Origin of the sequence: Azonexus sp. (assembly GCF_030824335.1) — a bacterium.
Taxonomy (GTDB): domain Bacteria; phylum Pseudomonadota; class Gammaproteobacteria; order Burkholderiales; family Rhodocyclaceae; genus Azonexus.
Genome location: NZ_JAVBXX010000040.1, coordinates 1 through 56,875 on the forward strand (window position 1 = coordinate 1; position 56,875 = coordinate 56,875).

At 60.5% G+C, this 56,875-nt stretch carries 54 protein-coding genes (1 of these 54 cut by a window edge); 33 read left to right on the plus strand and 21 right to left on the minus strand.

Translation table 11 applies throughout. The annotated features are described in order from the left end of the window. Nucleotides 1-465, plus strand: a 465-nt coding sequence (locus RCI20_RS16205; RefSeq protein WP_306607335.1) for an aconitase family protein, incomplete at its 5' end; no start/stop codon positions are given. Between the two features lie 76 nt (nucleotides 466-541). On the opposite strand, the gene RCI20_RS16210 is transcribed toward RCI20_RS16205, so the two are convergent. Further along, nucleotides 542-2,722 (minus strand): SulP family inorganic anion transporter, encoded by a 2,181-nt coding sequence (locus RCI20_RS16210; protein ID WP_306607337.1) that lies wholly within the window; start codon nucleotides 2,720-2,722, stop codon nucleotides 542-544. Between the two features lie 157 nt (nucleotides 2,723-2,879). On the opposite strand from RCI20_RS16210, the gene RCI20_RS16215 reads away from it, so the two are divergent. The 20 genes from RCI20_RS16215 (at nucleotide 2,880) to RCI20_RS16310 (ending at nucleotide 25,859) form a co-directional block, all read left to right on the plus strand. Beyond that, nucleotides 2,880-3,092 (plus strand): hypothetical protein, encoded by a 213-nt coding sequence (locus tag RCI20_RS16215; protein ID WP_306607339.1) that lies wholly within the window; start codon nucleotides 2,880-2,882, stop codon nucleotides 3,090-3,092. Nucleotides 3,093-3,133: 41 nt separating this feature from the next. Beyond that, nucleotides 3,134-3,517, plus strand: coding sequence for a hypothetical protein (locus RCI20_RS16220; protein WP_306607341.1), 384 nt, complete (start codon nucleotides 3,134-3,136; stop codon nucleotides 3,515-3,517). A gap of 102 nt (nucleotides 3,518-3,619) precedes the next feature. Beyond that, nucleotides 3,620-4,003 carry a dihydroneopterin aldolase gene (locus RCI20_RS16225; protein ID WP_306607343.1) on the plus strand — a complete coding sequence of 128 codons (384 nt, stop codon included), beginning with the start codon at nucleotides 3,620-3,622 and terminating at the stop codon, nucleotides 4,001-4,003. Continuing rightward, complete coding sequence (locus tag RCI20_RS16230) at nucleotides 4,000-4,512, plus strand: dihydrofolate reductase (protein WP_306607345.1); 513 nt, start codon at nucleotides 4,000-4,002, stop codon at nucleotides 4,510-4,512. The genes RCI20_RS16225 and RCI20_RS16230 overlap by 4 nt, the downstream gene beginning before the upstream one ends. A 99-nt stretch (nucleotides 4,513-4,611) precedes the next feature. Continuing rightward, nucleotides 4,612-6,819, plus strand: a complete 2,208-nt coding sequence (locus RCI20_RS16235) for a GGDEF domain-containing phosphodiesterase (RefSeq protein WP_306607347.1) — start codon at nucleotides 4,612-4,614, stop codon at nucleotides 6,817-6,819. A gap of 95 nt (nucleotides 6,820-6,914) precedes the next feature. Next, a complete protein-coding gene (locus RCI20_RS16240; protein ID WP_306607348.1) occupies nucleotides 6,915-7,592 on the plus strand; it encodes a TetR/AcrR family transcriptional regulator in 678 nt (225 codons plus the stop codon). Nucleotides 7,593-7,661: 69 nt separating this feature from the next. Further along, nucleotides 7,662-10,016: an acyl-CoA dehydrogenase gene (locus tag RCI20_RS16245; RefSeq protein WP_306607350.1), complete on the plus strand. Its 2,355-nt coding sequence runs from the start codon at nucleotides 7,662-7,664 to the stop codon at nucleotides 10,014-10,016. Next, nucleotides 10,016-11,296 (plus strand): acetyl-CoA C-acetyltransferase, encoded by a 1,281-nt coding sequence (locus tag RCI20_RS16250; protein ID WP_306607448.1) that lies wholly within the window; start codon nucleotides 10,016-10,018, stop codon nucleotides 11,294-11,296. Before RCI20_RS16245 ends, RCI20_RS16250 begins: the two co-directional genes overlap by 1 nt. After that, complete coding sequence (locus RCI20_RS16255; protein WP_306607351.1) at nucleotides 11,296-13,212, plus strand: 3-hydroxyacyl-CoA dehydrogenase NAD-binding domain-containing protein; 1,917 nt, start codon at nucleotides 11,296-11,298, stop codon at nucleotides 13,210-13,212. The genes RCI20_RS16250 and RCI20_RS16255 overlap by 1 nt, the downstream gene beginning before the upstream one ends. A 137-nt stretch (nucleotides 13,213-13,349) precedes the next feature. Next, nucleotides 13,350-14,645 (plus strand): OmpP1/FadL family transporter, encoded by a 1,296-nt coding sequence (locus RCI20_RS16260; RefSeq protein ID WP_306607352.1) that lies wholly within the window; start codon nucleotides 13,350-13,352, stop codon nucleotides 14,643-14,645. A gap of 178 nt (nucleotides 14,646-14,823) precedes the next feature. After that, nucleotides 14,824-17,223, plus strand: a complete 2,400-nt coding sequence (locus tag RCI20_RS16265) for a 3-hydroxyacyl-CoA dehydrogenase/enoyl-CoA hydratase family protein (protein WP_306607353.1) — start codon at nucleotides 14,824-14,826, stop codon at nucleotides 17,221-17,223. Between the two features lie 37 nt (nucleotides 17,224-17,260). Then, entirely contained in the window at nucleotides 17,261-18,460 is a 1,200-nt protein-coding gene (locus tag RCI20_RS16270) for an acetyl-CoA C-acyltransferase (protein ID WP_306607450.1), read from the plus strand. Between the two features lie 29 nt (nucleotides 18,461-18,489). Then, entirely contained in the window at nucleotides 18,490-19,005 is a 516-nt protein-coding gene (locus RCI20_RS16275) for a DUF4442 domain-containing protein (RefSeq protein WP_306607354.1), read from the plus strand. Further along, nucleotides 19,002-19,577 carry a chalcone isomerase family protein gene (locus tag RCI20_RS16280; protein WP_306607356.1) on the plus strand — a complete coding sequence of 192 codons (576 nt, stop codon included), beginning with the start codon at nucleotides 19,002-19,004 and terminating at the stop codon, nucleotides 19,575-19,577. Before RCI20_RS16275 ends, RCI20_RS16280 begins: the two co-directional genes overlap by 4 nt. A 24-nt stretch (nucleotides 19,578-19,601) precedes the next feature. Next, a complete protein-coding gene (locus tag RCI20_RS16285) occupies nucleotides 19,602-21,260 on the plus strand; it encodes a long-chain-fatty-acid--CoA ligase (RefSeq protein ID WP_306607358.1) in 1,659 nt (552 codons plus the stop codon). Between the two features lies 1 nt (nucleotide 21,261). Continuing rightward, nucleotides 21,262-22,209: a nitronate monooxygenase family protein gene (locus tag RCI20_RS16290; RefSeq protein ID WP_306607360.1), complete on the plus strand. Its 948-nt coding sequence runs from the start codon at nucleotides 21,262-21,264 to the stop codon at nucleotides 22,207-22,209. A 22-nt stretch (nucleotides 22,210-22,231) separates the two neighbouring features. After that, nucleotides 22,232-24,031: an acyl-CoA dehydrogenase C-terminal domain-containing protein gene (locus RCI20_RS16295; protein WP_306607362.1), complete on the plus strand. Its 1,800-nt coding sequence runs from the start codon at nucleotides 22,232-22,234 to the stop codon at nucleotides 24,029-24,031. A 71-nt stretch (nucleotides 24,032-24,102) separates the two neighbouring features. Next, complete coding sequence (locus RCI20_RS16300; RefSeq protein WP_306607364.1) at nucleotides 24,103-24,924, plus strand: crotonase/enoyl-CoA hydratase family protein; 822 nt, start codon at nucleotides 24,103-24,105, stop codon at nucleotides 24,922-24,924. A 109-nt stretch (nucleotides 24,925-25,033) separates the two neighbouring features. After that, nucleotides 25,034-25,396 (plus strand): hypothetical protein, encoded by a 363-nt coding sequence (locus RCI20_RS16305; RefSeq protein WP_306607366.1) that lies wholly within the window; start codon nucleotides 25,034-25,036, stop codon nucleotides 25,394-25,396. Between the two features lie 31 nt (nucleotides 25,397-25,427). Continuing rightward, nucleotides 25,428-25,859, plus strand: a complete 432-nt coding sequence (locus RCI20_RS16310) for a cupin domain-containing protein (RefSeq protein WP_306607368.1) — start codon at nucleotides 25,428-25,430, stop codon at nucleotides 25,857-25,859. A gap of 35 nt (nucleotides 25,860-25,894) precedes the next feature. Here the strand turns inward: RCI20_RS16310 and RCI20_RS16315 are convergent, their stop codons facing one another. The 4 genes from RCI20_RS16315 to ppk1 form a co-directional block, all read right to left on the minus strand. Beyond that, nucleotides 25,895-26,752: a DMT family transporter gene (locus tag RCI20_RS16315; protein ID WP_306607370.1), complete on the minus strand. Its 858-nt coding sequence runs from the start codon at nucleotides 26,750-26,752 to the stop codon at nucleotides 25,895-25,897. Between the two features lie 82 nt (nucleotides 26,753-26,834). Beyond that, on the minus strand, nucleotides 26,835-28,691 hold the full coding sequence (locus RCI20_RS16320; protein ID WP_306607372.1) for an autotransporter domain-containing protein: 1,857 nt from the start codon (nucleotides 28,689-28,691) through the stop codon (nucleotides 26,835-26,837). Nucleotides 28,692-29,251: 560 nt separating this feature from the next. Then, entirely contained in the window at nucleotides 29,252-29,605 is a 354-nt protein-coding gene (locus tag RCI20_RS16325) for a YkgJ family cysteine cluster protein (protein WP_306607374.1), read from the minus strand. A 96-nt stretch (nucleotides 29,606-29,701) separates the two neighbouring features. After that, entirely contained in the window at nucleotides 29,702-31,783 is a 2,082-nt protein-coding gene (gene ppk1, locus RCI20_RS16330) for a polyphosphate kinase 1 (protein ID WP_306607376.1), read from the minus strand. A gap of 220 nt (nucleotides 31,784-32,003) precedes the next feature. Between ppk1 and RCI20_RS16335 the strand changes: the two genes are divergently transcribed. Next, on the plus strand, nucleotides 32,004-32,942 hold the full coding sequence (locus RCI20_RS16335) for a diguanylate cyclase (protein WP_306607378.1): 939 nt from the start codon (nucleotides 32,004-32,006) through the stop codon (nucleotides 32,940-32,942). Between the two features lie 16 nt (nucleotides 32,943-32,958). Here the strand turns inward: RCI20_RS16335 and RCI20_RS16340 are convergent, their stop codons facing one another. Then, nucleotides 32,959-33,921 carry a hypothetical protein gene (locus RCI20_RS16340; RefSeq protein WP_373691534.1) on the minus strand — a complete coding sequence of 321 codons (963 nt, stop codon included), beginning with the start codon at nucleotides 33,919-33,921 and terminating at the stop codon, nucleotides 32,959-32,961. 146 nt (nucleotides 33,922-34,067) lie between these two features. Between RCI20_RS16340 and RCI20_RS16345 the strand changes: the two genes are divergently transcribed. Continuing rightward, nucleotides 34,068-34,739 carry an SIMPL domain-containing protein gene (locus tag RCI20_RS16345; RefSeq protein ID WP_306607382.1) on the plus strand — a complete coding sequence of 224 codons (672 nt, stop codon included), beginning with the start codon at nucleotides 34,068-34,070 and terminating at the stop codon, nucleotides 34,737-34,739. Nucleotides 34,740-35,058: 319 nt separating this feature from the next. Then, complete coding sequence (locus tag RCI20_RS16350; protein WP_306607384.1) at nucleotides 35,059-35,721, plus strand: hypothetical protein; 663 nt, start codon at nucleotides 35,059-35,061, stop codon at nucleotides 35,719-35,721. Between the two features lie 462 nt (nucleotides 35,722-36,183). Here the strand turns inward: RCI20_RS16350 and RCI20_RS16355 are convergent, their stop codons facing one another. From RCI20_RS16355 to RCI20_RS16380, 6 genes are read right to left on the minus strand one after another with little or no spacing between them, the layout of a single operon-like run. After that, complete coding sequence (locus RCI20_RS16355) at nucleotides 36,184-36,576, minus strand: hypothetical protein (protein ID WP_306607386.1); 393 nt, start codon at nucleotides 36,574-36,576, stop codon at nucleotides 36,184-36,186. 30 nt (nucleotides 36,577-36,606) lie between these two features. After that, nucleotides 36,607-37,437, minus strand: a complete 831-nt coding sequence (gene modD, locus RCI20_RS16360; RefSeq protein ID WP_306607387.1) for a ModD protein — start codon at nucleotides 37,435-37,437, stop codon at nucleotides 36,607-36,609. A 4-nt stretch (nucleotides 37,438-37,441) separates the two neighbouring features. Further along, nucleotides 37,442-38,524 carry a molybdenum ABC transporter ATP-binding protein gene (gene modC / locus RCI20_RS16365; RefSeq protein ID WP_306607389.1) on the minus strand — a complete coding sequence of 361 codons (1,083 nt, stop codon included), beginning with the start codon at nucleotides 38,522-38,524 and terminating at the stop codon, nucleotides 37,442-37,444. 1 nt (nucleotide 38,525) lies between these two features. Next, entirely contained in the window at nucleotides 38,526-39,203 is a 678-nt protein-coding gene (gene modB / locus RCI20_RS16370) for a molybdate ABC transporter permease subunit (RefSeq protein WP_306607391.1), read from the minus strand. A 21-nt stretch (nucleotides 39,204-39,224) separates the two neighbouring features. Continuing rightward, the gene (gene modA / locus RCI20_RS16375; RefSeq protein WP_306607393.1) at nucleotides 39,225-39,971 is read right to left on the minus strand and encodes a molybdate ABC transporter substrate-binding protein; all 747 of its coding nucleotides are present in this window, start codon (nucleotides 39,969-39,971) and stop codon (nucleotides 39,225-39,227) included. A 22-nt stretch (nucleotides 39,972-39,993) separates the two neighbouring features. Beyond that, complete coding sequence (locus RCI20_RS16380) at nucleotides 39,994-40,812, minus strand: TOBE domain-containing protein (protein WP_306607395.1); 819 nt, start codon at nucleotides 40,810-40,812, stop codon at nucleotides 39,994-39,996. 181 nt (nucleotides 40,813-40,993) lie between these two features. Here RCI20_RS16380 and RCI20_RS16385 point away from each other — a divergent pair, with 181 nt between their 5' ends. Beyond that, on the plus strand, nucleotides 40,994-41,422 hold the full coding sequence (locus tag RCI20_RS16385; protein ID WP_306607397.1) for a molybdopterin-binding protein: 429 nt from the start codon (nucleotides 40,994-40,996) through the stop codon (nucleotides 41,420-41,422). Between the two features lie 47 nt (nucleotides 41,423-41,469). On the opposite strand, the gene RCI20_RS16390 is transcribed toward RCI20_RS16385, so the two are convergent. The 9 genes from RCI20_RS16390 to RCI20_RS16430 form a co-directional block, all read right to left on the minus strand. Next, entirely contained in the window at nucleotides 41,470-42,165 is a 696-nt protein-coding gene (locus tag RCI20_RS16390; RefSeq protein WP_306607399.1) for a molybdenum ABC transporter permease, read from the minus strand. A 3-nt stretch (nucleotides 42,166-42,168) separates the two neighbouring features. Beyond that, nucleotides 42,169-42,894, minus strand: coding sequence for a molybdate ABC transporter substrate-binding protein (gene modA, locus RCI20_RS16395; RefSeq protein ID WP_306607401.1), 726 nt, complete (start codon nucleotides 42,892-42,894; stop codon nucleotides 42,169-42,171). Beyond that, nucleotides 42,867-43,634: an ABC transporter ATP-binding protein gene (locus tag RCI20_RS16400; protein ID WP_306607403.1), complete on the minus strand. Its 768-nt coding sequence runs from the start codon at nucleotides 43,632-43,634 to the stop codon at nucleotides 42,867-42,869. The genes modA (RCI20_RS16395) and RCI20_RS16400 overlap by 28 nt, the downstream gene beginning before the upstream one ends. 199 nt (nucleotides 43,635-43,833) lie before the next feature. After that, nucleotides 43,834-45,135: a di-heme oxidoredictase family protein gene (locus RCI20_RS16405; protein WP_306607405.1), complete on the minus strand. Its 1,302-nt coding sequence runs from the start codon at nucleotides 45,133-45,135 to the stop codon at nucleotides 43,834-43,836. After that, complete coding sequence (locus RCI20_RS16410) at nucleotides 45,132-45,890, minus strand: ABC transporter substrate-binding protein (protein WP_306607408.1); 759 nt, start codon at nucleotides 45,888-45,890, stop codon at nucleotides 45,132-45,134. Before RCI20_RS16410 ends, RCI20_RS16405 begins: the two co-directional genes overlap by 4 nt. Nucleotides 45,891-45,931: 41 nt before the next feature. Then, nucleotides 45,932-46,411, minus strand: a complete 480-nt coding sequence (locus RCI20_RS16415; protein WP_306607409.1) for a twin-arginine translocation signal domain-containing protein — start codon at nucleotides 46,409-46,411, stop codon at nucleotides 45,932-45,934. 11 nt (nucleotides 46,412-46,422) lie between these two features. Then, nucleotides 46,423-48,417: a TonB-dependent siderophore receptor gene (locus RCI20_RS16420; protein ID WP_306607411.1), complete on the minus strand. Its 1,995-nt coding sequence runs from the start codon at nucleotides 48,415-48,417 to the stop codon at nucleotides 46,423-46,425. 44 nt (nucleotides 48,418-48,461) lie between these two features. After that, a complete protein-coding gene (locus tag RCI20_RS16425; RefSeq protein ID WP_306607413.1) occupies nucleotides 48,462-48,776 on the minus strand; it encodes a hypothetical protein in 315 nt (104 codons plus the stop codon). A 276-nt stretch (nucleotides 48,777-49,052) separates the two neighbouring features. Further along, nucleotides 49,053-49,589, minus strand: a complete 537-nt coding sequence (locus RCI20_RS16430) for a DUF2478 domain-containing protein (protein WP_306607415.1) — start codon at nucleotides 49,587-49,589, stop codon at nucleotides 49,053-49,055. Between the two features lie 146 nt (nucleotides 49,590-49,735). Between RCI20_RS16430 and RCI20_RS16435 the strand changes: the two genes are divergently transcribed. From RCI20_RS16435 to RCI20_RS16470, 8 genes are all read left to right on the plus strand, one after another. Further along, complete coding sequence (locus tag RCI20_RS16435; protein ID WP_306607417.1) at nucleotides 49,736-50,755, plus strand: amino acid ABC transporter substrate-binding protein; 1,020 nt, start codon at nucleotides 49,736-49,738, stop codon at nucleotides 50,753-50,755. A gap of 12 nt (nucleotides 50,756-50,767) precedes the next feature. Further along, nucleotides 50,768-51,766, plus strand: a complete 999-nt coding sequence (locus tag RCI20_RS16440; RefSeq protein WP_306607419.1) for an amino acid ABC transporter permease — start codon at nucleotides 50,768-50,770, stop codon at nucleotides 51,764-51,766. Between the two features lie 6 nt (nucleotides 51,767-51,772). Further along, the gene (locus RCI20_RS16445) at nucleotides 51,773-52,882 is read left to right on the plus strand and encodes an amino acid ABC transporter permease (RefSeq protein WP_306607421.1); all 1,110 of its coding nucleotides are present in this window, start codon (nucleotides 51,773-51,775) and stop codon (nucleotides 52,880-52,882) included. A gap of 34 nt (nucleotides 52,883-52,916) precedes the next feature. Next, nucleotides 52,917-53,645 (plus strand): amino acid ABC transporter ATP-binding protein, encoded by a 729-nt coding sequence (locus tag RCI20_RS16450; RefSeq protein ID WP_373691536.1) that lies wholly within the window; start codon nucleotides 52,917-52,919, stop codon nucleotides 53,643-53,645. Between the two features lie 280 nt (nucleotides 53,646-53,925). Next, nucleotides 53,926-54,978 carry a phospholipase A gene (locus tag RCI20_RS16455; RefSeq protein WP_373691535.1) on the plus strand — a complete coding sequence of 351 codons (1,053 nt, stop codon included), beginning with the start codon at nucleotides 53,926-53,928 and terminating at the stop codon, nucleotides 54,976-54,978. A 138-nt stretch (nucleotides 54,979-55,116) separates the two neighbouring features. Beyond that, on the plus strand, nucleotides 55,117-56,439 hold the full coding sequence (rimO, locus tag RCI20_RS16460; protein WP_306607427.1) for a 30S ribosomal protein S12 methylthiotransferase RimO: 1,323 nt from the start codon (nucleotides 55,117-55,119) through the stop codon (nucleotides 56,437-56,439). Nucleotides 56,440-56,448: 9 nt separating this feature from the next. Beyond that, entirely contained in the window at nucleotides 56,449-56,739 is a 291-nt protein-coding gene (locus RCI20_RS16465) for a nucleotidyltransferase domain-containing protein (RefSeq protein WP_306607429.1), read from the plus strand. Continuing rightward, nucleotides 56,736-56,875, plus strand: the 5' end (the start) of a protein-coding gene (locus RCI20_RS16470) for a hypothetical protein (RefSeq protein WP_306607431.1). The gene runs 400 nt beyond the window's last position; 140 of the gene's 540 nt are visible here — the first part of the coding sequence; it begins with the start codon at nucleotides 56,736-56,738; its stop codon lies beyond the right edge, outside the window. The genes RCI20_RS16465 and RCI20_RS16470 overlap by 4 nt, the downstream gene beginning before the upstream one ends.

The window sequence follows — 56,875 nt, forward strand, 5'->3', positions numbered from 1 at the left end:
ATCGGCTCCTGCATGACCAACATCGGCCACTTCCGTGCCGCCGGCAAGGTCCTCGAAGGCAAGTCCGACATCCCGACCCGCCTGTGGATCGCCCCGCCGACCAAGATGGATGCGCTGATTCTGACCGAAGAAGGCTACTACGGCGTCCTCGGCAAGTCCGGCGCGCGCATGGAAATGCCCGGCTGCTCACTGTGCATGGGCAACCAGGCACAGATCCGCAAGGGCTCGACGGCGATCTCCACCTCCACCCGCAACTTCCCGAACCGCCTCGGTATCGACACCCAGGTGTACCTCGGTTCCGCCGAACTGGCCGCCATGTGCGCCCTGGCCGGCCGGATCGTGACGGTGCCGGAATACATGGAGCAGATCAAGCTGGTGAACGCCAAGGCCAGTGAAGTCTATCGCTACATGAACTTCGACCAGATTCCGGAGTTTGTGGAACAGGCGGCTACGGTCGAGATGTAATTCGCGAAAATCGACGTTTTTAGAGCGTCGACCGCAAAAAAGCCCCCGTCGGGAAACCGGCGGGGGCTTTTTGTCTTCAATCTTCCAGTGTTCGCAATTGCTGGTTGGCCAGACGCAGGCGCAGGGACATTTCGTGGGCGATGTTCTGCATCAGTCGGGCAAACAAGGCGGGGTGTTCGGTTCGCATGCGTTCGAAGTTGCTGCGTGACAAGGCTTTGATGCTGGCATCCCGATTGACCTCGGCGCAGGCCGAGCGGGCTTGGGCATCGAGCAAGGCCATTTCGCCAAAGACAACGCCAGGGGTGATGGTGAACAAGCGGCGCAGGCTTTGTCGTCCGTTGATCGGCAGGCCCAGAGTGACTTCGCCTTCGAGCAGGACGAATAACTGGTCACCCGGATCGCCGATGTGAAACAGGATTTGCCCGGCCGGGGCGGAAAAGGTGTCGAAGTAGGTGGCAAGGATCTGTTGATCGGCTTCCGTCAGTCCCTGAAGCAAGGTGGTGTCGCGTAATTCTGCGTGCGACAGGGTTTCGATTTCTTCCGGGGACGTATCGGAGAGCAACTGGTTTTCGACATATTCCAGTGCGTGGTCCGTATCGGCGAACAGATGGCTGGCCGGCATGACATCGAGCAGACCGTAGGAAGCCAGAAGCTGACGGGTTTTTTTGCGGCCAGCCACATGGGCGAGTAACAGATGGCGGCCTTCGTCGATCAGCATCGTGTACAACTGGGCGACAATCTGCACGCCGGTGGCATCCCATTCGCGTACGCGACGGCAGTCGAGAATGATGTGGCTGGCTTGCTGGTGATGGGATTCGACCACATGGCGCAGGCGATCTGCGGTGCCGAAAAATAGCGCGCCTTCCAGTTCGATGACATGCACCTTGTGCCCGTGTTCGCGTAATTTTTCATTCAAACCGGCCGGGCGGACCTTCAGCGAGCGAATCGACGTGCAGTCATAGCTGCGCCGGATAAAGGTTTTAGCCATGCGCTTCAGGAACAGGCCCATGCTCAAGACAACGCCGATGGCGACCATCGTGACCGGGTTGAGCCATATCATGCCGAGACTGATGATCGAAATCACCATGACGTTTTCCCGGACTTCATGACGTCCCCGACGGCGCAACCAGGTGCGTAGCTGCTCGATAGTCCAGCGATCGACCATGGCGGTCGCCGAGTGAATCAGCAGGCCGGCCATGACTGCCATCGGGATTTTGCTGATCAGGGGGGCTGCGATGAAAACGATGCCGCACATCACGGCACCATTAACCGCTCCTGACAAACGAGTTTGTGCGCCTGCCCGGTAGTTGGCCATGGCTCGTCCCAGATTGGCTGAGCTCGGAATGCCGCCAGCAATTGCCGAAGCGATATTGCCCAGACCGGAGGCAATGAGTTCCCGGTTGGATTCATGACGAGTGCGTGCCAGAGAGTCGACGGTGACTGCAGTCATCAAGGTTTGTACGGCACCCAGCAGGGTGAGCAACAAGGTGGCGGCAATGATTTGCAGCCACGGAAGATCCAGCAATGCGCCTTCCGTGGTGGCCGGCTCCAGCCAGCCGGCAAAGCCCGTCATGGACGGCAGTTCGCCGACAACCGGGCCGACGGCGGAGGGGCCGAACAGCATTTGCAGCAGGTAATGGCTCACCAGACCAATGGCCAACCCGGCAAACTGGGGAGGGAGCGGGAATTTACGGTTTTGGGCCAGCAGGCAGACCCAGACAGTCAGCAGGGTGACCAGCGGGGCGCCCCAGTGGATCAGTGGGAGAACGGAAGGCGACAGCGTAAAGCGTTCGCTCAAGCCCAGCGTTGCGCCGAGTTGGGAATATACCAGTAGTAGCGCAACGCCATTGACGAAGCCAGCCAGCACCGGGCGAGGAATGAATTTGACGAAATTCCCCCAGCGCAATACGCCGGAAAGCACCAGCAGACTGCCGGACAAGGCAACGACGATGGCCATCAGCAAGGCAATCCGTGCAGGCGAGTTGGCCCCCTGTTCGGTCAAATGAACAAGCGCGCCGGCCAGTACGATGGAGGTGGTCGATGAGGGGCCGCCAATCGAGAAGCGTGAGCTGCCGAAGCAGGCGGTCACCAGTGCCGCAATCACAGCACAGATCAAACCGGCCTTGACGCCAAGACTGGCATATTCCTGACCAAGCGGGGCGGTGACCAGAATGCCGCCTCCGATGGCCACAGGTAGCGCAACCAGGGCTGACGCCGCACCGGCCGAAAGGTCTGCCCACAAAGATGTTTTTTGCATGGGGGCGGATTATCGCAAAGTCCTTCGCGAATGTCCTTTTGCATTCAGCATGAAGCCCGCCAAGCCTTGTTTTACGCCGTGTGCCGGCCGGTTTGGCTGGCGAATTTTCAGGAATGGTGTAAAGTTAGGTTGTAGGAATAAATTACAGGAGATGAACATGGACATCGCATCAGTAGGTGCATCTGGCGCGTATAGCAGTACCAGTGTTCAACCCGGTCGGTCGCAGGTAACGGAAGCGCCGCAGCAGGTTGAGCGGCGGGAATCGCAGTCGCGCCCTGCGCAGCAAGTAGAGCGTACGGAAGAAGCACCGCGTCCGGTGGCCAATTCGCAAGGTCAGCAAACCGGTACGTTGATCAACGTACAGGCCTGATCCAGCCGCGCATTGCGGTCAGGGGTTTGAGGCAATAAATCATGATCTCGAGTACTCAAGGTTCAAGTTCGGCGGCGTGGGGGCAGTTGCAGCAGCAACAGGCCCAGCGTAATGCCGAGCAGGCCGAGCAGCGTGCTCGCTCATTGCAGACGATGGCGCAAGCCGCGCAGCGTGAGGCCGATCAGGCTCAAGGCAATGCACGGAACCTGAAGATTGATTCGAGTCAGGCGCGTACCGATGCCGATAGTGCCCAAAGGAATGTTGCTGCAATGTCGTCCTTGAATACGGTTAACACCCAATTGGGCGAGTTGCGCAACCAGATTTCCAATGTGCTGTCCTCTCCCAGCGTTGCGTCGACAACGCCGTCTGCTTATACGAACGTCGATGGACAGGCAACGGGAACCTTGATCAACATTACGGCATGAGTTGCTGAATTTCTGCGGTCAACGGCGCTCAGGCGCTTTTTTTTTGCGTGCTGACGGCGCGCTCGATTTTTGGTTGTTTAACGGCGAAAAGGAGCCCAAAGGGTGCTAGCCAATCACTGGTGTGCTTCGGTCGACGCAACGATTCAGTTGCGGACCGGTTGTAATCCGCTCGAAAAGCATGGGCCGCAGGCTGTCATCGTGCATGCCGATGCGTGGGCGCCGATGGATGCGATTGCCAATCCGCACGATATTCGTCAGGTAGTCGACTACGAAGTGATTTTTCTGGCGATTCGTCAGTTGGAGAATAATGCCCATTGCGAATGTCTGGAGTCGAGCATCCTGGAGGTGATGGATGCCATTTTTTCCATCTCGGTGGTGTCATCAGCCTTCGTGTCGATGCACAAACCGCACGTTTATCACGGACAGGCGACACCGGCCATCTCCTTGTCGATGACCCGTGAGCAATGGGCAAAGGGCAGGGGATGATTGCTGCAATTGGCGCCGTGGCAGCCAACGGCATGCTTGGACTGAACAACTGGTTACCCTGGGATATTCCGGAGGAACTGGCTTACTTCGAGCGTATGGTCGAGGGAGCCGCGCTGCTGATCGGTCGGGCAACCTATGAGTCGATGGATGTTGTGCCGGAAGATTCGTTCGTGATTTCGCACCGGACGGATCTGGTTATGCGCCCTGGCTGTCGGCAGGTCGAGGATGTCGAAAGCGGATTGCGTAGTGCATTAGCAACTGGAAAGCCGGTCTTCGTGATTGGCGGCGCCTCGATTTATGCGGCAGCATGGCCGTATTGCGAGCGTTTCTACTTGACGCGTATCGAACGGGATTTTGCCGGCGATACTTTGTTTCCGGCTGAAATTCCGCTGGCCGAGTGGCCGGTGCTTGCCGAGCGTACCCAGTCTTATCTGGAAAAAAAGTCGGGAGAAAGGGTACTTTGTCGTTTCATTGAGTACAAACAACCCAGCCCACGTTCTCTTGCATGAAGCTTGGTGAAGTTTGAGAGACTCGTCACAGAATGAATCTAAAATGATTTTAGAACAGTGGTTTTGGCTATGACTGGTTGCCGGAAAGGCAGATTGGGCATGCTGCAGCATATCGGGCTATTGTTGCTTGGCTGTGCGGGCGGATTTGTGTTTTTCCAGATATATGGTCTGGCCGGATTGCTGATTGCCTTCGGGCTGGTACTGTTTTTCGGCGCCCTGGCGGGGTTTTACCAACGCCGCTCGAAAGTCATCGATGCGCTCCAGCGCAGTCAGAAACAACTTCATGAAGCGCAGCGACTGGCCCGGATCGGCAGTTGGGAAGTCGACCTCGTGACCAAGGAAGTCTATTGGTCGGATGAGTTGTACCGGATTTTCGAGATAGATCCGACGCAAGGTTCGGGTGATTACGGACGTTTTCTGCAAACGGTGCATCCGGATGATCGAAAGCGGGTGGATCAGGCGTATAAGAATGCCATTGAAAGCCATCAGCCTTACGAAATCGAGCACCGGGTGCTGACGGCAGATGGGCGTATCAAGCAGGTTCGTGAGCGCGGCGAGACGGTCTACGCAGATGATGGTACGCCATTGCGTTCCATCGGGACGGCGCAGGATATTACCGACATCCGGCGGATGGAATCGGAGATGTCCTTGCTGGGGACGGCCTTTCAGCACAGTGGCGAGGCGATTCTGATCTCCGATCACGAGAACCGGATTCTGACGGTCAATCCAGCCTTTACTACGCTGACCGGTTATACCCAGGAAGAAGTTGTGGGGCGTAACCCGAGCATCCTTTCGGCCGGGCGGAATACGCCGGAAGATTACGCAAAAATGTGGGCGGCCATCAAGCAGAACGGTTACTGGCAAGGCGAAGTCTGGGACAGGCGCAAAAATGGCGGAATCTACCCGAAATGGCTGAGCATTTCAGTCGTCTTCGATGATGAAGGCAATGTTCGTTACTACATGGCCCACTTCACCGATATTTCAGCCGAGCGCGCGGCTGAAGCCAAACTGCATCACATGGCGCATCACGACATGCTGACTGGTCTGTTCAACCGCTACAGCCTGAAAGACAGACTGGAGCATTCGCTGGCGGTTGCCCGGCGAAATTCCGGTCGGGTAGCCCTTATGTTCATCGATCTTGACCGTTTCAAGGGAATCAATGACACGCTCGGACACCATGTGGGCGATGAACTGCTGATCGAGGTGAGTCAACGCCTGCACAAATGCGTACGTGACAGTGACGTCGTCGCAAGGCTTGGCGGTGACGAGTTCGTGATCATGCTGACGGGGCTGGAGCACTCAAGTTCGGCCGCCACGATTGCCGAAAAGGTGCTCTCCAGTGTTGGCGAGCCCTATTCGATCGGCCCGCATCTGTTGTACACCACGCCGAGCATCGGTATTGCCATTTATCCAATGGATGGCAACGACAGTGAAGCGTTGATGAAGAATGCCGACGCGGCGATGTATCACGCCAAAAATGCCGGACGCAATAATTTCCAGTTTTTCGATGCAAAAATGAACGAAGCGGCGCTTGAGCGTCTCGGTATCGAGCATGCCTTGCGCCTGGCATTGGGACGGGAAGAGTTTCGCCTGCATTTCCAGCCAGTCATCGATATCCGGACCGGGCGGGTGGCCAGTGTGGAAGCTTTGATCCGCTGGCAACATCCGGAAAAGGGCTTGCTGGCGCCGGGGTTGTTCATTGGCGTGGCGGAAGAAACCGGGTTGATCCAGCCGATTGGCGAATGGGTTTTCTGGGCTGCTTGCCGGCAACTGGCGGATTTTCGTGCTGCCGGTATTCCTGACGTCAAGATGGGCATCAACATTTCGGCAATCCAGATGCGCAGCAGCGATCTGGCGCTGTTGGCCAAGGGGGGCATCACGGCCCATTCTTTGGCGCCGGGCGATCTGATTTTTGAAATTACCGAATCGGTCGCCATGGCACAACCGGATGAAACGGTGCGCGTACTCGATGTGCTGCACGACATGGGGGTGACGCTGGCACTGGATGATTTCGGGACCGGCTATTCCTCGCTCAGTTATCTGCGCATGTTCCCGCTCGACAAGCTGAAACTGGACCGCTCTTTCGTCGAGGAAATCGGCCAGGATATCGACGGGCAAGTGATTTGCGATGCCACCATCGGTCTGGCGCAAAATCTTGGCCTGCAACTGATTGCCGAAGGTGTCGAGACCGAGGAACAACTGGATTACCTGAAGGCACGCGGTTGCAATCTGGTGCAGGGTTACCTGTTCAGTCGGCCGATTCCGGGTGACGAGGTCATGGCGTTCATTCGTGCGCGCAACGGCTGATCGCTAACGGAAATATCGCCGGATAAAAAAGTGCTTGCCAAGCGCCAGTGCTTTTCTTATAGTTCAAACGAACGTATGAATTATAAGAGGGCAATATGGCTGAGGTTCGCAACACAGATACCCGCGAGCGCATTCTCGATGCGGCGGAGCGCCTGTTCATGGCGCATGGTTACGATGGTACGTCGATGCGCCAGATTACCGGTGAGGCCGGGGTCAATCTGGCGGCGGTGAATTATCACTTCGGTGCCAAGGAAACCCTGATGCAGGAAGTGTTTCGGCGTCGCCTGGACTGGCTGAACGACGAGCGCATGCGCGTCCTCGACCAACTGGAGGCCGAAGCCGGCGATCAGCCGGTCAAGCCATCGGCCATTGTCGATGCTTTTTTCGGCACGCTGCTGCGCATGGCGGAAGACGAAACACGCGGCGGCGTGACCTTCCTGCGCCTGCTCGGTCGCACGCTGACCGAGCCCTCCGAGTTCATTCGTGCTTTTCTCGCCCATGAATACAAAGCGGTGATGGATCGCTACAAGGAAGCCTTGTTCCGCGCCTTGCCCGAAGTACCGAAGGCCGAAATTGTCTGGCGCTTCCACTTCATGCTCGGCGCAACGTCCTACGCCATTGCCGGCACCGATGCCTTGCGTCTGGTGACCGACTGGCAGATCGAGGACGAAGATTCCACCGACCGCATCGACCGCCTGGTGCCGCGCCTGATGTCCTTCCTGCTGGGCGGCTTGCGGGCGCAGTTGCCGCAGTTTCCGGATGTGCCGCAGTGAAAAATTGCCGGCTGCTGCGGTCGACCGCAAATAAACGATAAAAAACACAAAATACAAGGAGACAACACCATGTTCGAAAGCCTCATACCGCTGTCCGGTTTGATCGCGCTGCTGCTATTGGCTGCGCTTTTGCTGATTTCGCCGATCCGGCGCAGCCTGATCACCCGGCCGATTTTTTCCGCTTACCGCAAGGTTCTGCCGCAGATGTCGGAAACAGAGCGCGATGCGCTCGAAGCCGGCAGCGTCTGGTGGGAGGGCGAGCTGTTTCGCGGCAAGCCGGATTGGCAGAAGCTGCACGCCTATCCGCAACCGAAGCTGACACCGGCCGAGCAGTCCTTCATGGACAACGAGGTCGAGGAAGCCTGCCGCTTGGTCGATGACTGGAAAGTGACGCACGAACTGTACGACCTGCCGAACGAAGCCTGGCGCTACATCAAGGACAAGGGCTTCCTCGGCATGATCATCCCGAAGAAGTATGGCGGCCTGGAGTTTTCCGCATACGCCCATTCGCAGGTGGTGACCAAGCTGTCGACGCGTTCTTCCGCCTTGTCGGTGTCGGTCATGGTGCCGAACTCGCTCGGTCCGGCCGAATTGTTGCTGCACTACGGCACTGAAGCGCAGAAAAACCATTACCTGCCGCGCCTGGCCAAAGGCATCGAAGTGCCGGCCTTCGCGCTGACCAGCCCGTGGGCCGGTTCCGATGCGGCCTCGATTCCCGACAGCGGCGTCGTCTGCAAGGGCATCTACCAAGGCAAGGAAGTGCTCGGCATGCGCGTCTCCTGGGACAAGCGTTACATCACGCTGGCCCCGGTGTGCACGGTGTTCGGTCTGGCCTTCCACCTCTATGATCCGGATGGCCTCTTGGGTAACAAGAAGCACATCGGCATCACCTGCGCGCTGGTGCCTTACGATCATCCGGGCGTCGATACCGGGCGCCGCCACTTTCCGCTCAACGCCATGTTCATGAACGGCCCGACGCGTGGCAAGGACGTGTTCATGCCGCTCGATTTCATCATCGGCGGTCCGGAAAAAGCCGGTCACGGCTGGCGCATGTTGATGGAGTGTCTGGCCGCCGGCCGCTCGATCTCGCTGCCGTCGTCGAATACCGGCATGGCACAGATGACGGCGCGCGCCGTCGGCGGCTATGCCCGCGTGCGTTCGCAGTTCAAGATGGCGGTCGGCAAGTTCGAGGGCGTCGAGGAAGCGCTGACCCGCATCGGCGCCTACACCTACATGATGGACGCCGTGCGCAAGATGACCGCCGGTGCCATCGATCTCGGCGAAAAGCCTTCGGTGGTTTCGGCCATCGCCAAGTACCACGTCACCGAGCGGGCCCGTCAGGTGGTCAATGACGGCATGGACGTCATCGGCGGCAAGGGCATCTGTCTTGGCCCGTCGAACTTCATGGGTCGAGCCTACCAGCAGGTGCCGATTGGCATCACCGTTGAAGGTGCCAACATCCTGACGCGTTCGTTGATCATCTTCGGTCAGGGGGCGATCCGCTGCCATCCCTACCTGCTGCCGGAAATGCAGGCAGCACAGAACCCGGACCAGAAAAAGGGTCTGGTCGATTTCGACAAGGCGCTGTTCGGCCATATCGGTTTCACGATCAAGAACGGCGTGCGCGCCTTGTGGCTGGGCATGACCGGTTCGCACTTTTCTGCGGTCAACACCGATGTGGCGCCGGAAATGAAGCGCTATTACCAGCAACTGACCCGCTTTTCGGCTGCCTTTGCCTTCCTGTCCGACGTGTCACTGCTGGTGCTGGGCGGCAGCGTCAAGCGCCGGGAAAAGCTGTCGGCGCGTCTCGGCGATATTCTTTCCCAGATGTACCTGATTTCCTGCACCCTGAAGCGTTATGAAGCCGAAGGCCGCAAGCAGGACGACGCCGCGCTCGCTCACTGGGCGATCTGGGATGCGATGTACAAGACGCAGCAGGCCTTCGATGGCGTGATTGCCAATTTCCCGGTGCGCTTCATCGCCGCCGTGGTCAATCGCCTGATCTTCCCGTGGGGCCATCCGTACGTCGTGCCGTCGGACGAGGTCGGGCATCGAGTCGCCAAGGCGCTGATTGCGCCGTCGGCCACCCGCGACCGGCTGACCGCCGAGTGCTTCGTGCCGCTCAGTGAAAACGAGCCGGTCGGGGCCATCGAACTGGCGCTGCTGGCGACGCTGGAGGCCGAACCCATCGAAGCAAAAATCCGGGCGGCCGAAAAGGCCGGGCGCTTTGACAACAATCCACTGGCCAATGTGCGCGATATCGCGATTGTGGCCGCCGAGCAAGGTGTCATTACGCCAGCCGAGTTCGCCATCATGAAACGGCGCAATCACCTGCGCGATATCGTCGTCCAGGTCGATGACTTCCCCTTCGACTACGGCGTGGCGACGGCCAACAAGCCCGCCGATAACCGGATGGCGGCGTGATGCAGCCGATTTACGTGGTCGACGGCGCCCGCACGCCGTTTTTGAAAGCGCAGAAAGGGCCGGGGCCGTTCGCGGCATCCGACCTCGCCACGCAGGCGGGGCGTACGCTGCTGCTGCGTCAGCCCTTCGCGCCGAGCGATCTCGACGAGGTCATCCTTGGTTGTGCCGCGCCGTCGCCGGATGAAACCAACATCGGGCGCATGGTCGCGCTGCGCCTGGGCTGCGGCAAGAAAGTGCCGGGCTGGACGGTGATGCGCAATTGCGCCTCCGGCATGCAGGCCATCGATTCGGCCATCGCCAACATCCAGTGCGGGCGTTCGCAACTGGTGCTGGCCGGTGGTGTCGATGCACTGTCACGGGCGCCACTGCTCTATTCGGACGCGATGGTGCGCTGGTTCGCCGGCATGATGAGCCTGCGTACGGTCAACCAGAAAATCCGGCACTTTTTGAAATTGCGCCCGGCCGCGCTGTTGACCCCGGTCATCGGCCTGATGAAGGGACTGACCGATCCGGTGATCGGTTTGTTGATGGGGCAAACGGCGGAAAACCTGGCCTGGAAATTTGGCATCAACCGCCGGCAGATGGACGAATTCGCCGTGCGCAGTCACCAGCGTGCCTTGGCTGCACGGCAAGCCGGGCATCTCGCTGAGATCGTCCCGCTGGTCGATGGCCAGGGCACGGTCTACGCCGAGGACGACGGCGTGCGCGCCGACGCCGATCTGGCCGGCATGGCCAAGCCGAAACCGTTTTTCGACAAGAAGTACGGCAATATCACCGCCGCCAACAGCTCGCAGATCACCGACGGTGCGGCCTGGGTGTTGCTCGCATCGGAAGAGGCGGTGCAGAAATGGGGCCTCGAACCCATCGGCAAAATCGTGGACAGCCAGTGGTCCGGGTTGGAGCCGGCGCAGATGGGCCTTGGCCCGGTGCATGCGGCAACGCCGATCCTGCAGCGCCACGGCCTGCAGCTGGCCGATATCGACTACTGGGAATTGAACGAAGCTTTTGCCGCGCAGGTGCTGGGTTGCCAGGCTGCCTGGCAGGATGACGACTATTGCCGTGAGCAACTCGATCTGCCCGGTGCGCTCGGCAAGATCGACGAGGCACGCCTGAACGTCGATGGCGGCGCGGTGGCCATCGGTCACCCGGTCGGTGCCTCGGGAGCGCGCATCGTGCTGCATTTGCTGCACGTGCTGCGCCGGAACAATGCGCAACGCGGCATCGCCACCATCTGCATCGGTGGCGGGCTGGGCGGTGCGATGCTGGTGGAGACCTGCTGATGAAACACTGGCAACTGAATAACGAAGCAAACGGTATCGTCGTCGCCGTGCTCGACCGCGCAGGTGAAAGCACCAACGCGCTGTCTACCGAAGTGATGCTCGAACTGTCGCAGATCCTCGATCAACTCGACAAGACGCCACCGGCCGGCTTGATCATCCGTTCCGGCAAGGCTGCCGGCTTCATCGCCGGGGCCGATATCGGCGAATTCTCGCAACTCGACACCCCCGGCAAGGGGCTGGCGCTGGTGGCGCGCGGCTGGGATCTGTTCAACCGGCTGGCCGCGGTGAGCTATCCGACACTGGCGCTGGTGCGTGGTCATTGTCTGGGTGGCGGTCTGGAACTGGCGCTGGCCTGCCGTTACCTGCTGGCGGTGGACGAAGCCGGGACGAAAATGGGCCTGCCGGAAGTCATGCTCGGCATTTTCCCCGGTTGGGGCGGCATGTTGCGGCTGCCGCAGCGCGTCGGTCCGGCCGCCGCGCTGGACCTGATGCTGACCGGCAAGACGCTGGACGCCAAGCGGGCACGCAACATGGGGCTGGCCGACGATTGTGTTCCGCCGCGCGTCATGGAAATGGCGGCCCGCCAGTTGCTGTTGTCGCAGCAGCCGCGCCGTGCCTTGCCGCTGGTGCAGCGCCTGCTCAACGGACCGCTGAAAGCCGTGGTGGCCAACGGCGCCCGCAAACAGGTAGCGAAGAAGGCACGCCCGGAACATTACCCGGCGCCGTACGCGATCATCGACCTGTGGCAGCAGCACGACGGCAATGCGCTGGCGGCGCCCGAGGTGGTCGAGCGCATCATCCAGTCGCCGACCGCGAAGAATCTGCTGCGCGTCTTCCATTTGCAGGAGCGCCTGAAGGGCTTCGGCAAGCCAAGCGACGACAAAGCCAGTGATTTCACCGCCCGCCACGTCCATGTGATCGGCGCCGGCGTGATGGGCGGCGATATTGCCGCCTGGTGCGCACTGCGCGGCTTGACGGTTACCTTGCAGGATCAGTCGCTGGAACGCATGGCACCGGCCCTGAAACGGGCGCACGCGCTGTTCGTCAAGCGTCTGCGCGAACCGCTGAAAATTCGTGCCGCGTTCGATCGCCTGATTCCCGATGTCGCCGGAGATGGCGTTGCGCATGCCGACGTGGTTATCGAGGCGATTTTTGAAAGTGTCGAGGCCAAGCACGCGCTGTTCCGTGCCATCGAACCGAAGCTCAAGCCGACGGCGGTGCTGGCCAGCAATACGTCCAGTCTACGCCTGGAAGACTTGCGCACGGCGCTGGCCCGGCCGGAACGCCTGGTCGGCATCCACTTCTTCAACCCGGTGGCGATGATGCCGCTTGTTGAAGTAGTCGAAGCCGAGGGGGCAGATCCGACGATGGTTCGCGCCGCCTGTGCCTTCGTCAAGCAAATCGACAAGCTGCCGTTGCCGGTAAAGAGCGCGCCGGGTTTCCTGGTCAATGCGGTACTGGCGCCTTACATGCTGGCCGCGATGCGTGCGGTCGACGACGGAATTTCACCGGAAACGGTGGACGAAGCCATGCTCGCCTTCGGCATGCCGATGGGGCCCATCGAACTGGTCGATACCGTTGGCCTGGACATCGCGCTGGCGGCCGGGCAGCAACTGGCCGGTGGCGCCGAAGCGCCGCGTTGCCTGCAGCAGCGCGTCGACCGTGGCCAGTTGGGGAAAAAGAGCGGGCAGGGCTTTTACGACTGGTCGAGCGGTCAGGCGAAGAAAGCCGCACCGGGTAGCGTACCGGCAGGTCTGGCGGAAAAACTGGTCAAACCGCTGGTTGACCGCAGCAGTCAGCTGGTCGCCGATGGCGTGGTGGCCGATGCCGATCTGGCCGACGCCGGGGTGATTTTCGGCACCGGTTTTGCGCCGTTCACCGGTGGGCCGCTGCATCTGCGTGCGGGGCGTCGTTAAAGGGTGTGGCAAATTTCCAACAAGCCCTGCGGTTTTTTTTATTCAAACAGTATTTCAAACGTTTGTTTGATGTTTAATGTTCAACAGGCAGTACCGGGAATTTTTCCCAATATATAAACAATAAAGGAGACAAGACGATGTACAACAAAGGAAGCCAAGTGCGCCTCATACCGGCGCTCGTATTTCTCGCTTTTTCCGGCAGTGCAGCAGCTTCCGGGTTTCAGTTGCAGAACCAGAACGCTGCCGGGACCAGCGTCGCCTATGCCGGTGCAGCGGCCGTGGCTGAGGATGCCAGCACGATTTTCTTCAACCCGGCCGGGATGACCTATCTGCCGATGGGCCACAGCGTCTCCGTTGGTGGCACGGCAATCCATCGTTCGGTGAAGTTCAAGAATACCGGCACGACACCGATGCCGGTGATCAATCCGCTGACCAACTTGCCGACCGGCGCTTTCCATACTGCGGGTGGCAATGGCGGCAACGGTGGTGGAACGGGGGTGGCGCCGGGGCTGTACTACAGCTATGCCGTGTCCGAAGCCTTGCGCCTGGGGCTGGGTTTTTCCGTAACCTACGGCAGCGAAACCGAATACGAAGACGACTTCATCGGTCGTTTCTCCGGCCGTTACACCTCGATTCACCAGATGAACCTGAATCCCTCGGTGGCCTACAAGGTCAACGACAAGGTGTCGGTCGGTTTTGGTCTGAACTACGCCAAGTCGGAAATCGAATTCCGTCAGAATGCCCCGTTTGTCGGTGCGCCAGAAGGGCGGCTTGAAGGTGACGACACGGCCTGGGGCTGGAATATCGGTGCCATGTTCCAGCTCACGCCGGCGACCCGGCTGGGTGTCAGCTATCGTTCGAAGATCAAGTTCGACCTCGAAGGCAAGCAGAAAATTGCTGCACCGCTCAATGTCAATCGTGACATCACCGCCAACCTTGAAACGCCCGATACGTTCTCGCTAGCCTTCAGCCACAAGGCAACCGAGCGCCTTGAGTTGCTGGCCGATGCGACCTGGAATGGCTGGAGTTCAGTCAGTTCGCTTGACCCGATGGTCGGCGCGGCGCGGGCGACCGCACCGCTGCGCTATAACTTCGATGACACCTGGCGTTTTGGCATCGGTGCCAAGTATCAACTGAACGATAAGTGGAACTTGCGTGCCGGTATTGCCTACGACCAGACGCCGGTACCCGACAAGGCCAGCCGGACGATGACCGTGCCGGATTCCGACCGTACCTGGCTGGCTTTCGGCGCCCGCTGGAAGATGAGCCCGAATACTTCGGTCGACATGGGTTACGCCCGCATTTTCTTCAAGGATGTGTCGACGGCGCGGGCGGTCATGAATACGGCTGAAACCGCCACGCTGCAGACAGTGCGCGGCGATTTCAAGACGCACGCCAACCTGTTCTCGCTCCAGGTCAATCACCAGTATTGATTTTTCTCCCTGCAACATCCTTGCGTGATTTCAGCCCCGGCCCGTCCGGGGTTTTTTTTGCAAATTGGCGCAATAAAACAGTTGACCGAAAGACGCCGCGATCTATAATTCAAACGTTCGTTTTATTTATTCGTTACGTTTTATCGAAGTCTAAAAAGACCATTGAAGGAGACTAGCTTTGACCAAGCTGATTGTTAAAAAAGCCGCCGTACTCGGCGCCGGCGTGATGGGGGCGCAGATTGCCGCGCACCTCGCCAATGCCAACGTGCCGGTCGTGCTGTTCGACCTGCCGGCGAAAGAAGGAGACAAGAACGGTATCGTCAGGAAGGCCCTCGACGGCCTCAAGAAGCTCGACCCGGCGCCGCTCGCCAGCAAGGGCAAGCTCAAGTTCATCGACGCCGCCAATTACGACGAACACCTGCCGCTGCTCGCCGAGTGCGACCTCATCATCGAGGCCATCGCCGAGCGCATGGACTGGAAGAATGACCTCTACGCCAAGATCGCACCGCACATCGGTGCCGACGCGATTGTCGCTTCCAATACCTCCGGCCTGTCGATGAACGCGCTGGCCCAGGGGCTGCCGGAAGCCATCCGGCCGCGCTTCTGCGGCATCCACTTCTTCAACCCGCCGCGCTACATGCACCTGGTTGAAATCATCGGCACGCAAAGCACCGATGCCGGCACGCTGGACGCCCTCGAAACCTGGCTGACCTCGCGCCTCGGCAAGGGCGTCATTCGTGCGCTGGATACGCCGAACTTCGTCGCCAACCGCATCGGCGTCTTTTCGATTCTCGCCGTCATGCACCACACCCAGGCCTTCGGCCTCGGTTTCGACGAAGTCGATGCACTGACCGGTCCGAAGATCGGTCGTCCGAAGAGCGCCACCTATCGCACCGCCGACGTCGTCGGCCTCGATACCCTGGCGCACGTCGTCAAGACCATGCAGGACACGCTGCCCAACGACCCGTGGCACGCCTACTTCACGACGCCGGCCTGGTTGCAGGCGCTGATCGGGCAGGGCGCACTGGGCCAGAAGACGCGCTGCGGCATCTTCAGGAAGCAAGGCAAGGAAATCCAGGTGCTCGACCTGGCGGCGCAGGATTACCGCAAGTCGGCCGGCGAAATCGCTGCCGACGTCGACGCCATCCTGAAAATGCGCAACCCGGCTGAGAAGTTCGCCGCGCTGCGTGCCTGCCCGCATCCGCAGGCACAGTTCCTGTGGGCCATCTTCCGCGACATCTTCCACTACGCCGCCGTGCAGCTCGAAAGCGTTGCCGACAATGCGCGCGATCTCGATTTCGCGATGCGCTGGGGCTTCGGCTGGGCGCAGGGTCCGTTCGAAACCTGGCAAGCTGCCGGCTGGAGCGATATCGCGCAAGCCGTCGCCGCCGACATCGCCGCCGGCAAGTCCATGAGCAGCGTCGCGCTGCCGGCCTGGGCGCTGGAAGCCGGACGCACTGGCGTGCATAGCGCCGACGGTTCCTACTCGGCGAGCAAGAATGCTTACGTGCCGCGCTCGACGCTGCCGGTCTACCAGCGCCAGCTCTTTCCCGAGCGCGTGCTCGGTGAAACGGCACTCGCCCCGGAAAAATCCGGCGAGACGCTGTTCGAAAACGACGGCGTGCGTTTATGGTGCCTGCCGGCGGTCGACCGCAAGATCGGCATCATTTCCTTCAAGTCCAAGATGCACACCATCGGCGACGAAGTGCTCGACGGCCTGATTGCTGCCGTCCGCCACGCCGAAACGACGCTGGACGGCGTCGTTGTCTGGCACGAAGCACCGTTCGCCGTTGGTGCCAACCTGCAGCAGGTCGGCGAAGCCTGCGCTGCCGGCCAGTTCGACATGCTGGAAAAGACCGTCGAGAAATTCCAGCGTGCCTCGCAGACGCTCAAGTATGCGCAAGTGCCGACCGTCGCCGCGGTGCAGGGCATGGCCCTGGGCGGTGGTTGCGAGTTCGTCATGCATGCCGGCAAGCGTGTCATGGCGCTGGAAAGCTATGTCGGCCTGGTCGAAGCCGGCGTCGGCCTGATTCCGGCCGGTGGCGGCTGCAAGGAATTCGCCGTGCGCGCCGCCGAATGGGCCGCCCAGTCGGCGACGCCGGGTGAAGTGTTCAACTTCCTGCAACCGGTGTTCCAGACCATCGCCATGGCCAAGGTCGCCAAGAGTGCGGTCGAAGTTGTCGAAATGGGCTTTGCCAAGCCGTCCGACACCATCCTGTTCAACGCCAACGAACTGCTCTTCGTCGCGATCAAGGAAGCGCGTGCCGTGGCCGATGCCGGCTACGCGCCGCCGCCGATGGCGCGCGGCATCCCGGTCGCCGGCAAGAACGGCATCGCGACGCTGGAAATGATGCTGGTGAACATGAAGGAAGGCGGCATGATTTCCGCGCATGACTACAAGGTCGCCAAGTCGGCCGCTATCGCACTGTGTGGCGGCGAAGTCGAAACCGGCAGCCTGGTTGACGAGGAATGGCTGATCACCGTCGAGCGCCGCCTCTTCGTCGAATTGCTGAAAACCCCCGAAACCCAGGCCCGGATCAAGCACATGCTCGAAACCGGCAAACCTTTGCGTAATTAATCGGGTCAGGAGACAAACAAAAATGAGCAAACAGACCATGAATAAACAAGTCCAGGACGCCTACATCGTCGCCGCGACCCGCCTGCCGGTTGCCAAGCGTAACGGCATGTTCAAGAACGTGCGGCCGGACGACATGCTGGCCGCGGTCATCAAGGCGGTGGTCGCCCAGGTGCCGGGCATTGACCCGGCGCGCATCGGCGATGTCATCGTTGGTTGTGCGATGCCGGAAGCCGAGCAGGGCATGAACGTCGCTCGCATCGGCGCGCTGCTCGCCGGCCTGCCGATCACCGTGCCCGGTATCACGATCAACCGCTTCTGCTCCTCCGGGGTGCAGGCGGTGGCCGATGCCGCCAACCAGATCCGCCTCGGCCTGGCCGATGTGATGATCGCCGCCGGCACCGAGTCGATGTCGGTGATGCCGCAGATCATGGGCAACAAGATGTCGATGAACCCGGCCATCTTCGCCAAGGAAGAAAACCTCGGCATCGCCTTCGGCATGGGCTTGACCGCCGAGAAGGTGGCCAACCAGTGGAAGATCTCGCGCGATGCGCAGGACGCCTTCGCGCTGGCCTCCAACCAGAAGGCCTGTGCGGCAATTGCCGCCGGTCACTTCAAGGCCGAGACGACGCCGTATGCGATCAGCGAAAGCCTGCCCGATCTCGCGTCCGGCAACATCAAGTTGCGTCAGCGCCTCGCCGATACCGACGAAGGCCCGCGTGCTGATGCCTCGCTGGAACGCCTCGGCAAGCTGAAGCCGGTATTCCATGCGCGCGGTTCGGTGACGGCCGGCAACTCCTCGCAGATGTCGGACGGTGCCGCTGCGGTCATGCTGGTCTCGGAAAAGGTGCTTAGGGAACACAACCTGACGCCGCTCGCCCGCTTTGCCGGCTATGCCGTCGGCGGCGTCGCGCCGGAGATCATGGGCATCGGCCCGATTGCGGCCATCCCGAAGGTGCTGGCGCAAGTCGGCATCCATCAGGACGACCTCGACTGGATCGAACTCAACGAAGCCTTCGCGGCGCAGGCGCTGGCCGTGACCCAGGAACTGGGCCTGAACCCGGCGAAGATCAATCCGCTTGGCGGCGCCATCGCGCTCGGTCACCCGCTCGGCGCCACGGGTGCAATCCGCATCGCGACGCTGACGCACGGTTTGCAGCGTACCGGCGGTCGTTACGGCATGGTCTCCATGTGTATCGGCACCGGCATGGGTGCAGCCGGCATTATCGAACGTCTGTAGCGGTCGACCGTGCAAAAAAGGCAAAAACCATGAAACCCGCCTGGCTGGCCCGGCTTTCTCCCAGCTGGCGGGCGCGCATGGTGCGTCTCGGCTTCAATTTTCATCCGGCCTTTCGCGGTACCGGCGGGCGGGTCGTGCATGTGGCGAAGGACTTGCGCCACATTCGCATCCGCCTGGCGCTCAGCTGGAAGACGCGCAACATTGTCGGCTCGCTGTACGGCGGCTCGCTGTTTGCAATCACCGACGGGGCGCATCCGATGATGTTGATGGCGGCGCTCGGCGACAATTACATCGTCTGGGACAAGGCGGCCAGCATCCGCTATCGCAAGCCCGGTTACACGACGCTGTACGGCGATTTCGTACTGCCGGACGAAGAACTGTCGAGCATTCGCCAGGCGCTGGCAATAAACCCGGAGCTTGAGCGGACTTATACGGTCGAACTGAAGGACAGTTTGGGAACGGTGCACACCATCGTCGAACGAACTGTTTATATTGCCGATAAAAACTACTACCGGAACAAAACTGGTGGAGGAGACAAAGCATGATCACATCAAACAGCGTACGCAATGCCGCGCTGATCGCGGCGCTGCTTGCCGCACCCGGCTTGCAGGCGGCGGAAGTCGCCGGGGTTCGGGTGGCCGACAGCTTGCGCGTCGGTAACCAGGAGTTGGTGCTGAATGGCGCCGGTTTGCGCAGCAAGTTGTTCATCAAGGTCTATGTCGGCGCCTTGTACGTCGAACGGCGGATGACGACGCCGGCGGCCATTCTCGAGAACAGCGGACGGCGGCGCGTCGAACTGCGCCTGTTGCGCGATCTCGATGCCGATGCGTTGCACTCGGCGCTCGACGAGGGCCTGACAAACAATCATTCGCCGGCCGAACTGGCGCCGCTGAAACCGGCGGCCGATGCGCTGGCTGGCATCATGCGCCGTATCGGCAAGGTCCGCGAAGGCGACGTCGTGGCCATCGATTTCTCGGCCGATGGCGTGCAGGTCGCGCTCAACGGCGAGGAACGCGGCAAGATCGCCAATCCGGAATTCGCCCGGGCCTTGCTCAAGGTCTGGTTGGGAGACAAGCCGGCAGACGCCTCACTCAAGAAGGCGCTGCTCGGTCAATAAGGCACTACACAGGAGGAGACAATCATGGAAAAAATCTGGCTGAATAGCTACCCTGCCGGCGTGCCGCACGAGATCGACATCGACCACATTCCATCGCTGGTTGCGTTGTTCGAAGATGCTTGCGCCAAGTTTGGCGACAAGGTCGCCTACATCAGCATGGGCAAGGAAATGACTTACCGGCAGCTCGATGCGGAATCGCGCGCATTCGCCGGCTGGCTGCAGTCGTTGGGCCTGAAAAAAGGCGAGCGGGTGGCCTTGATGATGCCCAACCTGCTGCAATACCCGGTGGCGCTGTTCGGCACCTTGCGGGCCGGTTGCGTGGTGGTCAATTGCAACCCGCTGTACACGCCGCGTGAGCTGGAACACCAATTGAAGGATGCCGGCGCTGCCGCCATCGTCATTGTCGAGAATTTTGCCCATACCTTGCAGCAGATCATCGGCAAGACGGCGATCAAGCATGTCGTGGTGACGCCGATGGGCGAGTTGCTGGGCGCCAAGGGCATGCTGGTCAATCTGGTCGTGCGCCACGTGAAGAAACTGGTGCCGGACTGGAATCTGCCCGGTTCAATCAGCTTCAAGTCGGCGCTGTCCACCGGGCGCAATCATGGCTGGAAGCCTGTCGAGCTGAAACAGGAGGACGTGGCTTTCCTGCAATACACCGGTGGCACGACCGGCGTATCGAAGGGCGCCATGCTGACGCATGCCAACATCGCGTCCAACGTCATGCAGGCGCATGCCTGGATCAAGCCGGTGGTGCGCGAGGGCGAGGAACTGATCCTGACCGCCTTGCCGCTGTATCACATCTTCGCCTTGACGGCGAACTGCCTGACCTTCCTGATGATCGGCGCGCGCAATCTGCTGATCGCCAATCCACGCGATATTCCGGGCTTCGTCAAGGAGTGGGGCAAGTATCCGGTGACCGTGGTGACTGGCGTCAACACGCTGTTCAATGCGCTGCTCAATCATCCGGATTTCGCCAAGCTCGATTTTTCGCCGATGCGCGTCACGCTAGGCGGCGGCATGGCGGTGCAGGCGCCGGTTGCCGAGCGCTGGCTTAAAACGGTGGGCGTGCCGCTGCTGCAAGCCTATGGGCTGACCGAAACCTCGCCGGCCGCAACGATCAATCCGCTCGACATGCACGAGTTCAACGGGGCCATCGGCCTGCCGATTTCCTCGACAGAAATTTCGATCCGCGACGATGAGGGTATCGAGGTGCCGCCGAGCCAGATCGGTGAAATCTGCATTCGCGGGCCGCAAGTCATGAAGGGCTACTGGCAACGTCCGGACGAAACCGCGCATGTCTTCCATCCCGACCGTTTCCTGCGCACCGGCGACATGGGCTATGTCGATCCAAAAGGCTTTGTTTTTCTGGTCGACCGCAAAAAAGACATGATTCTGGTCTCCGGCTTCAACGTCTATCCGAACGAGGTCGAGGAAGCTGTCGCCATGCACCCCGGCATCATCGACGTGGCGGCGATCGGCGTGGCCGACGAGCATTCCGGCGAGGCGGTGAAGATTTTCGTTGTGCGCAAGGATCCGCGCGTTACCGAACAGCAACTGATCGAGCATTGCCGTACCTTGCTCACCGGATACAAAGTGCCCAAGCACGTCGAATTCCGCGACGACTTGCCGCGTACCAACGTCGGCAAGATCCTGCGCCGCGCCCTCAAAGAAGGAGCCTGATTTGTCCATTCCCGCCTCATTGAACAAGAACCTGACGCTGCCGGTCATCTGCGCGCCGATGTTCATCATTTCCAACCCCGACCTGGTGATCGCCCAGTGCAAGAGCGGCGTCATCGGTTCCTTCCCGGCGCTCAACGCCCGGCCGAAGGAGTTGCTCGACGACTGGCTGATCCGCATCAAGGCTGAACTCGCGGCCGATCCACAGGCCGCCCCGTTTGCCGTGAACCAGATCATCCACCAGTCGAACGAACGTCTGGATCACGACATGGACCTGTGCGTGAAGCACGAGGTGCCGTTGATCATCACCAGCCTGCGCGCGCCGAACGACATCGTGCCGCGCGTGCATGCCTACGGCGGCCAGGTGTTCCACGACGTGATCAGCGTGCGCCATGCCGAAAAGGCACTGGAAGCCGGGGTCGACGGCCTGATCCTGGTCTGCGCCGGGGCCGGCGGTCACGCCGGTACGCTCAGCCCGTTTGCGCTGGTCGGTGAAATCCGCAAGTTCTACGACGGCCCGATTGCGCTGTCCGGCGCCATCACCAACGGCAATGCCATCCTGTCGGCACAGGCCATGGGTGCCGATTTCGCCTACATCGGCACGCGCTTCATCGCCACGCAGGAAGCCAATGCCGTTGCTGCCTACAAGCAGGCGATCATCGATTCTGCTGCGGTCGACGTGGTGTACACGCCGTATTTCACCGGCGTGCATGGCAATTACCTGAAGAAGAGCATCGTCGCCGCCGGCCTCGATCCCGACGATCTGCCGGTCAAGGACAAGACGGCGATGAGCTTTGGCAGCGCGCGCGATGCCAAGGCCTGGAAAGACATCTGGGGTGCCGGGCAGGGCGTCGGCACGATTGGCGACGTATTGCCGACCGCCGAACTGGTGGCCCGCCTGCAACAGGAATACCGCAGCGCCAAGGCGGCGTTGTGCAGCAATCCGTTCTAAAAAGATCAAAAGGAGACAAGCAATGAATGACTATCGTGCCCCGGTAAAGGACATGCGTTTCGTCATGGACGAATTGGCCGGTTTCAAGGAGTTGAGTTCTTTTCCCGGTTTCGAGGAGGCAACCCCCGATCTGGCTGACGCCATTCTCGACGAATCGGCCCGTTTTGCCGGCGAAGTGTTGGCCCCGCTCAACCGTACCGGCGACAAGGAAGGCTGCAAGCTGACCGCCAGCGGCGTGACCACGCCGAACGGCTGGAAGGAAGCCTACGCCCAGTACCGTGACGCCGGCTGGAACGGCATGACCTCGCCGGCCGAATTCGGCGGCCAGGGCCTGCCCGACACGCTGGGCATCGCGATCAAGGAAATGCTCTGTTCGGCCAACATGGCCTTCAGCCTCGGTCCCTTGCTCACCACCGGCGCTGTCGAAGCGCTGCTGACCTGCGCCAGCGACGAACTCAAGGCCATCTACCTGGAAAAGATGATTTCCGGCGAGTGGACCGGAACAATGAACCTGACCGAGCCGCACGCCGGCTCCGATCTGGCGCTGATCCGCTCGCGCGCCGAGCCGCAGGGCGATGGCAGCTACAAGGTGTTCGGCCAGAAGATCTTCATCACCTACGGTGACCACGACATGACCGAGAACATCGTCCATCTCGTGCTCGCCCGCCTGCCGGACGCACCGGCCGGGGTCAAGGGCATCTCGATGTTCCTGGTGCCCAAGTTCATGGTCAATGCTGACGGCTCGCTCGGTGCGCGCAACGATGCTTACTGCGTGTCCATCGAACACAAGCTCGGCATCCACGCCAGCCCGACCTGCGTCATGGCCTATGGTGACAATGGCGGCGCCATCGGCTACCTGCTCGGCGAACCGAATCGCGGCCTCGAATACATGTTCATCATGATGAATGAAGCCCGCCTCGGCGTCGGCCTGCAGGGCATTGCGCTCGGCGAGCGCGCTTACCAGCAGGCGCTCGGCTACGCCCGGGATCGCAAGCAGGGGCGCGATGCCGTCACCGGCGAAGCGCTGGTCAGCATCGACAAGCACCCGGACATCCGGCGCATGCTGATGCTGATGAAGTCGCGCGTCGAAGCCTGCCGCGCCATGGCCTATTACACCTCCGGCCTGCTCGACCGTGCGCATGTGCTGGCCGACGCCGAGGAGCGCAAGAAGGCGTTGTACCTGGCCGAATTCATGATTCCCATCGTCAAGGGCGGCGGCACCGAAATGGGCATCGAAGTGACCTCGCTCGGCGTCCAGATTTACGGCGGCATGGGCTTCATCGAGGAAACCGGTGCCGCGCAGCACTGGCGCGATTCGCGCATCACCACCATCTACGAAGGCACTACCGGCATCCAGGCCAACGACCTGCTGTTCCGCAAGCTGATGCGCGATCAGGGCGCGACGGCAAAGATCGTTTTCGGCGAAGTCTACGCCACCGCCAAGGCGCTCGGTGCCTCCGGCAAGCCGGAACTGCAGGCCATCGGCCAGCGCCTGGGCGTCGCCCTCAAGGCCTGGACCGAAGCCACCGAATGGCTGGCGGCCAACGCCAAAACCAGCCTCGGCGGCGTGTTGACCGCAGCAGTGCCTTACCTGCATCTGGCCGTCACCGTTTGCGGCGGTTGGTTCATGGGCAAGGCCGCGCTGGCTGCCGCTGCTTACCTCGACAAGGGCGAGGGTGACCAGGCCTTCTACCGCAACAAGATTGCCACCGCCCGTTTCTACGCCGACCAGATGCTGCCCCAGGCCAACGCCTACGCTGCCACCGTGATGGCTGGCGATGCGGCGATTGCCGGGCTGGGCAGCGAACTGTTCGACGCCTGATTTTTTGGCAGCATTTTCTCCAACCCTGCGCTTCACCCCCGCCTGTCGGGGGTGTTTTTTTGGAGTTCGCCATGCACATCCCTGAACTGACAGTCATTGAACCCAGCTGCACCGACGGCGTCCTTGAACTGCGCCTGAACCGCCCCGACAAATCCAACGCCCTTGATGACGCTCTATGGCAGGAACTGCGTACCACCTTCGACTGGGCCGACGCCACGCCGGCGGTACGCGCCGTCGTGCTGTCCGGTGCCGGCAAACATTTCTGCGCCGGCATCGACCTCGCCATGCTCGGCGGCATCATGGCGCGCATCGCCAATCCGGACGAGGCGCGCAGCCGTGAAGCCTTGCGTCGGCTGATCCTCGACCTGCAGGACTGTCTCAGCGCCATCGAACGCTGCCGCAAGCCGGTGCTCGCCGCCATCCAGGGCGCCTGCCTGGGTGGCGGGCTCGATCTCGCCTGCTGTTGCGACATGCGTTACGCCAGCATTGACGCGGTGTTTTCGGTGCGCGAAATCGATATCGGCATGGTCGCCGACGTCGGCTCGTTGCAACGCCTGCCCGGCCTGATCGCCCCCGGCCTGACGCGCGAACTGGCCTACACCGGCCGCGACCTCGGCGCCGACGAAGCGCTGCGCAGCGGCCTGGTCAACCAGCTATGGCCCGATGCCGACACCCTGCGCGACGGCGTACTCGCCATCGCCCGTCGGATTGCCGGCAAATCACCGCTGGCCATCCGCGGCAGCAAGGAAATCCTCAACTACAGCCGCGACCACAGCGTCGCCGATGGCCTCAACCACGTCGCCACCTGGAACGCCGCCATGCTGCTCTCGGCCGACCTGCGCGAAGCCATGCAGGCCAGCCGCGAACGCCGTCCACCGAGCTTCGCCGACTGACAGCGGTAGTTACTCTTGAAATCCTGCGGTCGACCTGCCGAAAAAGAGAATTTCCAACGAGGCCAGGCTTGCTATGCTTGGCCTCTACGACAATCGCAAAGGAACCCGCATGGCCATTGGCTGGATGACGATACTCTCGAATGTTCCCTGGTCGGACGTGATCAGCAATGCGCCAGCGGTGGCGGACGGTGCCAGGAAGTTGTGGAAAAAGGTGGCTAGCAGGGCGTCGACCGCAACAAATACACCGGTGAGCAGTAGTGGGGCCACGCCGGAGGAGCAAATCGCCAACTTGCAGGTGCGGGTCGATGAGCTGCACGCACAGATGCTCGCCGCCAGCGAAGTCGTCCAGTCGCTGGCCGAGCAGAATGCCCAGTTGATTGCCCGCGTCGAAACCAACCGCCGGCGTATGCTGGCCTTGCTGATCTGCAATGTCGGCGTGGTAGTTTTTGCCATCATTACCTGGCTGCGTTAGCCGGGAAAATTTTTATCCGGAAGGAACTGATATGTTGAATAAGTCCTCAAGAAATCTCCCGTCGGTGGCAGTTTTTCTTGCCCTGGCTTTTGCCCCGCTGGCGACTTGGGCGCAGGCCTACCCGACGCAGGAGTTGTTATCGACCAGTACGACCGTGATGGGGGAAAGTATTGCGTATCCGACTACCGGGCCGGCCCGGGTGACGGCCAATATCGTGACGATTGCACCCGGTGCAGAGACGATTTTCCATCGTCACCCGGCACCGATGTTTGCCTACATTCTGGAAGGCGAAGTGACGGTCGATTACGGCGCAGCGGGCAAGCGGGTGTTTCGACAGGGAGAAGCCATGATGGAGACGATGCAGACCGTCCATCGAGGAAGCAATGCCGGCACAGGTGTTGTGCGTATCCTGTCGGTGCACATGGGGGCCGAAGGCACGCAGAACGTGGTGCTGGAGAAATAAGATTCCGGCTGGCCGGTCGAAGCCTGTGCAGCGTTTCAGGCGTGTTGTCGGCGGGCGAAGCGGTTGATCCACAGGGAAAGGACGATCACGCTGCCGCCAAGTGCGATGCGCTGCAGGTCGGCGTCCCGGTTCCAGATCAGCAGATTGACCAGCAGCCCCAGCGGGACATGGAGTTCGTTCATCACGGCCAGCGTGCCGCCATCAACCCGTGTGCTGCCTTTGACCCACCAGAACATGCCGAGTGCAGTGGCGAAGACGCCCATCCACGTCAGGACGCCCCATTGCATCGCCGTTTGCGGCAGGCGGTCCGGATTGCCGAAAATCAGGAAGGCCGGCAGCGCCAGAAGCAGGGCACCGAAAAAGAAGTGGCTGAAGAAACGGTAAAGCGGCAACTCTGTCGGGTAACGGGCGAGCAGGTGGCGGCACAGCACCTGACCTGCGGCGAAAGTGAGGTTGGCCAGTTGCAGCAACAGAAAGCCCGCCAGGTAATCGCCGCTCAATGGCTGGAAGCGGATCAACACGCCGCCGCTGACGGCGACCAGCGCGGCCAGCAGCGCCCACCAGTTGAAGCGACGTTCCATGGCATCGTCGAGCAGGGTGACGTAAATCGGGGTCAATACGGTAAAGAGCAGGACTTCGGGAACGCTCAATACGTTGAAGCTGCGATACAGGCACAGGTAGGTGATGCCGAACTGCAGTGCGCCAGCCAGCCAGAAACCGCCGACCAGTGGTTTCGGCAAGCCGCGCCAGGAGGTAAAGGGAAGGAAGATCAGGGCGGCAATGGCAACCCGGATCAGTACCGCGAAGTCGCTATCTACTTGGCCGGCAAGGTATTGTCCAATCAGGCTGAAAGAAAAGGCCCAGAGCAGGTTGACGACGAGCAGGTAGTACATGGTTTGCGCTATGGCGAAGACAGGCGCGGATTATGGCCGAATTCGCGCGCCTGATCCGGCTTGTCGGCAACTTGTCACTCAATCAGAACGTTGTACTCAAGGTCAGATTGATCGCCGTATTGTTCGCACCCGGCTGACTCAGGGTGGTCATTGCACCCAGCCCCAGGCGTTTGCCCTGGCTCAATTCGGCACTGAAGCCGGCCAGCAAGGTGCCATAACCCCCGGTACGGTTGCGCGTCGGCATCGCCAGCGCCGAGTTGGTACCGACAAAGCCTGCGCGGTAGGTGCGCTCGTCCTTTTTGTGTTCATGGTCGTAGGTCAGCTGGACGTAGGGACGGACCTTGACGGCTGACCATTCGGTTTCCAGCGCCATCTGCCAGCCAAGGCGGGAACGCAAGGATTCACGGACTTGATCGCCAAAAGCCAGCGCGCTGATGCCACCCGATTGCTCTTTGAATCCATCCACCTTGACACGTTCCCAGGCCAATCCGACAAGCGGGCCGTGGACCAGGCTGCCTTGGGTGAAGTTATAGCCAAACTGGGCTTTTGCACCGAACTGTCTGCCGCGTGTCTCGCCGCGTTCGCGGGTGGTGAACGGCCCCAGTGCAACGTTGCGCTTGCTTGTGTAATCCAGCCAGGCGTAGGAGGCCAGCGCATTGGCGTAAAACGCGCCAAACTTTTGTGCGGCAAAGGCTGAAAGCGCCCATTCGTTGTATCTGACTGAGCCTTGATGGTTGCCCAGATCAAACGGCGCATTGCCATAACCCAGGGTGACACCGGCAAAGCGCTGTTTGCTGAAGGCTTTTTCATAACCCATGATCAGGCTGTTGCCGGAACCGTCCGCAGAGGGCGAACCGGCATGTGCATTGGTTTTCGACGCGGCATGATCCCCGGTCACGAAGAAACCTTGCCCCTGGTAGCCGAAATTCTGGAACTCGTTGAGGCGGCCATCGATCGATCGCCATTGGGCGCCGGAACGACCGAGCGGCACTTGCGACAGCAAGCCGACCCGGCTGGCACCTTCGAGCGACGCGTAAATCCAGTCGGATTCGATTTTGTGAAACTGGGCTGACGGGTGTCCGACATCGGCAAACAGATAACCCGTTTCCTTGCCGGGGTCAGGTGCGCGGCCGATCGATTGCAGCGTGGCGGCATCCAGGACGTTGGTGAACCCATAAGCCGCAGGATTGGCGATCAGCGTGTCGAGCAATTTGACGGTATTGAAATAGAGCAAATTCTTGCCCGCCAGGCCGGACTCAAGGCTGGCGTTGAATGTCGAGACCAGTTTGCCCAGTCGGACTGGGTCGGGGATCTGGCTTGGCATCGAGGCTACCGGGACTTTGCTCAGATTCATGATGCCAATCACAATCAGATGCTGAGCGCCGGCTGACTGCAGGCGGGTTACCTGCGCCGTCAAATCATTCGCCGCGCGCTCAATCCCGGTTATGGCCGCTGCATCGCTGGCCGCAGATATCTGGGCAAAGACATCGTTGGGCCCACCAGAGATCGCATAGAGCGCACGGCTATCGAGCGGCCCGCGCGCAAGCAAGTCGTCAAGCTGACGGCTGAGCGGTGGCACATTGACGTATTGGGGATTCTTCGGTGCGGCATTGACCCGCGCATTACCCACCGCAAAATTATTGCCGTTCTGGATGCTGTTGAAAACGTAAGGGGCTGGATTGGCCGCTGCGTAGGCCGGGCTGACCGAAAGGCCATAACGCAACCCAAGCTGCTGCGACCAGACGAGTCCCGGGTTGGTGGAAAAATGATTGTAGGCCGGGTTGGTCAGTGTCGGCGCATAGACGCCCGAGTCGGTGAGACTGTCGCCGAAGAAATAGACATTTGAATAATCCCCGGCTTGCGCATTACTCAAGGCACTCGCCAGCAACAGGGAAATCGCTGCGCATTTTTTCAACTTGAAACCGTGATCTGGAAACACTTGGTATGACCTTTCACAAATCATATCGATCGGGATCATCTCTTTGTCTGCAGCAAACTGTTTGCGCAACAATTCCGCTTCGCCTCTGTTATCAGGGGGACGCGGATGCAAGTCAGCTTATAACAAGCCACGGAGTGACGAGTGATGGGGTAGCTGGTAGATGGATTGCGCTTCCGCGAAGACTGGCGCGGATTATGGCTGAATTCGCGCGTTTTGCGCCTGGCCCGGAAATAAAAGAAGCCCGTCTAGTGCGGGCTTTCTTCCATTTGTCTCCCCCTCCCTGAATTCGGGTGTCGTCTGATGGACAACGGGTAAAGCATTTTCGGTTGCGTAACTTACACGAAAATTACAAAAGGGGCGGCAAAGTGGCATCGCAGGTCTCCATGGCAAAAAAAATGCCCGCACTAGGCGGGCATAAATCCATTCTTGGAGGAAATGGAGGAGACAGAGCAAATTATGCGCTTGATTATGGTGCAATGCAACATTTTTTTGCTTTGGGCTGAAAAATTAATGAAATTCAGGGCTGCCGTGCTCCCCACGACGTTTCCTGTGCGGGGGCGTCACAGCAAAACGTGCCGGTTGTCGGCGAAATACTGAAAAATCCGGTTTTCAATCTCCGGCGCTATCATCTGTTCGGGATGTCTGCCGTGCGGGCAGGCAAGTTTTGCTGTCGTGCCGAACAGTCGGCAGACCAATGGGCGCTCCAGGTAGATTTCACAACCTTTGGTGCCGAGGTAGGAGCAGTTCAGTTCGGCCAGTGCGGCAGATCGGTCGGCTTCATTTTTTGCCGGCAGCCTGGCCATTTCTTCACTGGATGCAGTGATCGGGCCACAGCAGTCGTGGCAACCGGGGATGCAGTGCATCAGTGGAATATGTCGACGGAAAAAACGGATTTCCCGGCTATTTCGGGTCATCGGTTTTTCGCTGCCTCGCAGCTTTGGAATATTGGTGCCGAACAGGCGTTGACCGCAATATTCTGCCGGTCAACGCCCGCCCCATATTCCTGGAACTCAATTGCTGCCAAGTGTCACCATCAGTTCGCCCTGTGCATTGTGCGGTTTGCTGCGCGTTGAGCGGCGACGCTGGTAAACCCCCTGGCAATTCATGTCCCAGCCCTGCTGGTTGTCGGCCAGATAAAACTTCAGGCCTTCGGTGATGACACGCTTTTTCAGCTTTGGATCAAGTACCGGAAAACCGAGTTCGATGCGTTTGAAGAAGTTGCGGTCCATCCAGTCGGCGGATGACAGATAAACGTTTTCCTTGCCGCCAGCGTGGAAGTACATGATGCGGTGGTGTTCGAGGAAGCGGCCGATGATCGAGCGGACGCGAATCTTGTCCGACAGGCCGGGAACGCCGGGACGCAGCATGCAGACGCCGCGCACGATCAGGCTGATTTCAACGCCGGCCTGCGAGGCTTCATAAAGTGCATTGATGACTTCCGGTTCAACCAGTGAATTCATCTTGGCGACGATGCGCGCCTTGTGTCCCTGACGTGCGGCTTCGGCTTCGGCCTGGATGGCGATCACGACATTCTGCTGCAGTGTGAAAGGCGCCTGCCACAGGTGCTTCAGCGTTCGTGCCTTGCCCAGGCCGGTCAGTTGCTTGAACACTTCGCTGACGTCGTGGGTCACTTCCTCGTCGGCCGTCATCAAGCCGAAGTCGGAATACATGCGGGCGGTACGCGGGTGGTAGTTGCCTGTGCCGAGGTGGGCGTAGCGTTTCAGGCCGCTGTCTTCGCGGCGCACGATGAGCAGTGCCTTGGCGTGCACCTTGTAGCCGACCACGCCATAAACGACATGGGCGCCGACTTCTTCGAGCTTGGTCGCCCACACGATGTTGGCTTCTTCGTCGAAGCGCGCCATCAGTTCCACCACCACGGTGACTTCCTTGCCGCTTTGGGCGGCGCGCAGCAGCGACTGCATCAGCACCGAATCGGTGCCGGTGCGGTAAACCGTCATCTTGATGGCGACGACGCTGGGGTCGGTGGCCGCCTGATTCAGCAACTCGATGACCGGGGCGAACGACTGGTAGGGGTGGTGCAGCAGGATGTCGCCCTTGCGGATGCTGTCGAAAATGTTGGCACCTTTGGCCAGACCTTTCGGGATGCCGGGGGTGAATGGACGAAACTTCATATCCGGGCGGTCGACCCAGTCCGGCACCTGCATCAGGCGAACCAGGTTGACCGGCCCCTGGACGCGGTACAGGTCAACCGCTTGCAGGCCGAATTGCGACAGCAGGAATTCGGTGATCGCTGGCGAGCAGTTGTCCGCGACTTCCAGGCGCACCGCGTTGCCGAAATGGCGCTGCGGTAGTTCCCCTTGCAGCTTGGTGCGCAGGTTGGTGACTTCTTCCTCGTCGACGAACAGGTCGGAATTGCGCGTGGCGCGGAACTGGTAGCAGCCGAGCACCGTCATGCCGGTGAACAGTTCGTTGACGAATTCGTGCAGGATGGAGGACAGAAAGACAAAGCCGTATTCGACACCGGCCAGTTCTTCGGGCACCTGGATGACGCGCGGCAGTACGCGCGGCGCCTGGACGATGGCGATATTGGAACTGCGGCCAAAGGCGTCCTTGCCTTCCAGTTCGACGGCAAAATTCAGGCTCTTGTTGAGCACGCGCGGGAAGGGGTGCGACGGGTCGAGTCCGATCGGCGTCAGCACAGGCACCATCTCGCGCTGGAAGTAGTCGCGTATCCATTCGCGCTGGGCTTCGGTCCAGGTCGAGCGACGCAGGAAGCGGATACCCCGTTCGGCAAGGGCCGGCAGGATCACGTCGTTCAGGTGCTGGTATTGTTCGGTGACGATGGCATGGGCTTCGGCGGAGACCAGGCGGAAGGTTTCCTGGGCCGTTTTGCCGTCGATGGTGACACCGGAAGTGCGGGCGCGAATCTGTTCCTTGAGGCCGGAAACCCGGATTTCAAAAAATTCGTCCATGTTGCTGGAGACGATGCACAGGAAGCGCAGGCGTTCGAGCAGCGGCATCCGGTCATCCTCGGCCTGGGCCAGGACACGCCGGTTGAAGGCGAGCAGACCGAGTTCACGGTTCAGGTAGTTTTCGGCCGGAAAACGGGGGGTCAGGGCGGTATTAATCATTGCGCATGCTCCGGAAGCAATCTCTCAAGTATAGGCTTCAAGCCGCTAATTTTGTTGCACTAATGTTACCGGATGATGACGCTGGTCACGTTTTGGCTCAGCGCATGATGCGTTTTCTTACCGCTTTGGGATAGGTGCTTGTATGACTAAAGTGCTACCGGTAGCCTTGGCTAACAGGTATTCTGTTAAATGAGATTACCCCGACAGTTCCAGAAAAACGATGAAGATCCTTCTAGTCGACGATTCGCGTGCCATTGCCTTGGTCACGACGGCTCGTCTCGAGTCCTTCGGCCATGAGGTCAGGCATGCGATCAATGGTCAACTGGCCATTGAGCTTTTCCAGCGCGACCAGTTCGATCTCGTGCTGATGGATATCGAGATGCCGGGAATGAACGGTTTTGAAACCACGACGCGGATTCGCGCACTGGAAGGTCACGAGCCGTGGGCCTGGACACCGATCATTTTTGTCACGGCAACGGATACCGACACCAATCTGGTGACGGCGATTGAAGCCGGTGGTGACGACTTCATCTCGAAGAGCGTTTCAGAAAGCGTGTTGCAGGCGAAGATGAAGGCCTTGGCGCGTATCGCGGCAATGCGGCAGCGTTTGGCGCAGGCCAATGCGAAATTGCAGGATCAAGCCAATCGTGATGGTTTGACCGGTTTATTCAACCGGCGGGCGATGGACCTGCGCGTCGATGCTTTATGGGAAGATGCGGTGCGCTTTGGCAAGCCGTTCAGCCTGTTGATGATCGATGTCGATAATTTCAAGAAATACAACGATTTCTATGGGCATCAGGCCGGCGACGAGTGTTTGCGTACCGTTGCTGGCTGTATTGAGCGGGTTGTCGGGGCGGCCAGTGAAGATCAGATGGTCCCCGGCGCTTTTGTCGCCCGTTATGGCGGTGAGGAATTTACCGTGGTCATTCCCGAGGCAGTTTCAGGCGTGCATGTTGGTCTGGGACTGGGCATTGTCGAAGCCATTGCTGCGCTGGCCATTCCGCATGAAGCGAATGCGGCTTGGGGCATCGTGACGGTTTCGGCCGGGGCGGCCTGTATGTCACCGGCCATTGGCTCGGTCGGACAGGTATTTCGGTTGGCCGACGAATTGTTGTACAAAGCCAAAAGCCAAGGACGCAATCGCTTGGCAGGCGACTGAGCCGTGCTGCGCTTGTTCAGTCCTGGCGGAAATCGGTGATCGGCGTGTGGCCGCAGTTCAGGTAGGTTTCGCAACGAGCAATGAAGTCGTTGGTGCTCTTGGGCATCGGCGTTCTGGCGCGAGTGATGTAGAAAATCAGGTCGCGTCCCTGGCGGATCAGGACCAGACCCTCGGCAACATCGTGTTTCATCGCTGCTGAATCCGCCGCTACCGGATGCGGCGTCAGGTTGGCCAGGCGTTCGCCGGCAGTCACCATGATGGACCAGACGTCGAAAATATCCGGGTCGGTCCGCAGGGTTTCCGTCTTGATCTTGGCCGCGTTGGCCAGATCGTTGATTGCTGATTCGACGCCCTGGAAAGCCGGTAGCTGTGCCAGATTGGTGATCATGGTCCGGGCGATGCGGTCAATGTCGCGCATCGTCTGGCCGATCTTGATGTAACGGCTTTCGTAGAAATCTTCCAGCGGAATGGAGAAAGCGCGGAAAGGCTCGCCCCACAACTCGTCGATGCCTTCTTCACCGCTGCGATGCAGCACATTGCGCCCCAGTTCCATCGCTTCGAGCAGGCAGCGCCCGCACTCGCGCATCAGGGGATTGTCGCTGAGGATTTCGATACCGCAGGCCTGCAATTCGACCAGTTTTCGGAAAATGTCGGCCGCCCGGTTGAACAGCGCACCGGCCAGCATGGCGCCCTTGATGCGGCGGCGGTTCGGTTCGGTTTCTGCTTCGAACGCGGCGCGTGCTTCAGTCAGGCGGGTGCCCGGAATATTCAGGCCGTGTTCGGTATGGTTGAACAGACGCCGGGTCAGCGCGTCGATCAGGCGTTTTTTCGCCTCCAGCGTATCTGCCGGTACCTTGTATGTCTTGATCCAGTAGCCGTCGTAGAAGACGCGCTCTTCGCCGCTGATGACGCGGCGGGTGCCCTCTTCGAGGATTTCGTCCTTATTTGGCACGCAGTCAAGTTGAAGCACATTGATCATAAGAGGTTGAGTATTACAAAAGGCAGAGTTGGATACAAGTAAAAAGACGGTATCCCGTTTTGTCGGGAAACAATTTATTACCCATTTATTGCTCGTGCTTTTTCTGCCGGGGCTATGATCGGCGCTCTTCATCACGGAGTCTTGCCATGAAAAAGCTACCCCTTCTGCTTCTCTCGTTCAGCCTTCTGGCGAGTGCCGGGCATGCCGCGACGACCATCGATCTGGCCGCCGAGGCAGCTCGGCCGGCTGCCAACGATCAGGTTCGCGCCGTCGTGTATAGCGAGGCGCAGGGCAGCAGCCCGGCCGATCTGGCGCGCCGGGTCAATCAGGAAATCGCCGAGGCACTGAAGCTGATTCGCGGCAAGGCCGGGGTTTCGGTGAAGAGCGGCAATCAATCCACTTACCCGATGTACGGACGCGACCAGAAAATCGAAAGCTGGCGCATGCGCAGCGAACTGGTGCTTGAATCACGCGATCTTGGCGCCGTGTCCGATCTGCTCGGCGAGTTGCAGCAACGGCGCCTGGCGGTGGCCAACGTCAGCCAGATGCCGTCGCCGGAAACCCGCCGGCAGGTTGAAGACGAGGCGACGCGCGATGCGATTCGGGCTTTCCAGAGTCGTGCCGCAGTGATCGCCGATGCGCTGGGCAAGCGCTGGACGATCAAGCATTTGTCGGTGAACCAGCAGGGGGGCGCGATGCCGATGCCGGTTTTTCGCAGCGCCAAGGTGATGATGGCGGAAGCTGCGCCGGCACCGCTGGAAGCGGGTGAGAGCCTGCTGACGACGACGGTCAGCGGCCAGATCGAACTGGCTGACTGATTTGCTTGGGGTTTCGTGCTGAGGCGCGCCTTGCTTTTTCTTGCTTCGCCAGGCCTTCCTGCGTTGCTCAGCCTTCCATGGGAACCCGAGCGTCCGGTGTGGCGACTGTCGCTGGGAATGAAAATGAGGCATTTTTGCGGTCGACCGCGGAATTCTGGTATTTTTTTCCGAGTATGACGTCGTGCGTCTTTTATCCGTTAGGCATTAAAATTTTCGAGGTGTATGCTTTGACGCCTTCTGGGGTGTAAAGCTGGTCGCTTATCGAAAAATGACCCTCGACAAATGACCCTGGCCCCTTTGATTCTTGAGAGACTAGCCAATGCATGATGAAGAAAAACTGAAAAAACTGATGGAGCATCCAGTGTTTCTGGCGCATGACTCCCATGCACGGATCATCCGGGCGCAGCTGTTTTTTGTGGCTTTTTCTACAATCTTTCTTATATGGTCTGAAGTAAAAATCGGGGATGAATCATCCATTTTAGGGATTCGTCTCGATGGACTCACAACAGAACATGTGCTTCTTATTGTGCTGTTCTTGCTCTCCTATCAAATAGTGCATTTTCTTTGGATATCTTGGGAAAGCATTCTGGAGTGGAGGATTAGGCAGACTGCCTTGGATACCGGCGGCTGGGGTGGCGGCGGAATAAAGATTTCCAGTAAGGACCCGTCTGAAAAGGTTAGGCAAACCACGTTGTACGCTTATCTTAAAGATGTTGTCCATCTTGATATCGATAAAATCAGATCGTCATCCACTGATGAGTCAAGCATCAAGATCAACGATATTTCCCAGTCTTTGAGCAGTATTAAAAATATCCTGGAAAGCGAACGTATTTCTGATTCACTATGGCGTTTTGATAATTGGTTCAAGATGTTTTACAAGGCTCAAAACTGTAGATGGCTATTTTTGGATTTTTTGTTGCCATTGGTTTTGGGGGTTGTCGCAATAGCGCTTGTAATAAAGGTTTTGTTTTTTCAATGTTAATCCTGTGCCTGTGAGATGAGGAGCAGCTTTCTGCGCGTTATGGCGGCAACCACGCTTACTGCATGACGAGTTAGATCAACGTGCAAGCGATGCGCCAGTTCCAGAGCAGCCAACACTCACCGGCCAAACCGTTCAAGCCGATGCCGGTGGATTTGTGCAGTTTTGGCCGGTATTGGCGGCGGGAGCGAAAGAGTGCAAATCAAAGGGGCCAGGGTCGAATTAAACCCACTATCGGATACAGCACGACACATCATCACGCCCGGCAAAAATGCCAAAATTCTGCGGTCGACCGCAAAAATCGTAACGGGGTCAGACACCGTTTAAGACTTCCCGCTGAGGGTTTTTTCATGTTTGCTGCGGTTGACCGCCAAAATTGCCCATTTTTCGGTCAGATCGAACTGGCTGATTAAACCTGGAAAACCGCAGTTGGTGCCCGCTTAATGCTTACGCTCACCCCCTTAATCAGTGGCGCGAAAACAGGTCGCGCAACTTGCACAGCGAGGTGGTGATGTCGAAGCGCGGGTCGGGTAGCGCTTCGCCGGCCAGGATGCGGGTGATCGCCTGTGCCGGATCGCTTTCTCCGGTCAACAGCACATCGCAGCCTCTTTTGCGCATGTGTCGGATGAAACCATCGCCTGCGCTGGCGCAGACGGCAATCGCAATGCCGTCGAGCGGATGCGGCCGGTCGTCCTCGAACACATGCAGGACTTCGTCCTTGTCCAGATCGACGCGCAGCGGTGCCGGCAGCAACTGGTTCGAGCGATGGGCAGAGAGATCGTAGACCAGCCAGTGCCGGCACTGGCCGGCATGGCCGCTGACGGCGGTGTAATCCTTGGTGGCGATGGCGATTTTCATGGCAGGGTTTGTCGTAAAGCCGACAGGCTCCTAACGGGCTGAAAGGGTGACCGCCACGTCGCGTGGGCTGGTGAAATACGGCGCGCTGGTGACCAGGATGCTGGCACCGGCACGGGCGTAGGCCGCGGCGTTGGTGGCGTTGATACCACCGGCTGCAGCAAGTCGCGTGCCCGGAATTTGCTGTTTGATGCGGTCGACCGCATCAATTGGCCATTTTTCCAGTTGCAGGATGTCGGCGCCGGCCCAGTCCAGCGCCTCGGTTTCATCGCTGACTTCGACGACGATGGCGCGTTCCGGCCAGCGACGGCGCAGGCGGGCGAGCGTTGCCGCGGGTGTTTCGGCGAGGAAGGCGCGATGTTCGGCGAAGACCAGCAGCGTTTCCGACAGGCTCAGCCGGTGCGGGCTGGCGCCGCCGGCAAGTACGGCCTTGACCGTCGCCGCCTTGGTGCCGGGGAAGTTCTTGCGCGTGCACACGACGGCGCAGTCCGGGTTGCCGCTGCGGGCGGCGGCAACGATGTCGGCGGTCGCCGTGGCGATGCCGGACAGGTATTCCATCAAGGTCTGCGCGGTTTTCCAGACGATATGAAGCGCGGCCGCCTCGCCGGTCAGGGACAGGATTGTTTCACCCGGCTGCAGCTTCGTGCCGCTGGCGGCAAACGGGCCGGTCGGCACGAGGCCGCGCAGTTCGCCCAGGCGCCGGGCTTCCTCGCTGCCGCAGACGACCATGGCAAAACGGGCGCGAAAATCGAGTCGACCGCAACATTCGCCGATGTCGAGTGCGAAAGTCGTTGCATCGCCGGCCGGGGCATCTTCACCGAGCAGGCGTTCGAGTTCGTGGTCAGGCAGCGTGTAGGGATTCATCGGCTCATTCCATCAGGGCGACGGACTTGACCTGGACCTTGACCGGCAGGCCCGGTGCGATGCCGAGCTGGGCCGCCGAACGGCGGGTCAGGCGGGCGACCAGCAGGCTTGCCCCGACTTGCACGCGGACCAGCAGCAGGCCGGGGTGATCGTCGGCGGCGACGCTTTCGACGCAGCCACCGAGACAGTTCTGGATGCTGCTCATGCCCGGTTCGTCCAGCGCCAGGCTGACGTCGCGGGCGAGTACGCGGACCCGGACGTGCTTGCCGACCGGCACCGCATGGTCGCGCGTCCACAAGCTGCCGCCGGCGAAATCGACGCGCGCCAGATGCCATTCGGCGTCGATTTCGCCGACCGTTGCATCGAGTACGACGCCGACATCCTCGCCGAGCCTGATCGGCAGGTCGAGGCGGGCCAGTGTTTCGCCGAGCGGGCCGGCAGCGACGGCGCGGCCGCCGTCCATGGCAACGATATGGTCGGCCAGCCGGGCGACTTCGTCCGGCGAATGGCTGACATAGATGACCGGAATGTCGAGTTCGTCGTGCAGGCGTTCCAGATAGGGCAGGATTTCCTGCTTGCGCTTCAGGTCGAGCGCCGCCAGCGGTTCGTCCATCAGCAGGATTTCCGGGCCGACGGCCAGCGCCCGGGCGATGCCGACGCGCTGACGTTCACCGCCGGACAGCGTATCCGGCTTGCGTTCCAGCAGGTGGCCAATGCCGAGCAGTTCGATGGCCGCATCGAGGCCGACGCGCCCGGCGCCGTCGCTGCGTTTCTGGCCGTAACGCAAATTGCCGAGAATCGACAGGTGCGGGAACAGGCTGGCTTCCTGGAAGACGTAGCCGATCGGCCGGCGATGCGTCGGCAGCCAGATGGTTTCGTCCTGCCAGATTTTGCCCTTGAACACGAGTCGACCGCAGGACGCCCTTTCCAGGCCGGCAATGCAGCGCAGCAGCGAGGTTTTGCCCGAGCCGGAATGGCCGAACAAAGCGGTGACGCCGCGGCCGGGCAGGTTCAGGTCGACATCGAGTGTGAAACCGGGCCAGTCGAGTTTGAATTTGGCCTCAATGCGGGCTTCAATGTTGTCCATGTCAGGCCGCCTTTCGGGTGTTGCTGCGCCGCGTGTACATCGCCAGCAGAACGCAGAAGGAGAAGACCAGCATCACCGCCGCCAGCCGGTGCGCATCGGCGTATTCCATCGCTTCGACGTGGTCGTAGATCTGCACCGAGGCGACGCGGGTGACGCCGGGGATGTTGCCGCCGATCATCAACACGACACCGAATTCGCCAACGGTGTGGGCAAAGGTCAGGATGCCGGCGGTGACGAAGCCCGGTTTGGCCAGCGGCAAAACCACTGAGAAAAAGGTGTCGACCGGAGAAGCGCGCAAGGTCGCGGCAACTTCCAGCGGCCGCTCGCCGATGCCCTCGAAGGCGTTCTGCAGCGGCTGCACCATGAAGGGCAGCGAATAGAACGAGGAAGCGATGACCAGCCCCCAGAAAGTGAACGGCAGCGTGCCCAGGCCAAGCCATTGGGTGAGCTGGCCGAACGGGCCATTCGGCCCCATCGCCAGCAGCAGGTAGAAACCGAGCACCGACGGCGGCAGCACCAGCGGCAGCGCAACGACGGCGCCGACCGGGCCTTTCCACCAGGCCCGGCTGCGCGCCAGCCACCAGGCAATGGGGGTGCCGATCAGCAGCAGGATCAGTGTGGTGATTCCGGCCAGTCGGATGGTCAGCCAGATGGCTTGCAGGTCGCTATCGGTCAGCATGGTGCTCGGGCTTGGGTTGAGTCAGCGCAGATCGTAACCGAAGGACTGGATCACAGCTTTCGCCTTGTCACCCTTCAAGTAAGCAAGCAGTGCGCTGGCTGCCGGATTGTCCTTGCCCTTGGCAAGAATGGCGGCATCCTGGTAGATCGGTTCGTGGAATTCGCCGGGGACGATCCAGGCCGAGCCGCTGTTCAGTTTGCCATCCTTGAATACCTGTGACAGCGCGACGAAGCCGAGGTCGGCGTTGCCGGTGTGGACGAATTGCAGCGTCTGCGAAATATTTTCGCCCTGGACGAACTTGGGTTGCACGGCGTCGAGCAGTTTCAGCTTGGTCAGTGTTTCGATGGCCGCTGCGCCGTAGGGGGCAGTTTTTGGGTTGGCGATGGATAGCTTGTTGAATTTTCCGCCCTTCAGCACCTCACCCTTGGCATCGACGAAATCCGGTTTCGCCGACCACAGCACCAGTTTGCCGACGGCGTAAGTGAAGCGGCTGCCGGGCACGGCGTGGCCTTCTTTTTCCAGTCTGCTCGGCGTCGTGTCGTCAGCGGCGAGGAAAACCTCGAACGGCGCGCCGTTGACGATCTGGGCGTAGAACTTGCCGGTGGCGCCGAAAGACAGCACGGCCTTGTGGCCAGTCTCCTTCTCGAATTCGCTAGCAATTTGCTGCATCGGCGCAGTGAAATTAGCGGCGATGGCGACCTGGACTTCGCCGGCGTGCAGGCCGCTGGTGGCGAGAAGGCTGAGGAGCAGGGCTGACAAGCGTTTCATGATGATTCTCCTGAGGTTCGGGTTAGGCGTATTTGCAAAGAATGACGGATGAAGCCTTGAATACGGCACAGGCCTGTTCGCCGACGGCCAGGCCGAGTTTTTCGACGCTCTCGTGGGTAACCACAGCGCACACCGATTTGCCGTTTTTCATGGCCAAGGTGACTTCGCAATTCACCGGGCCGTCGTGAATGCGCGTGATCTCGCCCCACAAATGATTGCGGGCACTGGTTTTGACCGAGTTGTCGTTGAGTAGCAGCACCGATGACGATTTGACCAGTGCGTTGATCTCCATGCCGATTTGCAGGCCGAGGTTTTCCGCCGAGTCGCCGGTAATCACGGCAACGATTTCATTGTCGTCATCGAGCTTGATGCGGACCTCGAAATCGACATGACCTTCGCGCAGGCCGACGATCGGTCCGGCGAACTGGTTGCGCGCACTGGTCTTCATCGACATGCGCTTGAGCAGTCGGCTGAACTGCTGGAAATCGCTCGCCTGGCCGTCGTTCATGCTCGCCGTCAGGCGATCCAGTGCGGCCTGGTATTCGGCTTCCAGCGCGCGGTAGAGGGCGATCACCTTGCGTCCGTAGTCGGTCAGCAGCGTGCCGCCGCCGTGTTTGCCGCCGGTCGAGCGCAGCACCAGCGGCTGCTCGGCCAGGTTGTTCATTGCATCGACGGCATCCCAGGCGGCCTTGTACGACAATGGCACAGCCTTTGCTGCCTGCGAGATCGAGCCGTGTTGATCGATGGCTTCAAGCAGGCGGATGCGGGTGTCGCCGAGGAAGGTGCCGAATTCACCGTCAACTTCAAGTTTGCTGCGCAAGCGGGGAAGTGTTTGATCCATGCTGGTTCCGTGATGCATTGTTGTATATAACGTTGGCGATATTACCGGAAAAATCTCTAGCGCTATGGTTGTGTGTTGCTATTGGCTCTGGTTACATTGTCACCAGTCCGACAATCTTTCGTTGGTTAGTTTTGTATATAGCGAAAATCGGGCCAGCAAATTTCAAATCAAGGAGAGCACCATGAATGTCAGTGCACGCAATGTGTTTGCAGGAAAAATTACTGCCTTGACTGGCGGAGCCGTCAATGCCGAGGTTGAGCTCAGCTTGTCGGGGGGCGACAAAATTGTCGCAATCGTGACAGAAGGCAGTGTCCAGTCGCTCGGTCTGGCTGTTGGCAAGGATGCCATTGCCTACGTCAAGGCGCCGTGGGTCATGCTGTTGTCTGGAGCGAAGGAAGTGCATTTTTCGGCTCGCAACCAGCTGACCGGAAAAGTCAGCGTTGTGCATAAAGGTGCGGTCAACACCGAAGTGGGCGTACTTTTGCCCGGCGGTACTACCGTTTATGCCGTGGTGACGAATGAAGCAGTCATGGAGCTGGGATTGAAGGAAGGTGCGGAAGCCACAGCGCTGATCAAGGCCAGCCACGTCATCCTCGGCGTCCCCGCTTGAGTTTGTCAAAAATCTGAAGCAGCGGCTTGCGGGCCGCTGTTTTTCGTTCACCATCCCAGCGGCGCCCGGGCTTGCCGGCGCAGCAGCACGAACAGGCCGGTGGTGATCAGGCCGAGCAGGATGGAAACCGCGGCGGCGCGTTCGAAGTCGCCGGTAATGACCGCGTTGTAGATGTCGAGCGAAGCGGTGACCGTACGCCCTTCGATATTGCCGCCGAGCATCAGCGTGATGCCGACTTCGCCGAGCGAACGGCCGAGGGCGAGGACCAGGCCGCCGATCAGTGCGTTACGGATGTTCGGCAGCAGGATGTGCCAGAAAATCTGCAACTCCGTCTTGCCGAGCGCACGGGCAGCTTCGGCGAGAATTTTCGGCATGTTCTCGAAAGCCGACTGCACCGGTTTGACGACCAGCGGCAGGCCGGCGATGAATGCGGCAAAGACCAGGCCGGAAAACGAGAACACCAGCTCGATGCCGAAGGTGTCGCGCAAGGGTTCGCCGAGCGGCCCGCGCCGGCCGAAAATCATCAGCAGCAGGAAGCCGGTGGCCATCGGCGGAAAGACCAGCGGCAATGTCACCGCGATGTCGAGTGCAGCGCGCCCACGCCAGCCGGGGCGCGACAATGCGTAGCCGATAGCCAGGCCGAAAACCCCGTGCAGCAGCGTGCTGGCGAAGGCGACCTGGGCGGTCAGCCACAGCATCTGCCGGGCGTCGGCGCTGGCCAGCAGGTTGAGCAGCGACGACAAGTGTCAGAGACCGTGCTTGGCGAGAATGGCGCGGGCTTCCGGACTTTCCAGGAAGCGGCCCAGCGCCGGCACCGAGGTTTTCTCGGCCTGCGGCCGGAGCACGCCGCCGACAATGCGGATCGGGGCGTACAGCTTGGCATCGATTTCCCGGTAGCCGCCGATCTTCGGCGCGATGGCGAGCGCTTCGGTGAGATTGATGAAGCCGGCGTCGACTTCGCCGCTGATCAGGTAGGCGGAAACCTGCGGCACGGTGGCAACGACCTGCAGGCGATCCTTGATCCGGGCGTCGAGATTGCTGCTGGCGAGGAATTCGCTGGCGGCGATGCCGTAGATGGCAGCTTTCGGGTTGGGTACGGCAATGCGAGCGAAGCGACTGTCGGCCAGTTCGTCCGGCTCGGCAAGTTTGCCACCGGCCGGCCAGGCGATGACCAGACGGCCGGCGCCAAGCGCCAGGTAGCTGGCGAAGTCGATGCCTTCGACCCTGGACAGGAAGGCGTGATCGCCGAAAACAACGGCGATTTCCCCGCTCTGTTTGACCTGGGCGACGATGTTGCCCATGTTGCCGTAGATCTGTTCGACGTGGATGCCGGATTGTTTTTCAAAGGCGGCGCTCAGTTCGGCGACCGGGCGCTTGTAGCCGGCGCCGGCAGCGATCAGCAAGGTGTCGGCGAAAGCCGGCAGGGCGGCACACAGGCTGAGGATCAGAAACAGGCGGCGGAGGAATGGCATGAGGGTTCCTTGGTGAGTGGCAGGGGCAAGCGAAGAAAGGAGGCGCCGGCCGGGCGGTCGGCGTGGATGCGTCCGTGCTGGATGCGGACAATGCGGTCGGCAAGCTGGTGGGCCTCGGCCAGATCGTGAGTGACGAGGATCGCGCAATCGACCAGGCCGGCTTCGCGGATGCGCTGCAGCAGCGCCTGCATGGCACGGCGCAGTTCCGGGTCAAGGGCCGACAGCGGCTCGTCGAGCAGCAGCACTCGCGGCGACGAGGCCAGCGTCCGGGCCAGCGCCAGACGTTGCTTCTGACCGCCGGAGAGTTCGGACGGATAGCGGTCGGCGAGTTGCTCCAGGCCGACCAGCGCCAGCAACTCGTCAGTCGGTGGCGCCGGCTGATCCGGCCGGCGGGCGAAATCGATCTGGCGGCGGGCGTTCATGTGCGGGAACAGCGCATGTTCCTGGAAAACCAGGCCGATCTGCCGCTGGCAGGTCGGTACCTGCTGGCTCGTTTCGGTGTTCAGCCAGACTTCATCGCCAAAACGGATGTGCCCGACAGATGGGCTGTCGAGACCGGCGAGCAGGCGCAGCAAGGTTGTTTTGCCGGCGCCGGAAGAGCCTTGCAGCGCCAGCCACTGACCTGATGTCAGGCTGAGGCGGATGTCGAGCAGCGACTCGCCGGCGGCAAAGGCCAGTGGTTTGCGCAGGCTGAACGAGAACAGCGGGGCTGTCGTGGCTTCAGGCTTGCGGTGTGTCATCGCCAGTGTCTTTGGGTTTCGCGCAGTCACCCCGGCAGTCGTGGCGGAGCGTATCGATCGGGATAAGCACTGCTTTTGGCTGTGGCGCCCAGAAACCCCCACAACAACCGTGCGCCATGGCGGCGCCAAGGGATATTTCGGAGGCCGGGGCTTCGGTCTGCGGCGCTTTGTTGCACATAGTCTTTCCTTTCTTGAGGGATCAGAGGGAATTCAGGAATTCGATCAGGTCGCGGCGGGTGGCTGCATCGGCTTCGCTGTAGCGCCGCCTGGCCGCTTCGCCTTCGCCGCCGTGCCAGAGAATGGCTTCTTCGATCGTGCGCGCCCGGCCATCGTGCAGGAAGCCGACGTTTTCATTGATCGCCGCGAGCATGCCGATACCCCACAGCGGTGCTGTCCGCCATTGCCGGCCGGAAGCGGCGTGGTCGGGGCGATTGTCGGCCAGGGCCGGGCCCATGTCGTGCAGCAGCAAGTCGGTGTAAGGCGAGAATGGGCGCCGGTCGAGCAGGCGATGCGGGCTTTTGCCGGTGTGCAGCGTCGGCCGGTGACAGGCGGCGCAGCCAAACGCAGTGAACAAGGTTTCGCCGCGCTTGACCTCGGGCACCTCGGTATTGCGGCGGGGCGGCGGGGCCAGGTGGGCGACGTAGAAGGTGATGTCGTCAAGTTGCCCGGCGCTCAGTTCCGGCTGGCCGCCGTTGGGCGCCTTGCGGCAGGCGGGCTGCGCCGGTGTGCAGTTTTCCCTGGGGAAGAGCGGCGAGGTGATGCTCATGTCGCCGTGGAAGGCGCCGGCGATCTGGCCACGCAGGTCGGCGGTATTGGCCTTGAGGCCGAAACGGCCGGCCAGGCGCTGGCGGCCGAGGCGATTGACCTGGCCGGTCACGCCGTCCGTTTTCGGCTCGCGGGCCAGCGCAGCGAGCGTCCGCGCATCGACCGCATTAAGCAGGCCGAGGCCGGCAACATGCGGGCCGACGCGCGGCGACACCAGCACCGGCCCGATATTCCCATAGGCCAGCTCGACGAAACGCAGTTCGGGAATGCGCAGTTCGACGACATGGCCGTCGGCCAGCGTCATGTTTTGCGTCTGCCAGTGGACTTCGGCGCGCCCTTCGCCGGCAACGCCGGGGATGCCTTCCTCGTTGAGTTGGTCGCCATATACCGGGTGCGGACGCGGTGGCGATCCGGGCACCGACAGGCGCACCAGCATCGATTGCATGCGTTCCTGTGGACCTGACGGGGCGCCGCCGCGCCCGTTCCTGGGATGGCAGGAGATGCAGGCAATGCGGTTGTACAGCGGGCCCAGGCCGTCAACCTCGGTATCGCTGGCCGGCGCGATGACCCAGCTTTGGCGGAACAGGCTGCGGCCGCGCAGGAAACGTTGCAATTCCTCGTCATTCAAACCGGGCAAGGGGCGGGTCAGGATATCGCGGTCGACCGTGCTTGGCTCGGCAAAACCGGGCAGGGCGGCGAGCAGCAGTGCGCCGGCGAGCAGGAGACGGATTTTCATGCCTTGAGTGCTCCTAGTAGTTGCGCGGCTTGCCGGCGCTGTTGCGTGCACCGGTCGCGCCAGGTGAGTTCGGCGTGGGTCAGCGCTGCCTCGCGGCCACCTTCGAGGCGCAGGCCGATCAGGCGCTGCAGTTCGGGCGAGTTGGCGGCGGCCTCGTCGAGCGGCGGGCGCGTCAGCAGCTCACGGATCGTGCCGGTCGGCTGGCCGGCGGCTTCGGCTTGGCGGACGCGTTGCCACAACTCGCGCAGTTCGTCGTGCGGTTCGACCAGCATTTGCTGGAAAACGGCGGCCAGCGTTGCGAGGCGTGGCCGGGCAGTATCGCTGTCGAATTGCAGGCCACCGTTAGCGGCTGCGGCGAATGGGTTGTATTGCTTGCCTGGCAGTTCGTTGTAGACATCGGGGCGAACCGGCAAGCGGCGGATGTCGGGATGGGTGAGCAGGCTTTGCCCGGCCGGAGACAGGATGAAGCCGGCAAAAGCGGCGGCGCCGGCCGGATTGCCGCTGTCGCGGGTGACCGCGATATGTGCCGGGTTCAGGCCGGTGTGCGCCGGATAAATGAAATCCAGCGATGCGCCGTTGGCTATCGCCGAATTGACAAAAAAATCGATCGAGATGCCGACGGCGCTACGGCCGGCGACGATTTCATCGGTCACGAAGGTCGAGCCACGGTCAATCAGGACGGCATTGGCGGCGATTTCGCTCCACAGCGCCCAGCCGCGCTCCCAGCCCCAGGCTTGCAGGACAATGTCGATCAAGGGCGGCGCGAAGCCGACGCGCGCCGGTACTGGCAGGGCGATCAGGCCGGCCAGTCGCGCAGCCGGGCTATGCCCCGAGCGGCCAGGGCGTTTGGCGAGACGGCAAAGCCGAAGCCGGCGACTTCACTGGCCGTGTAGTAACCGGCAGCATCGCCCAGGGCGGTCTTGCCGATGTGTGTTGGCAGATTTTTGCGGTCAACCGGCAATTTGCGCCAGATTCCTTCGTCGGCGAGTCGTGCAAAGGTGCGCGGCGAGGCCGACCAATAAACATCGGCGCCGCCGTGACCGGGTTGCTGAAGGAAGGCGGCGGCATCTCTGGGCATGCGCCAGAGGATGCGCAGGCGGTACTCCGGGTGGGCCTTTTCGAAAGCTGCCTCGATTCGCCCGACGAATTCGTCGGCGTAGCTGGTCAGGACATTGACGGTTTGCGGTACGGCACCGGCCGGGCGGCCGATGCTCGCGGCAAGGGCAAGTGCGGCGCCGGATTTCAGGAAGTGTCGGCGACTCGAGGTGCTTTTCATGGTGGATTGCCTCAGAAGCGGTAGCTGACGTTGGTAAACCAGGTCCGGCCCGGATTCGGGAAGCCGTTGGACAGCGCGTAATTGCTGTCGCCCACGTTATTGACGCCAGCTTCCAGGGTTAGCGCCTTCGTTGGGTGGTAGGCCGCCTTCAGGTTTAGTGTGGTGTGCCGGCCGATGCGCACCGTATTCGATGCCCAGCGATGGCTTTCGGACTCGATGAAAGGAATGATTTCCAGCCGGGCAAGGGGCCGGACAACGGCGTAAGCCGCGATTTTCTGGCGCGGTATGTCGGTCAGTCGCGTATCTGGATCGCTGACGTTCTTCATGTCGGTCCAGGTGACGTTGCCGCCGATATCGAGCCAGCCCAGGACGGGCGTTTGCAGGCCGAGTTCAAGCCCGGTGGCGCGGGCTTCGCCGACGTTCTGCATCTGGCAGCGGCTGCTTGCCGTGCAACTGGATGAACCGGGACGATAGAAGGTCTGGATCTTGTCCTTGATCTTGTTGTGGAAGATGGCGGCCTCAGCCTTGGCACCATGCCATGGGCTACCTTGATAGCCGATCTCGTAATTGAGCGACTCTTCCGGTTGCAGGTTCGGGTTCTCGATGTAGGTCGTGAAGCGCAGCGAGAAGCGGTCTTTCAGCGTCGGCAGGCGGGTTTTCTGGGCAACGCTTGCGTAGAAGCGGACGTTGTCGCGGAAGTCGTAGTAAATCCCGGCCTGGCCGTTGGTCGCCGACATTTTGTCCGGTTTGCTCAGGCTGGTGCCGCTCTTGTAGAGCTTGTCGGCGTTCAGGCTGTGATGGGCGATGCCCAGCGACAGCATCAGGTCGCTCGCAAGCCAGTGGTTGTTTTCCACGGCCATGGAAACAAGGGTGTCGCGGAAATCTTCGTCCACCGTACCGACGGCGTTGCTTCCTTCGTGCTTGTCTACCTTGTAGTGAGTGACCAGCTTGAGTTCGTTGTCTTTCAGCCGGGTCGACGACAATTCCAGTGAGCCGCCATAGGTCTTGTCGTGATAGATGCTGACGCCGCTGAGCGGATTGGTCAGCGTGCTGTAGCTGCCATTGGTGAACATGTTCAGTTCATTGTCGAATTCGTCCTGGAACAGCCGTACCTTCAAGGCTTCGTGTTCACCCAGCGCCGTGCGAGAGACGAAGTAGAGGCTTTCCTTGTCCCAGTACGGCCATTGCCAGAAGCGGCTGACGGACGGGTCGGTCGATGGCGGCTGGCCCTTTTCGCCTTGTTGCTTGTAGTAGCTGATGGCGTATTCGTCGCTTGCATTGGGGGTCAGGCCGAGTTTCAGCGAGAATTTCCTGTCCTCGCGGTAAGCATTGTCCCGATGCCCCCCGTTTTCACGGGCTGTTGCCTTGTAATCCGAAGACATCCGGAAGTAATCGCTTTCCAGGTAGGAGGCGCCGGCCTGGGCATACCACATGCCCTGGTTCGAACCGACGTTGACCGAAGTCTGGCGTTTCTTGCCGTCGGCAAAACCGAACTTGACATCGCCCTCCAGTGATTTGCGCGGCTTGCGCGAAATCAGGTTGATCGCGCCGCCCATCGTGTTCGGGCCGTAAGAAACTGAACTGAAACCCTTGGCCACCTGGATTGCGGCCAGGTCGGCGGTCGTGAAGCGGCTGATGTCGACGTTGCCATCGTAGGGGACATAGACCGGAATACCATCGATGAACAGGGGTGTCTGCCGGGAATCGAAACCCCGGATGTTGATCGTTTTCTCGTTGCGCGCACCGCTGAAGGCGATGCTGACGCCGGACAGTAAATTCACGGCTTCGCCGACATCGTTGCGGTTGAAGCGCTGCATTTCCTCTTGAGTAATCAGAGAGGAAACCTGCGGCTCGCCAAGCTCGCCCAGTTGGGTTTTTCTGGCACTGACCTGGATTGCTCCCAGTTCGAAAGCCCCTTCCGTGGCGCTGGCGGTGTGCTGCAGAAAGGCATTGCCGAGCAGGACAATCAATAATTTCAAGCGAAGCGGGCGATGGCGTTGTGGCATGGTGAACTCCCTGAGCGTTGTTGGATGTGCGGTGTTTGTCCGGTTTAGCGGGGCATGTCCGGGCTGATGCTGTAAAAGCCGCGGGCCGTCGTGCATTGGCTTGCCGTGATTGAACGAAAGATCAGCCAGCGTTCGTCGCGCATGCGCCAGGCAGCCAGTTGTTCTGCGTAGGCGACGACTTCGTAAAACTCCTCGTCGTCGTCGGAAGCGAGCCGGGTCTGCGTGTAGTTGTGTGCGGTAAAGCAGGGCTGGTCGTCGGCGTCGTAGCCGATGCAGCGCCGGGCGTTGATTTCGTATTCCTTGTGATGTTCGAAATACAGTGGAACCTCAACCGCATCGCACCATCTGGCTGGCAACATTGCGCGCCAGCTTGTGGTGGCTTCTGCGGAGATGGGTAATTTTCCGGCAGTGTTCTTCTGGTCTTTGTTCAAAGGGAGAGGTCGGCTGTTTTCCATGATCAAAATATATGTTTGTATATAACGATAGGTGGTGATTAGCAGCTTACGTGCCAGTACTTTTTAATGGGTTTTTGGGTGTTTTTTGTTTCGTTGTGTTGTTAACTATACAACGTTGTCGAAAAGTCGACAGGCGGCTTACAGGCGTCGGTCAGGCCTGTCGCGTCAGTTGGGTCTCAGTCAGGCCAGGTGCTCGATTGTGGCAAACCAGGCATTGAGTGCAGTCAGATCCGGGGGGAGTTCACAAGCCATCCCGCCGGTGAAATGCCGCCAGGCCGGCAGGTGTCTTTCCCGGACGATGGTCAGCACGGGGATATCCCGGCTCATGAAATCGAGCATTTCCGCGGCAAAGCCGTCGCCATCCGCCTCCATGCCGGAGAAACGGTTGAACACGACGAGATCGGCCGCGCTCCCGGCAATGCGTCGCATGACGGTGGTGGTTTCGATCAGCGCTGCCGTGTCCAGCGCACAGGCACTTGCCGCTTCCGTTTTGCACTGCAGGATCGGGTAGCTTGTGCCAGTCTCGATGTCGATCAGGCAGACGAAGCAGTTGTCGTTTTCTTCCCGCGTGTCCTGCAGCAGCCCGGTCACGCGGATGCCGCGGGCACGCAAGTCGGCAACGAATTCACGGACAGGCTGATCGGCATCGATGCCGGGCGGTGGAACGACAGCGGCGATGCGCAGCAGGTCGGGTTCGGTTGAGGTGGGTAGCGACATGGCGTGATTTTAGGCGCTTGTAGTGCTTCTGCACAAAGCCCTTTGGCGCAAAGTGGTTTTGCCGCCTGGCCCGCGACCGACTCGACGCGAAATCGGAAATTTGCTGCAGAATGGGCCCCGATTCGTCGCGCCCCTGAAAACCATTCATGAATAAAACCCTCGTCACTGCCGGATTGCTGTTCCTGAGTCTGATCTCCTTGCCGGCTCAGGCCGGGAAAACGCTGGACAGCATCCGCCAGCGTGGCGAGGTGATTTGTGGGGTCAACGAGGCTTTGGTCGGCTTTTCCGTGGCCGATGCCAAGGGCGAGTGGCACGGCATCGATGTCGATGTCTGCCGGGCGATTGCCGCCGCGACCTTGGGCGATGCACGCAAGGTCAGGTGGGTGCCGCTCAACAAGATGCAGCTTTTTCCCGCCTTGCAGTCGGGCGAAGTGGACATCCTGTCGCATAACGTGACCTGGACGATGACGCGCGATGCGGCGATGGGGATGCATTTCACCAGCATCGTCTTCTACGACGGGCAGGGGTTCATGGTCGCCCGGAAGTCCGGTATCCAGAGCCTGCGCGATCTGGAGAACACCGATATCTGCGTGCAATCCGGGACGACGACCGAGAAAAACCTGAGCGATTATTTCCGCGCCAGGAAAATGAAATTCCGGTCGGTGGTCTTTGCCAATTTCGAGGCATCGATCAAGGCCTTTCTCAGCGGTCGTTGCCAGTCCTACACCACCGACGCGACCAGCCTGCTCAGCCTGATCCAGCGCGCCTCGCGCACGCCGGGCGACTATGTCGTGCTGCCCGAACTGATTTCCAAGGAACCGCTGTCACCGGCCGTGCGGCGAGGCGACGACGAGTGGTTTGCCATCGTCAAATGGGTGATCAATGCGCTGATCACGGCAGAAGAAGAGGGCATCACGCAAGCCAACGTCGAACAGCAGAAAGTGCACGGCAGCGCGAGTGCCCAGCGTCTGCTGGGGCATCAAGAAGATACCGGCAAGTTGATCGGCCTCGACCGCGAGTGGGCGGCGCGGGCGATTGCGGCCGTCGGCAATTACGGGGAAGTTTTCGACCGTAATCTCGGTGCCGGCTCGCCGCTCAATCTGCCGCGCGGCCTGAATCGCTTGTGGCGTGATGGCGGCTTGCTCTACGCGCCGCCCATTCGCTGATCGATGATGCCCATGTCTGCGCCATCGTCTCGCCGCCCATCCGCAGCGCCATTTTCCTGGCGTAACCTGTGCTATCAGGGCGCGCTCCTGGCCTTGCTGGGCGGCTTGCTGTTCTATATCGCCGGTAACGTCCAGAGCAATCTGCAGGCCAAGGGTATTGCCAGCGGTTTCGACTTTTTGCTGCAACCGGCGGGCTTCGCCATCGGCGAGGGGGTTTTTCCCTACACGGCCGGCGATGCCTACTGGCAGGCTTTTTTGCTCGGCATTGAAAACACGCTGCGCGTTTCCGGACTGGCCATTCTGGCAAGCATGCTGATCGGCAGTTTGCTCGGCCTGGGGCGTTTGTCGAACAATCTGCTGGTACGCGGTGTTTGTACGGCTTACGTCGAAATATTCCGCAATATTCCGCTCTTGCTGCAGTTGCTTGCCTGCTATGCCTTGCTCACGGCCTTGCTGCCCGGCATCGACGAAGCCTGGCAATTCGGCCACATCTATTTGAGCAAGAGCGGTCTGGCCTTGCCGGTGCCGCAATGGCTGGACGGTCACTGGCAGATTGATTACCCGCAACGCCATCGTTTTGCCATTGCCGGCGGTGCGCGCCTGACCCCGGAATTCCTGGCGCTGTTTCTCGGGCTCAGTTTGTATACCTCGGCTTATCTGGCCGAAGTGATCCGGGCTGGTCTCGAATCGGTGGGCAAGGGGCAGCGTGAAGCGGCGGCAGCACTTGGCCTGAGCCATGCCCAGACTGTGCGCCGGGTGATCCTGCCGCAGGCTTTGCGGGTGATCATTCCGCCGGCGACCAACCAGTTTTCCAGCTTGATCAAGTCGTCGTCGCTGGCCATTACCGTCGGCTATCCAGATCTGGTATCGATTGCCAATACCTCGTTGAACCAGAGTGGCCGGGCAATCGAATGCATCACGCTGATCCTGCTCACCTACCTGCTGCTCTCCTTGCTGCTCTCGGGGCTGATGGGCATGTTCAACCGGCGCGCTCAGCGCTGGGCGAGTTGAGGTCGCATGGCACTCAGCCCATCCCTGGACAGCGAAATCCGTCGCCCACGCCCACGCCCCGCACGCGGCATCGGGCGCTGGCTGCGTCACAACCTGTTCGCCGACCGGTTGAGCATTTGCCTGACCCTGCTGATCGGCGCGCTGCTGCTTTATTGTCTGCCGCCGCTGGTCGACTGGGCCATCGTCAAGGCGGTCTTCCGCAGCGACAGCGCCGCCTGCCGCTTGGCGGCCGGCGAGGGGGCGTGCTGGGGTGTGGTGGCGGAAAAATATCCGGCCATCCTGCTCGGGCGTTACCCGCCCGGCGAACAATGGCGGGCGGTATTCGCCAGCGCGCTGTTGCTGGCGGCGATTGTTGCCACCTGCCGCTGGATCAATGCCGGGAAAATCCTGATTTTTGGCGGGTTGACCGCAATATTTGGCGCATTTGCCTTGCTGCGCGGTGGCTGGGCAGGTTTGACCGTGGTCGACAGCAGTTTATGGGGCGGTTTGCCGCTGACCCTGCTGCTGGCCATCGTGACCGTACTCGGCGCTTGTCCGCTGGCGGTGCTGCTGGCGCTGGGGCGGCGTTCGCAATTGCCGGTCATTCGTCGTGCCTGCGGCGGGTTTATCGAGCTGGTGCGCGCCGTGCCGCTGGTCTCCGTGCTCTTGCTGGTGGCTTTCCTGCTGCCGCTTTTCCTGCCGGCCGGCAGCAGCATCGATGTGCTGTGGCGGGTCATGATCGGGCTGGTTCTGTTCGCTGCCGCCTATCTGGCCGAAGTCCTGCGCGGCGGTTTGCAGTCGATTCCGCGCGGTCATCTGGAGGCCGCCGCTGCACTCGGGCTGAGCTACTGGCAGACGCAGATCCATGTCGTGCTGCCGCAAGCCATCCGCGCCACGCTGCCGGCACTGATGAACAACTTCATCAGTGTGATCAAGGAAACCTCGCTGGTCACCGTGGTCAGCCTGTTCGAATTGACCGGCGCGCTGAATCTGGCGCTGATCGGCGATGTCGAGTGGCGCGAATTCTATGTCGAGGCTTACCTGTTCGTTGCCGCCATTTACTGGCTGCTCTGTTTTTCCCTGTCCCGCTACAGCCAGCGCCTGGCGCTGCGCTTGCGCACTGACCGCAGCTTCTGATCTATTGCCCTGAGCGATTTTTATGACTACTCCCATCATTCAATTCAAGGCGCTCAATAAATGGTTCGACGATTACCAGGTCTTGCGCAATATCGATCTCGACATCGCCGCTGGCGAGCGGGTGGTGATTTGCGGGCCATCCGGCTCCGGGAAATCGACCTTGATTCGTTGCATCAATGGCCTGGAAGCTTACGATGAAGGCGAACTGGTCGTTGCCGGCATCACGGTCCGGCCCCAGGAAAAAGTGCTGGAGCAGGTGCGGGCGCGGGTTGGCATGGTTTTTCAGCAATTCAACCTGTTTCCGCATCTGAGCGTGCTCGACAACCTGACGCTGGCCCTGCGCCTGGTGCGCAAGATGCCGCAGGGCGAGGCCGAGTCGCTGGCGCTCGGGCAGCTGGAACGCGTCCGCATTGCCGAACAGGCGAACAAATATCCGCTGCAGTTGTCTGGCGGGCAGCAGCAGCGCGTCGCCATTGCCCGCGCCCTGTGCCTGGCGCCGGACATCCTGCTGTTCGATGAACCGACCTCGGCGCTGGACCCGGAAATGGTCAAGGAAGTGCTCGATGTAATGGTCGAGTTGGCCGGGCGCGGGGTCACCATGCTCTGTGTGACGCATGAGATGGGCTTTGCCCGGGCCGTGGCCGATCGGGTCATTTTCATGGACCAGGGGCAGATCGTCGAGCAGGGAAGCCCGCTGCGGATTTTTTCCGCGCCGGAAAATCCGCGAACGCAAAGCTTCCTCGCCCAGATTCTGGCCCACTGAAACCTCTCCAGGCATTCGCGGCATTTGCCGATTGCCTGGCTGGGAATCACGCTTTTGCCGGCCTTTGGGCCTGACCGGGGCAAACCCGGCGCTCGCCCGGCTTGCGTGGGCTAGCGCACAGAAGCGACGGCTTGAATCGCGCATCATGCAAAAAGTTTTGCCTGCTTGGTATTGCGCGCTCGGCTTTTGTTGTCGCATCTTGAGTTGATCCTGATGCATCGCTGCTGAGCGCCCCGTCAATCAACGGGCATTACGCTGTGCAACGTCAATTAGGATGCCAATGAATTGTTTGGAAAAAGCGCTCTTTCTGCTTTGCCTGGCCGGTCAGGCTCAGGCAGCGGATGGATTGATCGAATGTGCCGCAGAGCCCGATGAGAAGTTGCGGCTCGCCTGCTACGACGCTGCGGCCAGGCTCTCGGTCATGAACTCGAAACCCTTGCTGGAAACCGGTGATCCGCTGGCGGCTCAGGTTCCCGTCACGCCCGCTGCAGCCACCAGTACCGCCGTGCTGTCGTCGCCGATGGCCAAGTTCTGGGAACTGGGGGCGGATGACAAACGGGGGGCGTTTATCGTTCGAACCTATCAGCCCAACTACGTCTTGCCTTTCCATTACACGTCCGGTCTGAATCGTGCCTCAAGCCGTTCGGACGATCCGGCAGGGTCGAATCAGAACGGTTACCGGAAGATCGAGACCAAGCTGCAAATCTCCTTGCGTGCCAAGGTGGCCGAGGATTTGTTGCTGCCTGGCGCCGACCTTTGGTTCGCTTACACGCAACGCGCACTCTGGCAGGTCTGGGATCGTGGCGGCTCTGCGCCGTTTCGTAGTACCGACTACCAGCCGGAGGCGATTTACGTCGTGCCGGTACCGGAAAAGCTGAGTGCACTTCCGTTCGACTGGAAACTGCGCATGCTCCAGGTCGGCTTGGCCCATGAGTCGAATGGACAGAACCTGCCGTCATCGAGAAGCTGGAACCGGGCTTATCTTGGGGCCGGATTTGAGCGCGGCGATTTCAGTCTGCTGTTTCGCGCCAACAAGCGGTTGAGAATGCAAAGCGACGACGACAACCCGAATCTGACGGATTACGTCGGGCGCGCCGAGGTCAACATGGCGTGGGTGCCCGGTGTCTCGACCGTTTCGGTGAACTGGCGAACCACGCTCAAATCCATGAGCCGGGGTTCGCTGCAAGTCGACTGGACTTATCCGGTATTCGCCAGCCAGCCGGCCGGCTTGCGTTGGTATTTCCAGGCTTTTACCGGTTACGGTGAAACGCTGATTGACTACAAGCATCGACAGAGCAGTGTTGGCTTGGGGCTGAGCTTATTCCAGTTTTGAACGGCGCCAAACTGTGCGCTGATTGATGCCAATTGCTGCTGCAATCGCTGAGCAGGCTAAAATGCGAGATTCTGTCCCTTGGTCTATTTTCCTGGGGTGCGTTTGCTTCGAGTGTTTTTGTTGAAATTGGATAAGCGATTGAATTTAAAATCTAAAACCCCGACTGTTGGATTTGTCTCTCTTGGTTGCCCGAAGGCTGGCTCCGATGCCGAACTGATCCTGACCCGGTTGCGTGCCGAAGGTTACGAAATATCGCCCAGTTACGATGGCTCCGATCTGGTCATCGTCAATACCTGTGGCTTTATCGATGCAGCAGTCGAAGAATCGCTCGATGCCATCGGCGAAGCACTCAGCGAAAACGGCAAGGTCATCGTCACCGGCTGTCTTGGTGCCAAGGGCGACATCGTGCAGAACACTCATCCCTCCGTGCTCGCCGTCACCGGCCCGCACGCGATGGAAGAGGTGATGGGCCATGTGCATCAGCACCTGCCCAAACCGCACGACCCGTATTCTGACTTGGTGCCGCCGCAAGGCGTGCGCCTGACGCCGGACCACTTCGCGTACCTGAAAATTTCCGAAGGCTGCAACCATAGTTGCACCTTCTGCATCATCCCGTCGCTGCGCGGCCCGCTGGTTTCGCGCCCGGTCGGCGACGTGCTGGCTGAAGCCGAGAATCTGGCCCGCGCCGGCGTCAAGGAAATCCTGGTCATTTCGCAGGACACCAGCGCCTACGGTGTCGATGTCAAATACCGTACGCAGTTCTGGGGTGGCAAGCCGGTCAAGACGCGGCTGAAGGAATTGTGCGACGCACTGGCCAGCTTCGGCATCTGGGTCCGCCTGCATTACGTCTACCCGTATCCGTCGGTGGACGACGTGATTCCGCTGATGGCCGAAGGCAAGATCCTGCCTTACCTCGACGTGCCTTTCCAGCACGCCAGCCCGAAAATCCTCAAGGCGATGAAGCGTCCGGCCTCAGCCGAGAACACGCTGGAACGCATCGCCAAGTGGCGCGAAATCTGCCCGGAAATCGTCATACGCTCGACCTTCATCACCGGCTTCCCCGGTGAGACCGACGAGGATTTCGATCAACTGATCCAGTTCCTCGAAGACGCCAAGCTCGACCGCGTCGGGGCGTTTGCCTATTCGCCGGTCGACGGCGCCAAAGCCAATGAAATCCCCGGCCTGCCACCGGAAAGCGTGCGCGAAGACCGCCGTAGCTGGTTGATGCGGGTGCAGGAAGATATCTCCGCCGACAAGCTGGCGGCCAAGATCGACTCGGTGATCGACGTACTGGTCGACGAAGTGGACGAAGAAGGCACCATCGCCCGTTCCAAGGCTGACGCACCGGAAATCGACGGCGTGGTTTACCTCGATGGCCATTTCGACGCGCAGCCGGGCGATTTCCTCAAGGTCAAGGTCATCGATGCCGACCATCATGACCTCTATGCAGAAGTAATTTAAGGTCAGCGCATGCGTCTGGTCCAAACGCAAATAGATTCCATCCGGGAAACCGTCCGGCGCACGGCCGGCCCGGATGTGCAGACCTATGTCTTCGGTTCGCGGCTTGATGATGCGGCGCGTGGTGGCGATGTCGACTTGTTGCTGGCGAGTCAGCGGCGGCTGGATTTGTTGACCCGAGCCAGTGTCAAGGAGGCGCTGGAAAGCGCCATCGGACTACCGGTGGATGTCGTCGCCTATCAAACGGGGAAGGAACCCACCCCGTTTCAGGCGATAGCGCTGGCGAAGGCGCAATTGTTGTGAGTACCATCGACATTCTGTCTGCCGAAAAGCGACATCTGGCGCAGTTGCTGGAGGCTGTGCAGCGTTGCGTCTATTTTCTCGATGCGGCAGCGAAAAGTTTGCCGTGGCCGCTGCTTGGCGATGAATTGGCGCGCAG

Excerpts from the sequence above, each read along its gene's own strand:
- RCI20_RS16210 (WP_306607337.1), bottom strand. The coding sequence starts at position 2,722 with ATGCAAAAAACATCTTTGTGGGCAGACCTTTCGGCCGGTGCGGCGTCA.
- RCI20_RS16215 (WP_306607339.1), top strand. The coding sequence starts at position 2,880 with ATGGACATCGCATCAGTAGGTGCATCTGGCGCGTATAGCAGTACCAGT.
- RCI20_RS16220 (WP_306607341.1), top strand. The coding sequence starts at position 3,134 with ATGATCTCGAGTACTCAAGGTTCAAGTTCGGCGGCGTGGGGGCAGTTG.
- RCI20_RS16230 (WP_306607345.1), top strand. The coding sequence starts at position 4,000 with ATGATTGCTGCAATTGGCGCCGTGGCAGCCAACGGCATGCTTGGACTG.
- RCI20_RS16235 (WP_306607347.1), top strand. The coding sequence starts at position 4,612 with ATGCTGCAGCATATCGGGCTATTGTTGCTTGGCTGTGCGGGCGGATTT.
- RCI20_RS16240 (WP_306607348.1), top strand. The coding sequence starts at position 6,915 with ATGGCTGAGGTTCGCAACACAGATACCCGCGAGCGCATTCTCGATGCG.
- RCI20_RS16245 (WP_306607350.1), top strand. The coding sequence starts at position 7,662 with ATGTTCGAAAGCCTCATACCGCTGTCCGGTTTGATCGCGCTGCTGCTA.
- RCI20_RS16250 (WP_306607448.1), top strand. The coding sequence starts at position 10,016 with ATGCAGCCGATTTACGTGGTCGACGGCGCCCGCACGCCGTTTTTGAAA.
- RCI20_RS16255 (WP_306607351.1), top strand. The coding sequence starts at position 11,296 with ATGAAACACTGGCAACTGAATAACGAAGCAAACGGTATCGTCGTCGCC.
- RCI20_RS16260 (WP_306607352.1), top strand. The coding sequence starts at position 13,350 with ATGTACAACAAAGGAAGCCAAGTGCGCCTCATACCGGCGCTCGTATTT.
- RCI20_RS16270 (WP_306607450.1), top strand. The coding sequence starts at position 17,261 with ATGAATAAACAAGTCCAGGACGCCTACATCGTCGCCGCGACCCGCCTG.
- RCI20_RS16275 (WP_306607354.1), top strand. The coding sequence starts at position 18,490 with ATGAAACCCGCCTGGCTGGCCCGGCTTTCTCCCAGCTGGCGGGCGCGC.
- RCI20_RS16280 (WP_306607356.1), top strand. The coding sequence starts at position 19,002 with ATGATCACATCAAACAGCGTACGCAATGCCGCGCTGATCGCGGCGCTG.
- RCI20_RS16285 (WP_306607358.1), top strand. The coding sequence starts at position 19,602 with ATGGAAAAAATCTGGCTGAATAGCTACCCTGCCGGCGTGCCGCACGAG.
- RCI20_RS16295 (WP_306607362.1), top strand. The coding sequence starts at position 22,232 with ATGAATGACTATCGTGCCCCGGTAAAGGACATGCGTTTCGTCATGGAC.
- RCI20_RS16300 (WP_306607364.1), top strand. The coding sequence starts at position 24,103 with ATGCACATCCCTGAACTGACAGTCATTGAACCCAGCTGCACCGACGGC.
- RCI20_RS16305 (WP_306607366.1), top strand. The coding sequence starts at position 25,034 with ATGGCCATTGGCTGGATGACGATACTCTCGAATGTTCCCTGGTCGGAC.
- RCI20_RS16310 (WP_306607368.1), top strand. The coding sequence starts at position 25,428 with ATGTTGAATAAGTCCTCAAGAAATCTCCCGTCGGTGGCAGTTTTTCTT.
- RCI20_RS16315 (WP_306607370.1), bottom strand. The coding sequence starts at position 26,752 with ATGTACTACCTGCTCGTCGTCAACCTGCTCTGGGCCTTTTCTTTCAGC.
- RCI20_RS16325 (WP_306607374.1), bottom strand. The coding sequence starts at position 29,605 with ATGACCCGAAATAGCCGGGAAATCCGTTTTTTCCGTCGACATATTCCA.
- ppk1 (WP_306607376.1), bottom strand. The coding sequence starts at position 31,783 with ATGATTAATACCGCCCTGACCCCCCGTTTTCCGGCCGAAAACTACCTG.
- RCI20_RS16335 (WP_306607378.1), top strand. The coding sequence starts at position 32,004 with ATGAAGATCCTTCTAGTCGACGATTCGCGTGCCATTGCCTTGGTCACG.
- RCI20_RS16340 (WP_373691534.1), bottom strand. The coding sequence starts at position 33,921 with ATGATCAATGTGCTTCAACTTGACTGCGTGCCAAATAAGGACGAAATC.
- RCI20_RS16345 (WP_306607382.1), top strand. The coding sequence starts at position 34,068 with ATGAAAAAGCTACCCCTTCTGCTTCTCTCGTTCAGCCTTCTGGCGAGT.
- RCI20_RS16350 (WP_306607384.1), top strand. The coding sequence starts at position 35,059 with ATGCATGATGAAGAAAAACTGAAAAAACTGATGGAGCATCCAGTGTTT.
- RCI20_RS16355 (WP_306607386.1), bottom strand. The coding sequence starts at position 36,576 with ATGAAAATCGCCATCGCCACCAAGGATTACACCGCCGTCAGCGGCCAT.
- modD (WP_306607387.1), bottom strand. The coding sequence starts at position 37,437 with ATGAATCCCTACACGCTGCCTGACCACGAACTCGAACGCCTGCTCGGT.
- modC (WP_306607389.1), bottom strand. The coding sequence starts at position 38,524 with ATGGACAACATTGAAGCCCGCATTGAGGCCAAATTCAAACTCGACTGG.
- modB (WP_306607391.1), bottom strand. The coding sequence starts at position 39,203 with ATGCTGACCGATAGCGACCTGCAAGCCATCTGGCTGACCATCCGACTG.
- modA (WP_306607393.1), bottom strand. The coding sequence starts at position 39,971 with ATGAAACGCTTGTCAGCCCTGCTCCTCAGCCTTCTCGCCACCAGCGGC.
- RCI20_RS16380 (WP_306607395.1), bottom strand. The coding sequence starts at position 40,812 with ATGGATCAAACACTTCCCCGCTTGCGCAGCAAACTTGAAGTTGACGGT.
- RCI20_RS16385 (WP_306607397.1), top strand. The coding sequence starts at position 40,994 with ATGAATGTCAGTGCACGCAATGTGTTTGCAGGAAAAATTACTGCCTTG.
- modA (WP_306607401.1), bottom strand. The coding sequence starts at position 42,894 with ATGCCATTCCTCCGCCGCCTGTTTCTGATCCTCAGCCTGTGTGCCGCC.
- RCI20_RS16400 (WP_306607403.1), bottom strand. The coding sequence starts at position 43,634 with ATGACACACCGCAAGCCTGAAGCCACGACAGCCCCGCTGTTCTCGTTC.
- RCI20_RS16405 (WP_306607405.1), bottom strand. The coding sequence starts at position 45,135 with ATGAAAATCCGTCTCCTGCTCGCCGGCGCACTGCTGCTCGCCGCCCTG.
- RCI20_RS16415 (WP_306607409.1), bottom strand. The coding sequence starts at position 46,411 with ATGAAAAGCACCTCGAGTCGCCGACACTTCCTGAAATCCGGCGCCGCA.
- RCI20_RS16420 (WP_306607411.1), bottom strand. The coding sequence starts at position 48,417 with ATGCCACAACGCCATCGCCCGCTTCGCTTGAAATTATTGATTGTCCTG.
- RCI20_RS16425 (WP_306607413.1), bottom strand. The coding sequence starts at position 48,776 with ATGTTGCCAGCCAGATGGTGCGATGCGGTTGAGGTTCCACTGTATTTC.
- RCI20_RS16430 (WP_306607415.1), bottom strand. The coding sequence starts at position 49,589 with ATGTCGCTACCCACCTCAACCGAACCCGACCTGCTGCGCATCGCCGCT.
- RCI20_RS16435 (WP_306607417.1), top strand. The coding sequence starts at position 49,736 with ATGAATAAAACCCTCGTCACTGCCGGATTGCTGTTCCTGAGTCTGATC.
- RCI20_RS16440 (WP_306607419.1), top strand. The coding sequence starts at position 50,768 with ATGTCTGCGCCATCGTCTCGCCGCCCATCCGCAGCGCCATTTTCCTGG.
- RCI20_RS16445 (WP_306607421.1), top strand. The coding sequence starts at position 51,773 with ATGGCACTCAGCCCATCCCTGGACAGCGAAATCCGTCGCCCACGCCCA.
- RCI20_RS16455 (WP_373691535.1), top strand. The coding sequence starts at position 53,926 with ATGAATTGTTTGGAAAAAGCGCTCTTTCTGCTTTGCCTGGCCGGTCAG.
- RCI20_RS16465 (WP_306607429.1), top strand. The coding sequence starts at position 56,449 with ATGCGTCTGGTCCAAACGCAAATAGATTCCATCCGGGAAACCGTCCGG.